42 protein-coding genes (1 of these 42 only partly in view) are annotated in these 45367 nt (G+C 68.0%); 20 read left to right on the plus strand and 22 right to left on the minus strand.

The window, feature by feature from the left end; all coding sequences use genetic code 11:
* Together ACT3S6_RS01450 and ACT3S6_RS01455 are read right to left on the minus strand one after the other, a co-directional pair.
* On the minus strand, positions 1-172 hold the start of the coding sequence (locus ACT3S6_RS01450; protein ID WP_444553374.1) for an ArsR/SmtB family transcription factor. The gene continues 470 nt to the left of window position 1, outside the view; only the first 172 of its 642 coding nucleotides appear in the window; it begins with the start codon at positions 170-172; its stop codon lies off the left edge, out of view.
* 11 nt (positions 173-183) lie between these two features.
* Entirely contained in the window at positions 184-1842 is a 1659-nt protein-coding gene (locus tag ACT3S6_RS01455) for a DUF7059 domain-containing protein (protein WP_444553375.1), read from the minus strand.
* Positions 1843-1907: 65 nt separating this feature from the next.
* Here ACT3S6_RS01455 and ACT3S6_RS01460 point away from each other — a divergent pair, with 65 nt between their 5' ends.
* On the plus strand, positions 1908-2471 hold the full coding sequence (locus ACT3S6_RS01460) for a GNAT family N-acetyltransferase (protein ID WP_444553376.1): 564 nt from the start codon (positions 1908-1910) through the stop codon (positions 2469-2471).
* Here the strand turns inward: ACT3S6_RS01460 and trhO are convergent.
* Complete coding sequence (gene trhO, locus ACT3S6_RS01465; RefSeq protein ID WP_444553377.1) at positions 2426-3352, minus strand: oxygen-dependent tRNA uridine(34) hydroxylase TrhO; 927 nt, start codon at positions 3350-3352, stop codon at positions 2426-2428. The genes ACT3S6_RS01460 and trhO overlap by 46 nt on opposite strands.
* 176 nt (positions 3353-3528) lie before the next feature.
* On the opposite strand from trhO, the gene ACT3S6_RS01470 reads away from it, so the two are divergent.
* Both ACT3S6_RS01470 and ACT3S6_RS01475 read left to right on the plus strand, forming a co-directional pair.
* Complete coding sequence (locus tag ACT3S6_RS01470) at positions 3529-4194, plus strand: GNAT family N-acetyltransferase (RefSeq protein WP_444553378.1); 666 nt, start codon at positions 3529-3531, stop codon at positions 4192-4194.
* Between the two features lie 47 nt (positions 4195-4241).
* A complete protein-coding gene (locus ACT3S6_RS01475; protein ID WP_444553379.1) occupies positions 4242-6560 on the plus strand; it encodes a DEAD/DEAH box helicase in 2319 nt (772 codons plus the stop codon).
* Between the two features lie 8 nt (positions 6561-6568).
* Here the strand turns inward: ACT3S6_RS01475 and ACT3S6_RS01480 are convergent, their stop codons facing one another.
* From ACT3S6_RS01480 to ssd, 7 genes are all read right to left on the minus strand, one after another.
* Entirely contained in the window at positions 6569-7003 is a 435-nt protein-coding gene (locus ACT3S6_RS01480) for an Rv3654c family TadE-like protein (RefSeq protein ID WP_444553380.1), read from the minus strand.
* Positions 6993-7373 (minus strand): TadE family type IV pilus minor pilin, encoded by a 381-nt coding sequence (locus ACT3S6_RS01485; protein WP_444553381.1) that lies wholly within the window; start codon positions 7371-7373, stop codon positions 6993-6995. Before ACT3S6_RS01485 ends, ACT3S6_RS01480 begins: the two co-directional genes overlap by 11 nt.
* Positions 7374-7381: 8 nt before the next feature.
* The gene (locus ACT3S6_RS01490) at positions 7382-7618 is read right to left on the minus strand and encodes a DUF4244 domain-containing protein (RefSeq protein ID WP_444553382.1); all 237 of its coding nucleotides are present in this window, start codon (positions 7616-7618) and stop codon (positions 7382-7384) included.
* A gap of 171 nt (positions 7619-7789) precedes the next feature.
* Positions 7790-8356: a type II secretion system F family protein gene (locus tag ACT3S6_RS01495; RefSeq protein ID WP_444553383.1), complete on the minus strand. Its 567-nt coding sequence runs from the start codon at positions 8354-8356 to the stop codon at positions 7790-7792.
* Positions 8356-9231, minus strand: coding sequence for a type II secretion system F family protein (locus ACT3S6_RS01500; protein ID WP_444553384.1), 876 nt, complete (start codon positions 9229-9231; stop codon positions 8356-8358). Before ACT3S6_RS01500 ends, ACT3S6_RS01495 begins: the two co-directional genes overlap by 1 nt.
* Positions 9219-10475, minus strand: coding sequence for a TadA family conjugal transfer-associated ATPase (locus ACT3S6_RS01505; protein WP_444553385.1), 1257 nt, complete (start codon positions 10473-10475; stop codon positions 9219-9221). The genes ACT3S6_RS01500 and ACT3S6_RS01505 overlap by 13 nt, the downstream gene beginning before the upstream one ends.
* Positions 10472-11659, minus strand: a complete 1188-nt coding sequence (gene ssd, locus ACT3S6_RS01510; protein WP_444553386.1) for a septum site-determining protein Ssd — start codon at positions 11657-11659, stop codon at positions 10472-10474. Before ssd ends, ACT3S6_RS01505 begins: the two co-directional genes overlap by 4 nt.
* A 133-nt stretch (positions 11660-11792) precedes the next feature.
* On the opposite strand from ssd, the gene ACT3S6_RS01515 reads away from it, so the two are divergent.
* Positions 11793-13508, plus strand: a complete 1716-nt coding sequence (locus ACT3S6_RS01515; protein ID WP_444553387.1) for a bifunctional 3'-5' exonuclease/DNA polymerase — start codon at positions 11793-11795, stop codon at positions 13506-13508.
* 10 nt (positions 13509-13518) lie between these two features.
* On the opposite strand, the gene ACT3S6_RS01520 is transcribed toward ACT3S6_RS01515, so the two are convergent.
* The 3 genes from ACT3S6_RS01520 to ACT3S6_RS01530 are packed head-to-tail and all read right to left on the minus strand — an operon-like array spanning position 13519 to position 16339.
* Positions 13519-14274, minus strand: a complete 756-nt coding sequence (locus ACT3S6_RS01520) for an NUDIX hydrolase (protein WP_444553388.1) — start codon at positions 14272-14274, stop codon at positions 13519-13521.
* Complete coding sequence (gene nth / locus ACT3S6_RS01525) at positions 14271-15038, minus strand: endonuclease III (protein WP_444553430.1); 768 nt, start codon at positions 15036-15038, stop codon at positions 14271-14273. Before nth ends, ACT3S6_RS01520 begins: the two co-directional genes overlap by 4 nt.
* A 50-nt stretch (positions 15039-15088) precedes the next feature.
* Positions 15089-16339 (minus strand): hypothetical protein, encoded by a 1251-nt coding sequence (locus ACT3S6_RS01530; protein ID WP_444553389.1) that lies wholly within the window; start codon positions 16337-16339, stop codon positions 15089-15091.
* A gap of 246 nt (positions 16340-16585) precedes the next feature.
* On the opposite strand from ACT3S6_RS01530, the gene acs reads away from it, so the two are divergent.
* The 3 genes from acs to ACT3S6_RS01545 all read left to right on the plus strand — a co-directional run bounded on the left by acs (position 16586) and on the right by ACT3S6_RS01545 (position 20140).
* Positions 16586-18568: an acetate--CoA ligase gene (gene acs / locus ACT3S6_RS01535; protein WP_444553390.1), complete on the plus strand. Its 1983-nt coding sequence runs from the start codon at positions 16586-16588 to the stop codon at positions 18566-18568.
* 103 nt (positions 18569-18671) lie between these two features.
* Positions 18672-19124, plus strand: coding sequence for a type II 3-dehydroquinate dehydratase (aroQ, locus tag ACT3S6_RS01540; RefSeq protein ID WP_444553391.1), 453 nt, complete (start codon positions 18672-18674; stop codon positions 19122-19124).
* 32 nt (positions 19125-19156) lie between these two features.
* Positions 19157-20140: a DUF2332 domain-containing protein gene (locus tag ACT3S6_RS01545; protein WP_444553392.1), complete on the plus strand. Its 984-nt coding sequence runs from the start codon at positions 19157-19159 to the stop codon at positions 20138-20140.
* A 5-nt stretch (positions 20141-20145) separates the two neighbouring features.
* Here the strand turns inward: ACT3S6_RS01545 and ACT3S6_RS01550 are convergent, their stop codons facing one another.
* The gene (locus ACT3S6_RS01550; protein WP_444553393.1) at positions 20146-21327 is read right to left on the minus strand and encodes a MarP family serine protease; all 1182 of its coding nucleotides are present in this window, start codon (positions 21325-21327) and stop codon (positions 20146-20148) included.
* 203 nt (positions 21328-21530) lie between these two features.
* Between ACT3S6_RS01550 and ACT3S6_RS01555 the strand changes: the two genes are divergently transcribed.
* Positions 21531-22208: a Crp/Fnr family transcriptional regulator gene (locus ACT3S6_RS01555; RefSeq protein WP_444553394.1), complete on the plus strand. Its 678-nt coding sequence runs from the start codon at positions 21531-21533 to the stop codon at positions 22206-22208.
* A gap of 143 nt (positions 22209-22351) precedes the next feature.
* Here the strand turns inward: ACT3S6_RS01555 and ACT3S6_RS01560 are convergent, their stop codons facing one another.
* Positions 22352-23257, minus strand: coding sequence for an NUDIX hydrolase (locus ACT3S6_RS01560; RefSeq protein ID WP_444553395.1), 906 nt, complete (start codon positions 23255-23257; stop codon positions 22352-22354).
* 82 nt (positions 23258-23339) lie between these two features.
* The gene (locus tag ACT3S6_RS01565) at positions 23340-23765 is read right to left on the minus strand and encodes a RidA family protein (protein ID WP_444553431.1); all 426 of its coding nucleotides are present in this window, start codon (positions 23763-23765) and stop codon (positions 23340-23342) included.
* A gap of 265 nt (positions 23766-24030) precedes the next feature.
* Here ACT3S6_RS01565 and ACT3S6_RS01570 point away from each other — a divergent pair, with 265 nt between their 5' ends.
* The 4 genes from ACT3S6_RS01570 to ACT3S6_RS01585 all read left to right on the plus strand — a co-directional run bounded on the left by ACT3S6_RS01570 (position 24031) and on the right by ACT3S6_RS01585 (position 31010).
* Positions 24031-26199 (plus strand): transglycosylase domain-containing protein, encoded by a 2169-nt coding sequence (locus ACT3S6_RS01570; RefSeq protein WP_444553396.1) that lies wholly within the window; start codon positions 24031-24033, stop codon positions 26197-26199.
* A gap of 29 nt (positions 26200-26228) precedes the next feature.
* Positions 26229-27182 (plus strand): metallophosphoesterase, encoded by a 954-nt coding sequence (locus ACT3S6_RS01575; protein WP_444553397.1) that lies wholly within the window; start codon positions 26229-26231, stop codon positions 27180-27182.
* A 175-nt stretch (positions 27183-27357) separates the two neighbouring features.
* Positions 27358-29205 carry an ABC transporter ATP-binding protein gene (locus ACT3S6_RS01580; RefSeq protein WP_444553398.1) on the plus strand — a complete coding sequence of 616 codons (1848 nt, stop codon included), beginning with the start codon at positions 27358-27360 and terminating at the stop codon, positions 29203-29205.
* Entirely contained in the window at positions 29202-31010 is a 1809-nt protein-coding gene (locus ACT3S6_RS01585; RefSeq protein ID WP_444553399.1) for an ABC transporter ATP-binding protein, read from the plus strand. Before ACT3S6_RS01580 ends, ACT3S6_RS01585 begins: the two co-directional genes overlap by 4 nt.
* Before the next feature lie 97 nt (positions 31011-31107).
* Here ACT3S6_RS01585 and ACT3S6_RS01590 read toward each other — a convergent pair whose 3' ends face one another.
* The gene (locus ACT3S6_RS01590) at positions 31108-31413 is read right to left on the minus strand and encodes a hypothetical protein (RefSeq protein WP_444553400.1); all 306 of its coding nucleotides are present in this window, start codon (positions 31411-31413) and stop codon (positions 31108-31110) included.
* A gap of 171 nt (positions 31414-31584) precedes the next feature.
* Between ACT3S6_RS01590 and ACT3S6_RS01595 the strand changes: the two genes are divergently transcribed.
* A complete protein-coding gene (locus ACT3S6_RS01595; RefSeq protein WP_444553401.1) occupies positions 31585-32823 on the plus strand; it encodes a helix-turn-helix domain-containing protein in 1239 nt (412 codons plus the stop codon).
* A 31-nt stretch (positions 32824-32854) separates the two neighbouring features.
* Here ACT3S6_RS01595 and ACT3S6_RS01600 read toward each other — a convergent pair whose 3' ends face one another.
* A complete protein-coding gene (locus ACT3S6_RS01600; RefSeq protein WP_444553402.1) occupies positions 32855-33760 on the minus strand; it encodes a phosphoribosylaminoimidazolesuccinocarboxamide synthase in 906 nt (301 codons plus the stop codon).
* Complete coding sequence (purD, locus tag ACT3S6_RS01605) at positions 33760-35046, minus strand: phosphoribosylamine--glycine ligase (RefSeq protein ID WP_444553403.1); 1287 nt, start codon at positions 35044-35046, stop codon at positions 33760-33762. The genes ACT3S6_RS01600 and purD overlap by 1 nt, the downstream gene beginning before the upstream one ends.
* A 53-nt stretch (positions 35047-35099) precedes the next feature.
* Here purD and ACT3S6_RS01610 point away from each other — a divergent pair, with 53 nt between their 5' ends.
* From ACT3S6_RS01610 to purM, 6 genes are read left to right on the plus strand one after another with little or no spacing between them, the layout of a single operon-like run.
* Entirely contained in the window at positions 35100-35711 is a 612-nt protein-coding gene (locus tag ACT3S6_RS01610) for a class I SAM-dependent methyltransferase (protein WP_444553404.1), read from the plus strand.
* Positions 35712-35745: 34 nt separating this feature from the next.
* Positions 35746-36744 (plus strand): asparaginase, encoded by a 999-nt coding sequence (locus ACT3S6_RS01615; RefSeq protein ID WP_444553405.1) that lies wholly within the window; start codon positions 35746-35748, stop codon positions 36742-36744.
* Between the two features lie 3 nt (positions 36745-36747).
* The gene (locus tag ACT3S6_RS01620) at positions 36748-37131 is read left to right on the plus strand and encodes a sterol carrier family protein (RefSeq protein ID WP_444553406.1); all 384 of its coding nucleotides are present in this window, start codon (positions 36748-36750) and stop codon (positions 37129-37131) included.
* Between the two features lie 3 nt (positions 37132-37134).
* A complete protein-coding gene (locus tag ACT3S6_RS01625; RefSeq protein ID WP_444553407.1) occupies positions 37135-37470 on the plus strand; it encodes a hypothetical protein in 336 nt (111 codons plus the stop codon).
* A 47-nt stretch (positions 37471-37517) separates the two neighbouring features.
* Complete coding sequence (gene purF / locus ACT3S6_RS01630) at positions 37518-39068, plus strand: amidophosphoribosyltransferase (protein WP_444553408.1); 1551 nt, start codon at positions 37518-37520, stop codon at positions 39066-39068.
* Between the two features lie 14 nt (positions 39069-39082).
* On the plus strand, positions 39083-40225 hold the full coding sequence (gene purM, locus ACT3S6_RS01635; protein WP_444553409.1) for a phosphoribosylformylglycinamidine cyclo-ligase: 1143 nt from the start codon (positions 39083-39085) through the stop codon (positions 40223-40225).
* A gap of 106 nt (positions 40226-40331) precedes the next feature.
* On the opposite strand, the gene ACT3S6_RS01640 is transcribed toward purM, so the two are convergent.
* Together ACT3S6_RS01640 and ACT3S6_RS01645 are read right to left on the minus strand one after the other, a co-directional pair.
* Positions 40332-41276: a Sir2 family NAD-dependent protein deacetylase gene (locus ACT3S6_RS01640; RefSeq protein WP_444553410.1), complete on the minus strand. Its 945-nt coding sequence runs from the start codon at positions 41274-41276 to the stop codon at positions 40332-40334.
* A gap of 109 nt (positions 41277-41385) precedes the next feature.
* Positions 41386-41613, minus strand: coding sequence for a DUF3073 domain-containing protein (locus ACT3S6_RS01645; protein ID WP_444553411.1), 228 nt, complete (start codon positions 41611-41613; stop codon positions 41386-41388).
* A 195-nt stretch (positions 41614-41808) separates the two neighbouring features.
* On the opposite strand from ACT3S6_RS01645, the gene ACT3S6_RS01650 reads away from it, so the two are divergent.
* A complete protein-coding gene (locus ACT3S6_RS01650; protein WP_444553412.1) occupies positions 41809-42405 on the plus strand; it encodes a septum formation family protein in 597 nt (198 codons plus the stop codon).
* Here the strand turns inward: ACT3S6_RS01650 and clpB are convergent.
* Complete coding sequence (clpB, locus tag ACT3S6_RS01655) at positions 42402-45014, minus strand: ATP-dependent chaperone ClpB (RefSeq protein ID WP_444553413.1); 2613 nt, start codon at positions 45012-45014, stop codon at positions 42402-42404. The two genes, ACT3S6_RS01650 and clpB, sit on opposite strands and share 4 nt — an antisense overlap.
* Between the last annotated feature and the right edge of the window lie 353 nt (positions 45015-45367).

A 45367-nucleotide genomic window follows, 5' to 3' on the forward strand; every position in this document is an offset into this window, starting at 1 on the left:
CGGTCGCGGTGCGGGTGGACTGCGAGGCAAACAGCTCTTCGAGGACCTCCAACCGGGCCTCGTGGGCCAACGCACGGATGGCCTGCGGGTCGCCGATGACCACCGGTTTCTGGGCCTGTCGCCGGAACTTCGCCTCAACGGGCGGCTCTTCTCCGGATGTGTTCTGAGTCATACGGAAAAAGTTTAGCCTTTGTTTCGCACTTCGGTGACGAACCCCTGGGTAACGAGTCGATCAACACTGGCCAGTAGGTTCGCCGCGGTCTCCCGTTCGTCCCCTTCCACGAGGGAGGCCACGGCCTGGGCCAGCACGCCGGCGCTGAATTCTCCGTCGCAGGCCGAAACGAATCCGGCCTCCGCCGAACCGAGCAGGGTGGTGCGTCGCAATCCGGCCCCCTGGCGCAGCAGGATGACCCCGGGATGTTGCGCGCCGGGTCGTTGGTGGCGTTCTTCGGTCACGTCGTCGGCGACCACCAGGACCAGCTCCGCCCGGTCACGCCCCAGCAGGGAGTCGGTGGCCTCGATCTGCGCCTGCAGATACGGGGCGACGGGCTGCTCCAGGGGATGGGTGATCTCTTCGAAACGCAGGCCGAACGGCAACCGGTCCGGCTGGGCCGGCCGTCGGAGCCAGAGCATCCCGAAACCGATCCCGGCCACGTCGCGGTCGGCGAAATCCCTCAGATAATCCCGGTAGGCCGCGTCATGGGCCTCCTGGTCACGCCCCTGGGAGGCATCGCGCAACCAGGTTTCGGCATAGACCTCCGGTGCGGTGACATCGCGCTGGATGAACCACGCTTCAGTGCCCTCGCGGATCCAGGAGCGAGGACCGGCCTCCCACGCATCAGGGGACTCCTCACCCGGTGTCATCTCATCTACGTGGTTCTCGCCGTCATCCGACGCCGCCTGGGTTCGGATCTCCCAGTTCGCCAGCATCTGCGCCGTCCCTCCGGGAGCGAGCACGTCCGGAAGGTCCCGCACCAGGGATTCGACGAGGGAGTCCCCCGGCATCCCTCCATCCCGGTAGGTGTACCGGTCTTCGGGCCGTTCGCTCGCCGAGCGGGGGGTGATCACGAAGGGCGGGTTGGAGACCACGAGGTCGAACTCCTCCCCGGCGACGGGTTCAAGCAGGGACCCCAGGCGAAGCCCGACCCGCTCCTCGAGTCGTTCCGGGTCCACTCCGAGCACCCGGTGGTTCAGCAGCAGGTTGAACCGGGCAAAGGCCAGCGCCCGATCCGAGATGTCGGTGGCCACGATGCGTCGGCAATGGCTGAGCAGGTAGAAGAGCTGGATCCCGGATCCGGTGCCCAGCTCGAGTGCCCGTTCCACGGGCCGGCGGATGACCGCCTGCGCCAGGGTCGCCGACGCGCGGCCGACACCCAGGACGTGGTCATGCCGCAACGGCCCGGGCCGTTGGTGGGCCCCGAGGTCACTGGCGATCCATGTCTGCGCAACGACATCGCTGGCGTGCGGGCGCAGATCCACCGCGGCACGGAATCCTTCGCCGTCGGGTTCGATCAGCTGAAGCCGGGACAGCCCGGCGGTACCGGTGCGCGGGAACGCCATCTGGAGGGCCTCGTCGGGGAAGGACATCCCCAGCAACCACAGCCCGACCAGCACCGGGAGGGCCCCGGCGCCCCCGGCGCCCAGGGACCGTTCGACCACCAGCTTCGCCGGCACGATCTGGTCCCGCCCCAGGGCCTCGTGGGACGCGTCTCCGAGGAGGGTGGCCACGGCCTCCTGGTGATAGCAGGCCCGGGTCAGATCGTCGGCCAGGGCATCGAGCAGATCCTGCTCGTTGCTATGGGGGGCATGGTTGATGACGGAGAAGGGGGCCGAGGTATTCACCGTTCGAGCCTAGCGGCGGATAGGCTTCCGATGCATCGACCCGCACCGGAACCCCAGGAGCAGCCTTGACCTTGGTCACCACGACATCCCTGCAGATGACTTCCGCCCGGTCCCTGACCCCTGCCGCACGCCCGCTGCCCCGGGGGTGCCGGATCGAACGCGTCCCGGGGATCACCGCCGACTACAGCAAGTTCCTCTACCGCTCGGTGGGCGGGTCGTGGAACTGGGTGGATCGGCTGGGGCTGACCCGGCAGCAGTGGGCGGCAGAAGTCCAGCGTGAGGGCAGCGAGACCTGGGTGTTGACGGTCGACGGCGCGCCGGCCGGGTACATCGAACTCGGTGGTTCGGCCGACGGGGTCGTGGAAATCATCTACTTCGGCCTCTTCCCCGAACAACTCGGTCGGGGTCTCGGTGGGGTGCTGCTCAGCGAGGGGACGGCACGGGCCTGGGACCTGCATACGCGGTGGGAGGGGTTCGCCGCGGTGCACCGGGTCTGGGTCCACACCTGTTCCCTGGACGGTCCCGCCGCCCTGGCCAACTACCGGGCCCGCGGCTTCGAGGTCTTCGCGACCGAAGAGGCCGATCAGGTCGTGGAGGACGCCTCGGCCGGCCTCTGGCCCAAGGCATAGCAGTCGGGGCATAGCCGCAGTTGGTCATCGGCGGCACACCCGGCGCAGAACAACCGCAACTTCCGGCATGAGGCCGTGGCGCAGTTCTCGAACTTGTTCGTCGGGTCCTGGCAGCCCACGCAACGTCCGACCGTCACCGCCTCGGGAGTGAATTCCAGGTGCATCCGACGGTCGAAGACGTAGAGCGATCCCTCCCACAGTCCACGGTCCCCGTATTGCTCGCCGTAGCGCGCAATCCCGCCTTCGAGCTGGTAGACCTCCGTGAACCCCCGGTTGAGCATCAACGCCGAGAGCACTTCGCAGCGGATGCCCCCGGTGCAATAGGTGACCACCGGCTGGTCCTTGAGGTCATCGTATTTTCCCGAGTCGAGTTCCTTGACGAAGTCGCGCGTGGTCTGGACGTCGGGAACCACGGCGTCGCGGAATTTGCCGATCTGCGCTTCAAAGGCATTGCGCCCATCGAAGAAGACCACCTCCTCCCCGGAGGTCCTGCGGTTTTCGACGAGTTCATGCAGCTGGCGGGGGTTCAGATGCCGGCCGCCGCCCTGCACCCCGTCGTCGGTGACCGATAATTCGCCCGGGGCCCCGAATGAGACGATCTCCTGACGGACCTTGACCGAGATCCGCGGAAAGTCCTCGGCGCCACCCTCGCTCCACTTCACATCCAGGCCGTGGAAGGCCGGGTATTCGCGGGTGGCCTTCAGGTATTGCTTCACCGCACGGATCTCCCCGCCCACGGTTCCGTTGATCCCGTCGGGGGAAATGAGGATGCGCCCGCGCAGTTGCCATTGTTCCAGGAGTGAACGCTGCCACAGGCGGATGGCCTCGGGATCGGGCAACGGCTTGAAGACGTAGAAGAGGGCGATGCGGTGCTGGGCCATCCTTCAAGGATAAGGCGGCCATCGTCCTCGGAGCGCGTCGGGCCCGGGGCCGCGCCCACCCGCGCCGACGCCAGCGGTCCATGCGGTGGTCGCCGTCGTTAACAATTCGCTACCGAAGTGCCGAAAATGCCCTCCCGACTCTGCAGTGGATCGCGGCACCGGGTATTGTCTGGAGCATGGGATCGACTGCAACTGACAAATTGATTGGCGTCTGGGTCACCGGCTGGGTCGGTGCCCGCGGTTATGAAAGCCGTACCGAGGGCCGGGTCCATGCCGCCCTGCGCCATGACACGAGCGGGGACTGGGAATACATCATCAACGACCCCACCTCCGAGGAGCTCGTGGCGGTCAGCGAGACGCTGAACAAACACCCTGCCCGCCGGCTGACGATCGTCACCGGCGATTCCCTCAGTGTCACCGAGGCGGCCCTGGCCGCCGGCTTGGGCGTGGTCACCTCGGATGAGGCCCTGATGGTCGCCGACATCTCGGGACACGACGTGGAGTCGCCCCGCCCCGCCGAGGGCTTCACCATCGAGACCGAACGCGATGGCAAGCACGCCTACGTCTCCATCCACCTGGAGGACGACCCCGACGTCGTTGCCGCCAGTGGGCACGTCGCAATGGTCGACGAATACGCCGTCTTCGACCGGATCATCACGGCCGATGACTTCCGCCGCCGTGGGCTCGGCAGCCTGGTGATGCGCGCACTGGTCGCCCTCGCCCTGGAGCATGACGTCGAAGAGGGTCTGCTGGTGGCCTCCACCGACGGGCAGGCGTTGTACCACTACCTCGGCTGGACCCCCATCGGCAGCATCGTCACCCTCGAGGGCAAGAAGGACTAATCATCTCCGGTCCCCGTTCCGTCGGTCAGTGATGCCACACTGATGCGGTGAGAGAACCCAACGCACTGATCGAGCAACTGGGCCATGGCGATTCCCCCGAGGCCTTGACGCATCTGCACGTCATCCCGGCCCGCGAAGCCGTCCATGGTCCGTGGCCGCAGTGGGCGCATCCGGAGGTCGTGGAAGCCTTCGAACGGTGCGGCGTCCAGACTCCCTGGTTGCACCAGGTGCAAGCGGCCCACAGTGCCCACGAGGGCCATCACACGATCGTTGCCACGGGCACGGCCTCCGGCAAGTCCCTTTCCTACCAGTTGCCTGCCCTGGACGCGATCCACCGGGCAGAGCTGGACCAGACGGTCAGCCTGCGGACCACCGGTTCGGTGGTGCTCTACCTCTCCCCCACCAAGGCGCTGGCCGCAGACCAGCGTTCCGCACTGATCGGCTTGGGGTTGCCCACGGTGAAGGTCGCCAGCTACGACGGGGACACCGACCCCGGCGAACGCCGGTGGATCCGCGATCATGCCAATCTCGTGTTGACCAACCCGGACATGCTGCATTTCGGGATCCTGCCCAACCATCCGGGGTGGGCCCGGTTCTTCCGCCGGCTCAGCTACGTCGTCATCGACGAAGCCCACAGCTACCGGGGGGTCTTCGGCTCCCATGTGGCCAACCTGCTGCGGCGTCTGCGCCGGATCTGCGCCCACTACGGTGCCGACCCCGTGTTCATCGGGGCCTCGGCCACCAGCGCCGATCCCGCCGAGTCCTTCGGACGACTCATCGGGGCCGAGGCCCGGGAGGTCACCGTCGATTTCTCCCCCCACGGCCAGACCGCGGTGGCGCTCTGGGAACCCCCTCTGCTGGAGGGGCGGGGGGAGAACGGTGCCCCGGTCCGCCGCACGGTCATCGCCGAGACCGCCGGGCTGTTGGCCCATCTGGTCAGCGGTCAGGTCCGTACCATCGCGTTCATCAAATCGCGGCGGGGGGCGGAGACCATCTCCAGCATCGCCCGCCGTCTGGTCGACGAGGTCCACCCGTCGCTGCCCGGCCGTATTGCCGCCTACCGTTCCGGCTACCTGCCCGAGGAACGCCGGGACCTGGAAACCCAGCTGCGTACCGGTGAACTGCTCGGGATCGCGTCGACCTCGGCACTGGAATTGGGCATCGACGTCGCCGGTTTGGATGCGGTGCTGGTGGCGGGTTGGCCGGGGACCCGGGCCTCGTTCTTCCAGCAGATCGGCCGCGCCGGCCGGGCGGGCCAGGATGCGCTGGCCACATTCGTCGCCAGCGACGACCCGCTGGATACGTATCTGGTCCACCACCCGGAAGCCATTTTCGAGACTTCGGTCGAAGCCACCGTCTTCGATCCGTCCAACCCCTACGTGTTGGGCCCCCACCTGTGTTCTGCGGCGGCCGAGCAGCCGCTGCGCACCGAGGAGGTGGAACTGTTCGGCGCGAGCGCGGCCGGACTGTTGGATTCGCTGGTGGACCGCGGGTACCTGCGCCGACGCCCGTCGGGCTGGTTCTGGACCCACCCGGAGAACGCCGCCTCGATGGTGAACCTGCGGGCGGACGGCGGTGGCCCGATGAACATCATCGATGCCGCCACCGGCGCCCTGCTGGGAACCATGGGGTCCCCACAGACCCAATACCAGGCCCATACCGGGGCGGTCTATGTGCATCAAGGAACCACCTATGTGGTGGAGGAGCTCAATGAGCAGGACCACTGCGTGCTGGTCCAGCGGGCCACCCCTGATTTCTACACCCAGGCCCGGGACATCACCACCATCGGGGTCCTCGAGGTCCTGCGCACCCTGGATTGGGGCCCGGTCCAGGTGCACTTCGGCGAGGTGAAGGTGACCACGCAAGTGGTCTCCTTCCAACGCAAGGCGTTGGTCTCCAACGAGATCCTCGGAGAAGAGCCCCTGGAACTCGAGGCCCGGGACCTGTTCACCAAGGCCATCTGGTTCACCGTGCCCGAACGCGAGATGGCGGCGGCGGGAATCCTTCCCGATGCCGCCCCCGGGGCCTTGCACGCCGCCGAACACGCGGGCATCGGCATGCTCCCGCTGGTGGCCACCAGCGACCGGTGGGATATCGGCGGGGTCTCCACTGCATTGCACGTGGACACCGGGATGCCCACCATCTTCGTCTATGACGGACATCCCGGCGGCGCCGGTTTCGTCGAGCGGGCCTTCGAGCAGGTCACCGTCTGGCTACGGGCCACCCGGGAGGCCATCAGCGCCTGTGAGTGCGACGCAGGATGCCCCTCCTGCGTCCAGTCCCCCAAATGCGGCAATCGCAACAACCCCTTGGACAAGGCAGGAGCCATCGCCTTGCTGGGGCTGTTGCTGCGGCACGCTTCATGACTGCCTGATCACCCCGGAGGGGTCCAGGCGGTCGTGGGGGGACCGGCCCTGGAACGACCCGTGGCTTCCACCCCCAGCGGGGCCAGCCAGGAAAGCCCCGGCCCGAGCGGGATGTTGGTCCGGACGTCGACGACGACTCCTCCGGTCCCTGACCTGTGGCATTGGGCCAGGCCGGCCCCGTTCCGGGCGGCCGTCTGGGCAGCGACGGTGCACGGTTCACCCGGGGCCAGGCCGCGGGCCGCGTCGGCCGCGGCCAATGCCGCCAGATCGGCGGCGCTGGCCGCCCGACCGGCCGCGGTGGCCACCGCGGACACGGACAGGACCACCACCAGGCAGAAGGCGAGGCCGGCGACCAGGGCCACGACCAGCAGTGTCCCGGAACCGCGCTCGGATCCTGCAGGGCAGCGGACGCAGACCCCCACGGGTCGCGGTTCAGCGACCATCGTGGCCCACCGGCCCGCCCGGGTCGGCCTCGGTTCGCGCCTGGGCCTGCGCGCTGAGCACCAGGAACTCCCGGTCGGAGAGCCAGGGCAGCGTGATCGTGCGGGTGACCTCCACCTTCCGATACCGGCCCGCGGATCCGATCCGGACGGAGGCGCCCTCCCCCGCCAGACGATGTCCGGTGTCCACGGCGTGGGCGGCAGGTTCACCCCGGGCCAGTTCCCTGGCTGCCGCCCGGGCCGCCTGTTCCACCCTGACCTGGGTGCTGCCGCAGACACCCACCCCCAGGACCAGGGCCAGGAAGGCGGCCACCACCGGCAGCAGCACGGCGAACTCCGCCGTGCTGCTGCCTCGCTGGTGATTGACGATCACCACCGGTCCTAGAAGGACAGGGCCTGACGCACCAGGCCCATCAGCAGCTCACGGACACCCCCGCTGCTGAGGATGCTCACCAACAACCCGGCAAACCCCACGGCGGCCAGGGCCACGATGGCAAATTCAGCGGTGGCGATCCCCTCCTCACCGCTTCCCGACCCGGAGCCGATTTCCGCGGCGTCCTCCGGGCCGCCGGCCCTGGTGTGGCCTCCGGGGTCGACCTGTTCGTCCTGCTCGTTCATGATGTTCTCCATTCCTTCCGGCTACGGGCCCCGGCACGGGACCTGCCTCCACCCTCCGGTGCCCACGGCCGGGGGCGGGGGCGGGGCCGGCACGCTCTGGACAACGGCGTGGCCGCCACCACCTGTGAGGGATCCGTCGGCGGCCACGGGGCCATGAAGACGCCCGTCCGGCTAGCCCAGCGCCGGGAGCAGGGCCATGACCACGGGAACGATCCCGAGGCAGATGAAGGCCGGTAGTGCGCAGACGCCCAGCGGGATGACCATCTTCACGCCCAGTTCGGCCGCTTCCTTCTCCGTTCTCCTGGCCTCGCTCCGTCGGGCCTGGTCCGCGGCGGAACGGAGCAGGCCCGACGTGGCCGCCCCGGTGAGGTGGGCGAAGGCCAACGCCTCACCGATTCCGAGCAGCTCCGCGGGGGCGGCTTGCCAGGCCCGCTGCCAGTCGATGCCCAGGTCCAGGCATCGGACCACCGGCTGCAACCCCCGGCAGGGGGCCACCTCACGCGCCAGGGTCGCCAGGACCCCGTTGACCGGAAGCCCGGCGTCGAGCAAGGTCGCGGCCAGTTCCAGCAACAGCGGAACATCCGCGGTCGTCGGGTGCTGGTCCCCGGCTCCGGAGGCCTGCTTCCCGGCCCCTGTCGCTGGGCCGGCGGCGGGGCCGGGTCCGGCCCACGGGCCGCGCCGGACGGCCAATGACCACCAGGCCGTCATCCCGGCCAGGAGCGCGGCAACCAGGACCATCACCGGCTCCGTCCCGCCCCCCGGGTGCGCCCCCGGCGCCGATGCGGCCGGGGCGGCCCCAATAGATGCCTGCTCCACAGCGCGTTGGCCCACCAGAGTCCACCCCCGGCCACCAGGCACATCCGTCCCAGATCGGTTCCGGTGAGTGTTCCGAGGGGGTCCGCCCCCATGAGTTGGGCCAACCCCAATCCCAGGGCAGGCAACCAGGCCAGCAGCTTCTGCGTCATCCGTGGTCCGGCCAAGGCAGCCTCGAGGGCCCGGCGACGGTCCTGTTCGGCTTCAAGCTGGTCGGCCAGGCGGTGCAGCAGATCGCCCAACGCGGCCCCCGTGGACTCCGAGAGGCTGATGCACCACAACAGCCGCTGCCAGGCGTGCCGGAATTCCGGCCGGTCACGCAGATGGCGTTCGATTCCCGCCGAAGACCCCGAACCGGTTTCCTGGCAGATCCGGGCGGCCCGACATCCCGACACGATGTCCCGGGCGCCGGCAGCGCCACCGGCCCGTGGGCCCCTGCCTCCCACAGCGGACCCGCCGGCTGGTCTTCCGGCTTCCCCGGCGTGCGGGATCCTCAGGTCCCAGCTGGATTCCAGCAGCAGCCAGGCTTCCCCCGGGTGGCGCCCCGAACGCAGCAAGGCGGCCAGTTGGCGCATCATTTCGACGTGGTCGTCCAGCCCCGCCCCCGATGCCGGGCCGGGGCGATGGAACCATCGGCGTTTCCTGCCCGGGTCTCCGCCGGCTCCGGGCTCCTGCGTCCTCCTCGCGGCAGCGGGCCGTCCCGCAGCGGCTGCGGGGACGGAAGGCAGCGACCGGCTGGTCGGCAGGAACCAGCAGGCGAGCCCGGCCAACACGCTGCCGGCGAGGATCACCAGGGACATGGGATCGACCTTTCGGCCAACAGTCCGGCCAACCATGGGGCCGAAGGTCCCGGCCGCAGGGCCTGATCGGTCCCTGGGTGCAGCACCGGAGAGACCGTGAGGAACCCGTGCCCGTCGGGGACCAGCCGCCCCAATTCCAGCGGGGTGCGGCGTCCTCCGATCCGGCCCATGTGGATGACCAGGTCCAGGGCGCTGCCGGTCTGGACGGCGAGCGCGGTGCCGGTCATTCCCGACAGGGCCGCCAGGGCCGCCAGCCGTGCGGGGACCGCGGCGGCGGAACTGGCATGCACCGTGCCGCCGGCGCCGTCGTGCCCCGTGTTCATGGCGGTGAGGAAGTCGCTGACTTCGGCACCGCGGCATTCCCCCACCACCAACCGGTCCGGGCGCATGCGCAGGGCCTGCCGGACCAGTTCGGTCATCCCCACCGCCCCGGCCCCCTCGATGTTCCCGGTCCGGCATTGCAGGCCCACCACATGGGGATGGTCTGGTTCCAGTTCCCGGGCGTCCTCCACGATCAGCAGCCTCTCGGTGGGTTCCGATTCCCCCAGCAGCGCCCCGAGCAGCGTGGTCTTGCCGCTGCCGGTGCCCCCGCTGACCAGGAAGTTCAGCCGGGCCCGGACCACGGCGAGCAACACCGGATGCCAGGGGTTGGACGTGCCCCCGGGCAGGAGCGCTTCCAGTCCCGCGGACCGACCTGGTCTGATCCTCACCGAGATCAGGGGGCCGCCGGTGGAGATGGGAGGCAGGACCACATGGATGCGGTAGCGTCCCACGACGACGTCGGCGAAGGGTTGGGCCCCGTCCAGCCTCCGCCCTCCCGAGGCGGCCAACCTCACGGCCAGGGCCCTGATCCGTTCGGGGTCGGTGAAATGCAACGCGGTCCGGCACAACCCCTCCTCGCCGTCCCGCCAGACCCGTCCCTCGGCGTCGACGAGGACATCGGTGGTGCCCGGTTCATCGGCGATGGCCTGCAAGGGGCCCAGACCCTGCAGGTCCTCCTGGAGCAGGCGGATGACCTGGGCCGCACTACTGCTGCCGACCACCAGTCCCGAGGCCCGGACCGCGTCGGCCAGATCCGCTCCGGTCAACGGTCCGGCCCCGCCCAGGGCCCGTCGCCGCACCTCTTCGAGCAGGCGTTCGTCGAGGTCCGGACCACCGGACCGGGCCGCGGCCCGCGGATCCCAGCGACGCCGACCGGTGGGCTGGTCCCGGGCCCCGGCGGCGGGCGACCCGTTGAGGCTCATGAGGCCACCGGTCCGGTGTCTGCCGGGTCGTCCACAGGCGGGAGGGACCACCCCACGATGCCGGCGAGTCGACGGCGCAACCGGCGGCGCGTGAGCACCCCACCCAGCCGTCCTTCCCCGGCCGCCGCGGAGAATGCGGCGCTTGCGGGGACGTATCCCAGCAGTTCCAGCCCCGTGGCGGAGGCCAGCCGGCCGGCATCGACCCCGGTGGGCAGGCGTCCGGTGACCACCAGGCGGCAGGGGCTTCGGTGGGCAGGCCCGTCACCGGGCACCGGTGGTCCGGTGCCGGTCATGGTACCCGGGGCCACCACGATGACCGAGTCCGCCAGCGAGGACAGTGTCTGATCCACCCCTGCAGTCCTGCCGGCATCGACCACGACCGTATCGAAGGTCCTGCGCGAGGCGGCGATGACCTCGTTCACCATCGCCGGCGGGACCGGTGCCGGCAGGCCCCCGGTCCAGGTCAGCACGGTGGTGCCCTCGCTGGAGGGCAGGACCTCGGCAAGATGCCCGGGGGCGATGCGGCCCCTCGAGCGCATGAAGTCCTCCCAGCCAACCCCGGAAACCGCCGGCCGGCCCAGCAGTGGCCACAACCCCCGGCTATGCGGATCCGCATCCACCAGCAGGCTCCGGACACCGCGGCGGGCGGCTCCCACCGCGGCGAGCACGGCCAAGGTGGTGGTGCCGGCACCCCCGGTGGCCCCGGAGAACACGGTGACCCGTCCCCGCCCCGAATGCAGGGCCCGTTCCCCGAGATACTCCCCCAGCCAGGCTGCTGCCTCGGGCAGCACCGCCACCCGGGATCCCGGGTCCCGGGCCGCGGCCCGCCAGAGGTCCTCACCGTCACGGACGAACCCGATCAGGACCACCGGAACCCGGAATCCTCCGGCCGGGCACTCCGGTGCGGCATCGGGGCCCAGCAAGACCATGGAACATCCCTCCGGCACCGCTTCCGGAACGCTTCGGTGGAGCAGCAGGACCACCCCGCACGCGGCAGCGATGAGGGCCACGTGATCGGCCAGCTGCTCATCGCGGGTCACCAGGAGACAGCCGGTGCCCGCCGATTCACCCCCGCCGGCCTCCTCGCGCCCGGCCGGTGGCATCGGCCGGGTGGGCTGGCCCACCTCCCGGACGGCAGCGCCGGTGGGTGGGGCCGACGGGGTGAAGGCTGGCGACTGGTCCATGAGCCCACCGTGCCGCGGGCCCCGGCCACGGCAGGGCCCCGCCCCGCCCGTTGTGGACGCTGCGCGGGCCGCTGCCTTCCGACACCGGCTGTGCAGGGCCCGTCGGCTCCGGTGTCCCTGTCAGAATGGGACGGTGCCCGGTTATGCAGTCCTTGCCACCCATTCCACCGCCCAGGCGGCCCCCGACCAGGGGGCGGCCACCGCCGTCGTGCAGTTATTGGATGGGTCCGGTGTCGCCGAGGCCGACCCCGTCGTCCTGCTCCGTGACCAATTGGCCGGTGCCGTCCAGGAACTGGGGCCACGGCGGCTGCGCTGGGTCTGGGGGCGCACCAGCGACTGGTACCCGGGCCTGCTGGCCGCCGGGTGCACCGTGGAGCGGGCCAGTGACCTGAGCCTGAACCGCACCATCCTGCGTCATGCCCCGGCCGCGACGAACACCGAATATCTGGCTTCCCTGCGGGCGGACGGGGCCGCGGGGGACGACGGCGGCGAACCCGCCTGGTCCCTGCCGCCGGCCCGGGTGCCGGAGAACCAGGGGGCGCTCTTTTCCGAGCCGAAGGACGATCAGACCTCCATCGAGGCCGTCACCGCAGAATTCCGGGAACAGCAGCGTGCCGTACCCGGCAGCCAGCCGGGGCGTCGGCTCCAATTGCTCTTGGCCGCCGAATCCGCCGGTGCCCTGGTGGCCGCGGAGATGCAGCACCAGGGCATTCCGTGGAACCGCGGGGTCCACGAACAGCTCCTGGTCGACCAGCTGGGTCCCCGCCCCGCCCCCGGGGTCCGTCCGCCGCGGATGGAGGAGGTCGCTGCCGAGCTGCGTGCCGCCTTGGGCGCCCCGGGACTGAACCCGGACTCCCCCCACGAATTGCTGAAGGCCCTGCACCGCGTGGGCGTGGACGCCAAGAGCACCGGCCAGTGGGAGTTGCGCGACTTCTCCCACCCGGCCCTGGAGGTCCTGCAACGCTATAAGAAGCTCTCGCGGCTGCATTCGGCCAACGGGTGGGTCTGGTTGGACGAGTGGATCCATGAGGGCCGTTTCCGGCCCGAGTACGTGGTCGGCGGGGTGGTCACCGGACGGTGGGCGTCGCGCGGCGGTGGGGCATTGCAGATTCCGCACACCATCCGCGATGCCGCCCGGGCCGACCCCGGGCATCTGCTGGTCGTCGCCGACGCCGCCCAGCTGGAACCGCGCATCCTGGCCGTCCTGGGTCGCGATACCCCGCTGGCGGAGGCCGCCCGGGGGCAGGACCTCTACCAGGGCATCGCGGAAAAGGGGTTCGGCGGGGATCGTGCCCACGCCAAGATCGCGATGCTCGGGGCCATGTATGGCTCCACCACCGGTGAGGCCGGACGCCTCATGCCGCAGCTGACCCGGACGTTCCCGCAGGCCATCGGGGTGCTGGAACGGGCCGCCCGGACCGGGGAATCCGGCGGGTCCGTGCAGACCTTCCTGGGCCGTGGTTCCCCCGCTGCCTCGCAGGCCTGGCTCACCGGGCAGCGTGCCGCCTCCGCCGAGGAACAACGCCGGGCCGATGCGGCGGCCCGGGCCCGGGGGCGGTTCACCCGGAACTTCGTGGTCCAGGGAACCGCCGCGGAGTGGGCCCTGTGCTGGCTGGCCGAGATCCGCCTGCGGTTGCGGGCCGCCCGGGCCGCTGGACGGGACGACGGCGCACTGGTCTTCTTCCTGCACGACGAAGTGATGCTCCATGTCCCCCGCGAAGCGGCCGAACGGGTCTCGGTGATGGTCCAGGAGGCCGCCGAGCGGGCGGCAACACTGCTCTTCGGCACCGTCCCGGTGCAGTTCCCCGTCGGGGTCACCGTCGTGGAATCCTACGCCGACGCCGACTGAGCCCCTCCGATCAGGAGAACGGGTGGGGTCTGGTCCTGGACGGATCCCAGGGAAGGGACCATCCCAGGTCGTCGAGCAGCCGGGACAACACGATCCCGGTGAACCCCCAGATGAGCCGGCCCTGCAGGTCGAAAGCCGGCGACCGGTGCTGCTGGCCTCTGCGGCTGACTTCGATGCTCAGCCGGTTCCGTGGATCCACCAGATCCGCGACGGGGGCACGGAACACGGAGGCCGATTCCCCCTGGTCGACGGCAAAGACCTCGCAGGGCAGCTTCCACCAGCCCAGCACGGGGGTCACCACGAAGTTGGTGACGGGAAGTTCGGCCGGCGGCAGCTGCCCCAGGATCTCCACGCCTTCCGGGTCCAGCCCGGTCTCCTCCTCGGCCTCGCGCAGCGCCGCCGCCCGGCTGGAGGAATCGGTGTCGTCGATGGCCCCGCCGGGAAAGGCGACCTGTCCCGGATGATTGCGCAGGGTCGCCGCCCTTTCGACGAACAGCACGTCCAGATCCGCGGGTGCGGTCAGCGGTGCCGCCGTCGCATCGATGTCGTCCAACCGCCCGAAAAGGATCAGCACCGCGGCCCGGCGGGCCCGGGAGTGGTCCATGCCATCGAACATCCACGAGGAGGGCATCTTGCTGACCCCCGCGTCACCGGCTTCGGCCATCGGACGGTGGCGTTCGATCACCTCCAGCAGGTCCTCGCGCGCCAGCCCCGATGTCACCTGCCGTCCGGGGGCCGCCTGGCCGTTGGTCTGCCGAGCGTTCATGCGCCCAACCCGAAGCCCAGCGCCCGCAGTTCGCGCCGCGATGTGCCCGACCGCATCAAATCCAGCAGGTCCTCACGTCCGGGCGCCAGCTCATATTTCAGCAGTTTCGCCGCCTTCACCGGGTCGACTTCCCCTTCCCCGTAGGACGGGCACAACGTGGCGATCGGGCATTGGCCGCAGGCCGGCTTCCTGGCATGGCAGATGCGCCTGCCATGGAAGACGATCCGATGCGAGAGCATCGTCCAATCACGTTTTTCGAAGAGCTCCCCGACGGCATGCTCGACCTTGACCGGATCGGTTTCCAGGGTCCACCCCAGTCGGCGGGCCAACCGCAGGAAGTGGGTGTCCACGGTGATGCCCGGGAGGCCGAACGCATTGCCGAGCACCACGTTGGCCGTCTTGCGCCCGACCCCCGGCAGGGTGACCAGATCCTCGAGACGAGAGGGGACCACGCCGTCGTACTCGTCGACCACGGCCCGGGCCAGCGCGATGATGTTGCTGGCCTTGGTCCGGTAGAACCCGGTGGAGCGCACCAGCTCCTGGACGTCCTCGAGCTGGGCCTCGGAAAGGGACAGCGGGTCCGGGTAGGCGGCGAAGAGCGCCGGGGTGGCCGCGTTTACCCGCACATCGGTGGTCTGGGCGGACAGGACCGTGGCGATGATGAGTTCGAAGGCGTTCTCGAAGTCCAGTTCGGGGACGGCATAGGGGTAGGTTTCGGCCAGGACCCGGTTGATCTTCCGGGCCCGGCGTTTGAGCCCGATCATCGTTTCCCGGTCACGGGGCGTCGCCTTCAGGGGGCGCTCGGCGGTCACGGTCAGGCTCGCTCGATCCGGCTCAGATCGCGCAGGACCCCGACCGCACCGTCGGAGGTCTGGACGAGGAATTCATATCCACGGTCCTCCAGGGCCAGGATCCACTCCCCCGGTTCCAGGACGAAGGAGTTGCGGCCGGTGGCTTCGTTGACCGCGGTGCGGCGGTCGGGGACGGCGAACCAGAAGGCCGTGGAGGCCGCGGCGTTCCCTCCGCTGGTGGCGGCGAAGGACTGTTCGGCGTCCTGCCGGGTGGCGGTGTCGCTGCCGGCGGCCACCGGATGCACGGTCGTCTGCGGTGCCGGGGCTTCGGCGGCGGGTTCCTGCGCTGCCGGGGTTCCCACGATGTCCTCCTCGACGGCCGGGGACCGGCGATCGGCGACGACCGGCAGGGCCCCCGCATCGGTGGAGGGTCCCGCTGCCTCAGGTTCCTCGCCTCCTCCGGCGGGCTCGGACGGCTCCGACGCTGCGGGTGCCTCGGGTCCTTCGTGCGCCTCGGGCTCCTCGGGCTCATCGGGTTCTGCCGCGGCGGGCTGCGGGTCCACGCCGTCCGTGGTGTCGGCGGCCCGGTCGGCGTCCGCGGATACCGGCCAGGCACCCGGAACCGGTTCGGGCGTCGTGCTGTGTCCGGCGGCCAGTGCGGTCGCCACCGTGGCCTCCGCCGTCGGATCGTGCGGCCGGTCCGCGGTGGACGGTTCCGTTCCGGTGGCGGACGGGGTGGCCGCAGCCGGGGCGTTCGACTCCGCGGGCCGGGTGTCGGCGCGGGGGGCGCTGGGGCGGATCGGACGGGTCAGCAGGGCCGTCTGACCGGGCGCGAAATCAAGCACGAACCCGGGAATGTAGGGGGCCGCCGTCGTGCCTGCGGCCATGACCAGTGCGCCAACCAGTCCCAGTAGGAACGCCGGGTTCATCGACATCACCGACGAGATGAAGAAGTACAGGATCCCCAGCAGGGACACCACCGAACCCAGCTGGTCCAGGGTGAGGGAACCAGCGGTCACCTTGGTCCTGCCGGCGAGCCGGCGCCAGGCGAACGCCCCGCCGATGATCAGCGGCAGGGCCAGCGAGATGAACTGGTTGAAGGCGGTCGTCTGATGGTTCCAGACGTTGGCATAGGAGCCGGCGCCGATCTGGAACGGCAACACGGATCCCACCAGCAGCAGCAAGGCACCGGCCATCACCACGACTTCGCGCAGGGTGAAGGGACCGGCCAGGGCCGGGGCGGCCCCCGACGAATCGGCGGAGGAACTAGCCACGATGACTCCTTTCGCCGCCCACTTCGTGACGGTCTGCAATCGACTGTGGGTCCCAGCCTATCGGCGGGGGACGGCCAACGCCGCACCCTTTCCGACGCCATTTCAGCCTCCGGGGCGCCTCGGGGCTACCGTTCACCGCAGAATCCGCACGGTGGGCGTCTCACTGCGTGATCGAGGCCACCACGAGCGGCGATCGGTTGTAACCTGACTCACAGCACTTAATTCCGCGCCGAAAGGATCCGCACCGTGTCGGACAAGCACTCCACCCTCGATAACCTCTCCCATGAGGACCGCAGCTTCGCGCCGAGCGCCGAATTCGCGGCCCAGGCGGTGGCCCGCGAGGAGTTGTACCAGCGCGCAGCCGAGGACCGGCTGGGTTATTGGGCCGATCGGGCCCGGGAGGCCTTGACCTGGGAGACCGACTTCACCGAAACCCTCGACTGGTCCGAAGCCCCGGTCGCGAAGTGGTTCGTCGGAGGCAAGGTCAACGCCGCCTACAACGCCCTGGACCGGCACGTCGAAGCCGGCCACGGCGACCGGGTCGCCATCCACTTCGAAGGCGAACCCGGCGATACCCGCCGCTACACCTACGCCGAGCTCACCGCCGAGGTGAAGCGGGCCGCCAACGCCTTCGGCTCGTTGGGCGTGGGCAAGGGCGACCGCGTCGCCGTCTACCTGCCGATGATCCCCGAGGCCGTCATCACCATGCTGGCCTGCGCCCGCATCGGCGCGATCCACTCGGTCGTCTTCGGCGGCTACTCGGCCGACGCCCTGCGCAGCCGCATCGACGACGCCGAAGCCAAGCTGGTCGTCACCGCCGACGGGACCTGGCGCCGGGGCAAGCCCAGCACGCTGAAGCCGGCCGTCGACGAGGCGGTGGCCGGTTGCGCCGGCTCGGTGCAGAACGTCCTGGTGGTCAAGCGCAACGGCGAAGACGTCGCCTGGACCGAGGGACTCGATGTGTGGTGGGACGACGTCGTGGCCACCGCCGAGCCCGAGCATGTCGCCGAAGGCCATGACTCCGAGCACCCGCTCTTCGTCCTCTACACCTCGGGGACCACCGGCAAGCCGAAGGGGATCATCCACACCACCGGCGGCTATCTGGTGCAGAACGCCGTCACCCACCGCGACACCTTCGACCTGCACCCCGAATCGGATGTCTTCTGGTGCACCGCCGACATCGGCTGGGTGACCGGCCACAGCTACGTCACCTACGGCCCGCTGCTCAACGGTGCCACCCAGATCATCTACGAGGGCACCCCCGACAGCCCGCACCAGGGCCGCTGGTGGGAGATCGTGCAGAAGTACGGCGTCTCCATCCTGTACACCGCCCCCACCGCGATCCGCACCATGATGAAATGGGGCCGCGACATCCCCGACGGCTACGACCTCTCCTCGCTGCGCGTGCTGGGGTCGGTGGGCGAACCGATCAACCCCGAAGCCTGGATGTGGTACCGCGATGTCATCGGTTCCAATGCCGGGGCCAACGGGGAGCGCAAGGAGAATCCGACGCCGATCGTCGATACCTGGTGGCAGACCGAAACCGGCGCCCACATGATCGCCCCGCTTCCGGGCGTCACGGCGGCCAAGCCGGGGTCGGCCCAGGTCCCGGTCCCGGGCATCAACATCGACGTGGTCGACGAGAACGGCGAAGCGGTGGCCAACGGCGAGGGCGGCTACCTGGTCATCCGCGACCCCTGGCCGGCCATGCTGCGCGGCATCTGGGGCGATATGCAGCGCTATAAGGACACCTACTGGTCCCGCTTCGACGGCATGTACTTCGCCGGCGACGGGGCCAAACGCGACGAGGACGGCGACCTCTGGCTGCTGGGCCGGGTCGACGACGTCATGAACGTCTCGGGCCACCGGCTCTCCACCACCGAGATCGAGTCCTCGCTGGTGTCCAGCGACCTGGTGGCCGAGGCCGCCGTCGTCGGGGCGAAGGACGAAACCACCGGGGAGGCCGTCTACGCCTTCGTCATCCTCCAGCGCGAAGCACGCAACGGGGAGGACGTCGTGCAGTTGCTGCGCAGCCACGTGGGCAAGCAGATCGGCCCGATCGCCAAACCCCGCGATATTTTCGTGGTCCCCGAGCTGCCCAAGACCCGGTCGGGCAAGATCATGCGCCGCCTGCTCAAGGACGTCGCCGAGGGTCGTGAGGTCGGGGATTCCAGCACCTTGGCGGACGCCTCGGTGATGCAGGAAATCGCTGATTCCGTGCGCCACTGATCCACCCGGTCCCGGCGGGGACTTTCCGCCCCGCCGGGACACTGTTGCTGCCACGCCCCGTCATACACCATGTGTAGGCGGGGCGTGGGGGTTTAATGAGGGCATGACTGTCACCACTTCGGAACCCCGCCGCGTCCTGGTCCTGAACGGGCCGAACCTGAACCTGCTCGGAACCCGCGAACCGGGGATCTACGGCACCGCGACCCTGGCCGACGTCGAGGCCCTGTGCCGGGACCGGGCCGCCGCACATGGCCTGGCGGCCGATTTCCTGCAGTCCAACCACGAGGGCGTGCTCGTCGATGCCATCCAGGCGGCCCGCGATACGGCGTCGGGCATCGTCCTCAATGCCGGGGCCTACACCCATACCTCGGTGGCGATCGCCGATGCCATCTCGGCGGTCGGGCTTCCGGTGGTCGAGGTCCACCTGTCCAACGTCCACGCCCGGGAGGAATTCCGTCATCATTCCTTCATCTCCCCCGTCGCCACCGCGATCATCATCGGGGCGGGCCTCAATGGATATGGGTATGCCATCGACCAGCTCGCCGGTCTACCCTGAGCTGAAGGACCCCCACCAGGCAGGAGCAGCCCATGGAGGAAACGCACGAGCCGGTGGCAGCGACCGCGGCCATCTACGACCAGTTCGCCCGGCACTGGTTCGCCGGACATTCACCGCTCTATGCCGCCTGGGCTTCCCGGGTCGCCGCCGACCGGGAGCTGGCCGCACTGGTGGCGACCCTGCCGGCGGCCAAACGCCAACCCAATCTGGTGTTCGCGGCCAGCCGTTTCCTGGGCTGTCCGGACCAGGACGCCGACACCCTGGCCCGGTTCCTGCGCGACCGCTGGTCCGAGGTCGCCGAGGTGGTCCTGGCCCGGCGCACCCAGACCAACGAACCGCGCCGGTGCGCCACCCTGCTTCCGGCCCTGGGGCTGATCGCCGCGGCCGAGGAACGGCCCCTGGCCCTGATCGAGGTCGGCCCCTCCGCCGGGCTCTGCCTGCTGCCCGACCTCTACTCCTATGAGTACGACGACGGCCCCCGACTAGGCACCGGGAGCCCCCTGTTGCGCTGCACCACCACGGGGAATCCGCCGTTGCCCCCGGCCCTGCCCCGGGTCGCCTCGCGGACCGGGGTGGACCTGAACCCGCTGGACGGCACCGATGCCTCCACGGTCCGCTGGCTTGAATGCCTGGTCTGGCCGGGGCAGGAGGACCGGCTGGCCACCCTGCGCGCGGCGTTGGGGAGGTTGGCGTCCCTGGGCCCTGAAGGGCCGACGCTGCTGGCCGGGGACCTGAACGACCGGGTCGCCGAGCTGGTGGCCGGGGTGCCGGACACCCATGCCGCCGTCGTCTTCCATTCGGCGGTGTTGGCCTATCTGTCACCGGCCGACCGGGCCCGCTTCGCCGCCTCGGTCAGGTCCTTGGACTGCCGGTGGCTCTCCAACGAGAACTTCTTCCTCGATGAGGCCGGCCGGACCGTCGACTCGGTCCAGGGGGACCGGTTCACGCTGGCCCTGGACTCGGTCCCGTTGGCCTACACCGGTCAGCACGGGGCCACACTGGATTGGATCGGTTGAAGGGCTCAGTGCGCCGAGCAGGCCCCGGTGGACACGGTTTCGGAATAGTCGGAGGCCTGTTCCAGGACCGGGCCGACTTCCTGCAGCGAGAGCGCATATCCCACCTCGGTGTCGCCCTTGGCCTTGGCGAAGATGACCCCGACCAGTTTCCCGGCATCGTCCAGCAGCGGGCCGCCGGAGTTGCCCTGTTGGACGTCGGCGCCGAGCTGGTAGATCTCTAGGGTGGAGGCGTCCGCCCCGTAGATGTTCTGCACCGAGATGCTGCGCAGCGACTGGACGATGGCGCCCCGGGCCTGGAACGGGCCGCCTTCGGGGTAGCCCATGTAGGTGGCCGAATCCCCGGTGGATAGATCCCGGCCTTCCTTCACCGGATCCAGTCCCAGGGAGTCCACCGCCAGCACGGCCAGATCCTGGGTGGAGTCGAAGTGGACCACCCGGGCGGGGAGCGCCCGGCCGTCGGCGGTGTTCACCACCGGTTCGGCGATACCAGCGACCACATGCGCGTTGGTCAGGATCCGGTCCGGCGCGACGACGAAGCCGCTGCCGGTCTGGTTGACCCCGCAGGCGAAGGCCGTCCCGGTGATCTTGGCCACCGACTCCTCCACCGTGTTGATGGCTTCCGGCTCCGCCTCCGCCGCGGCCCCGTCGGGGGCCGGGGCGAAGGGTTCGATCAGATCGGGGATGGACTGTCCCATGACCACCGAGCGGGCCTTGGCCATCGCCGAGGAGACCGGGTCGGGGGTGGCATTGCGGATCGTGCTGATCACCTGCGAGGAGGCGATCTGTTGGGATAGGAAGGGCAGGCCCATGCTCGCGGCGGAGAAGGCGATCGCCGAGATCACCAGGGCCGCGACGACGACGTTGGTGATCCCGCCCAGGAGCCGGTCGAAGGTCTTGATGACGGGGAAGTTCAGCAGCAGGCGCACCCGGTTGCCGACCGCCACCCCGATGGAATGTCCCAGCAGCACCAGGACGACGGCGGTGGCGATGACCCAGAAGACCCGCCAGCCGGCCGTGGTGACCCAGCTGGAGACGAAGGGGATCGCGTAGAAGGCTCCGACCCCGCCGGCCACCAGGCCGACCACCCCGCCCAGGGTGACGAACAATCCCTTGCGCAGACCCGAGATCAGGAAGGCGACGAACGACAGCAACAGCAGGATGTCGAGCCAGCTGAACCCGAAAATCACCAATATCTCCTACCGTCGCGTGGGGCTGCGGCGGGTTTCCGGCAGGCGCCGGTGCCCGCACGGCTCCATCAGTCTACGGGCACGCCCGGGTCAAACATTGGTGCTGAGGGCTGAAATCATGCCACTATCGTTGTGGAAGGTGTCACATCGGTTCTGACTACGGCACAATAGGACAAGCGCCATCACACTTGCAAGGAGAATTCATGGACATCGAGGTACTGCGCCGGGCACCACTATTCACGACGCTCAGCGACGAAGTATTCGCCGCCCTGACCGAGGAATTGATCGAGGTCGATTTGTCACGCGGGGCATCAGTGTTCCGCGAGGGGGATCAGGGCGACCAGCTCTACTTCATCGTTTCGGGCAAGATCAAGCTCGGGCGTACCGCCCCGGACGGACGGGAGAACCTGCTGGCCGTCCTCGGTCCGGGTGAACTCTTCGGGGAAATGGCCCTGTTCGACCCCAGCCCGCGCAACGCCACGGCAACCGCCGTGTCGGAGACCCGTCTGGCCGGGCTGCGCCACGAGAACCTGCGCAAGGTCCTGCAGAACTCCCCGGAGGTCTCGGTGCAGCTGCTCCAGGCGTTGGCCCGCCGTCTACGCCGGACCAACGAGTCGCTGGCCGATCTGGTGTTCTCCGATGTCCCCGGCCGCGTGGCCAAGGCCCTGCTGGATCTGGCGGACCGTTTCGGCCGCCCGGCCACCGACGGGGTGCTGGTCGCCCACGAACTCACCCAGGAGGAACTGGCCCAGCTGGTCGGGGCCTCCCGCGAGACGGTGAACAAGGCCCTGGCGGAATTCGTCCAGCGTGGCTGGCTCCGGCTCGAAGCCCGCGCCGTGGTGATCCTGGACATCCAGCGTCTACGCCAGCGTTCGCGCTAGGGCCGTAGCCTCCGGGCGGTACCCACCGCCCCTCGTTCCACCCCCGCCACCGGGGACGCCCCACGACGGGGTCCCGGGGTGGGGGTCGTTCGTTTAAGCGCCGGGCCGGCCGTGCTGCAGGGCTCGGCCACGTTGGACCCGGTTCAGCGTCCGCGGGCGCCGGCTCCGCCCTCCGTGGCGGTACTGATGCTGACGTCGAGGTAGAAGGACCCCTCGACCTGGGTCAGCTTGGGGTGGTAGGACTTCATCCGGCGGCGATGGGAGAGATAGGCCACCGTGCCGCGGGTGGTGGCCACCTTCTCCAGGATGAACTCCACGGCGGGTGTGGTGATCCTGCTCAGTTCCTGCCCGCGGGTGTCCTGCTGGTCGACTTCATCACCCAGAGACGAGGTGGCACGGCCCTTCAGGACCTCGGCGGCTGACTTCCAGGCGCCCCAGACCCCCTTGCCCTGCAGGAGGCGGGCCTGTTGCTGCGGCGGCAAGGCCGCGGCGAAGTAGCGGGTGTCGAAACGCCGGTGGGCGAAATCGGGGCTGATCCAATGTGAGAGCGGACGCAGCAGGTCGGTCCGCAGTCCCAGCCCCCGCTTGGCCAGCATCGCGGTGAAGGAAATGTCCTGTCCGGCGACGGCCTCGCGGATCTGCATCCATTCGGTGGTGTTGGTGTTCTCCACGATGGACAGGGCGTCGGAACCGGCCAGCAGGATACCGGTCTCCTCGAAGAGCTCGCGCACCGCGCAGATGATGTGGCTCCGGGCGAAGCGGTGGTCCAGCACCCCCAGTTGGGCGCCCCACCAGCCCAGCGACGGACCGAACCAGTCGGTGTTCTCGTCGTCGCCGGCTTCGAAGCTTCCGCCGGGAAAGGCCACCGACCCCAGCGGGGAACCGCCCGGGCGGTACGTGAGATAGGTCTCCACCCCCCGGGGCGAGTCCCTCAACAAGACGACGGACGAGGCCTTCCGGGCGGCACGCGGGGTGCGGCTGCCATAGGTGATCCAACTCTCCGCCGCCCCGTATTGGGACGGCGGGAGCGGAAAAAGTCGCCGGAGCATGCCGGTGCGGGGTGTGGCGGATTCCGCTGGACGCGGTCCCCCGCCCCGACCGGACACGCCCCCGACGACGGGTCGTGACGAATCAGCTGAATTCGGCAATCAATTCAACTTCGACACAGGCGTCCAGCGGCAGGGCCGCCACGCCGACGGCCGACCGGGCATGAATGCCCGCATCGCCGAAGACGGTGCCCAGCAGCTCGGACGCCCCGTTCACCACGCCCGGCTGGCCGGTGAAGGACGGGTCGGAGGAAACGAATCCGACGACCTTGACGATCCGGGTGACCCGGTCGAGGTCGCCGATCATCGATTTCACCACGGCCATGGCGTTGAGCACCGCCGTGGCGGCTTGTTCCTTGGCGGTATCGGCGTCGACCTGCGCACCGACCTTTCCGTTTGCTGTGAGTTCGCCGTTAATGAACGGCAGCTGTCCCGAGGTGTGCACGAGGTTGCCGGTGATCACTGCAGGCACATAGGCGGCCACGGGTGCTGCCACCTGGGGCAGGGTCATCCCGAGTTCCGCAAGACGCTGTTCGACAGCGGATGAAGGCTGGTTTTCCACGATTTCAGGTTTCCTTTCGGACTACTGCTTGGGGCGTTTGAGATAGGCCACTGGAGCATTGCCGTCGGGCCCGGGAATGACGGTGACAAGCTCCCAACCGTCATCTCCCCATTGGTCCAGGATCTGCTTCGTGGCGTGAATTATCAGCGGTAAAGTCGCATACTCCCATTTCGTCATACCGAATACGTTAGCCCCTCCGGCTAAACTGGTCCGCATGGCGTCTAGAAAGTCCCCCTTCTTCAACACTGCAACCACCCTCGGCAAGATCGTGGCCTTCTTCGGGGTCAGTGCACTCTGTGGGGTCCTGGCTGCCGGAATGCTGGTGCCCGCAGCCTCCGTGGCCGGCTCCACCGCAGCGATCGGGATGGACTTCTTCGACGCACTGCCGGCGGAGCTGAAACAGGAGCCGCTGTCCCAGCCGTCCAAGGTCGTGGCCAAGGACGGGACGACCCTGGCCACGTTCTACGCGGAGAACCGCACGCCGGTCGAACTCGACGAGATCTCCAAGGACATGCAGAACGCCATCGTCTCCATCGAGGACGAACGCTTCTACGAGCACAACGGCGTGGACCTGCGCGGCATCGCCCGCGCTGCCGCGCACAACTTCACCAGCTCCTCGCAGCAGGGCGCCTCCACGTTGACCCAGCAGTACGTGAACAACGTGCTGATCAACGCCAAGTTCCTCAGTGGTGCCGATAAATCGGACATCACCTACTCCGGTACCAAGGACCTCGCCGATAAGCTGCGCGAGGCCAAGCTGGCGATCTCCGTGGAAAAGGAATTCACCAAGAAGGAGATCCTGCAGGGATATCTCAACCTGGTGCTCTTCTCCGGGACCAACTACGGTGTCGAAGCCGCCGCGGAACGCTACTTCTCCGTCCATGCCAAGGACCTGAACATCCAGCAGTCGGCCATGCTCGCCGGGATGGTCCAGCGGCCGAACACCTTCGATCCGATCAAGAACCCCGATCTGACGCTCAAGCGCCGCAACACCGTGCTCGGTGCCATGCTCAAGACGGATTCGATCACGAAGAAGGAATATGACAAGGCCGTGAAGACGAAATTGGGGTTGAAGCCCAAGGACGTGAAATCCGGATGCGTGGCCGCCAAGTCGGCGAACTACTTCTGCGATTACGTCTCCCACGAGATCATGAAGGATCCGGCCTTCGGCAAGACGAAGAAGGAACGCGAGACGCTGCTCTACCGCGGGGGATTGACCATCAAGACCACCTTGGATCCGCGCCTGCAGAAGGAAGCGGAAAAGGAAACCACGAAGACCATTCCCGCCGACGACAGCTCCAACATGGGCTCGGCCATCGTCACCGTGGAACCGGGCACGGGCAACATCCTGGCCATGGCCCAGAACAAGAAGTACGGCTCGGATCCGGACGATTCGTCATACACGACCTACAACCTCACCGCGGGCCGCTCCATGGGCGGCACCAACGGCTTCCAGGGCGGCTCGACCATGAAGCCCTACACCGCGATCGCCTGGCTGGAGGACGGCCGGCATATGTGGGACAAGGTCAACGCCCAACGCCGGCTGTACGACGCGAACTTCCATTGGAAGGCCTCCTGCATGCCCAAGGGCTACGTGACCGTCGACGGCGGCTACGAACCGAAGAACTTCGACGCGGGCTTCCGCAAACCGATGACCGCGGACTACGGACTGTACTGGTCCATCAACACCGCGACCGTCAACGAGGCCTCCCAGCTCGACCTGTGCAAGATCGCCGACGTCACCGAGCGGGTCGGGCTCTTGAACGCCGCGACCGGCAAACCGATCACCGGGGCCAACCCCTCGTTCGTGATCGGCGCGGATCCGATCACCCCGCTGGCCCAGGCCACCGCGTTCGCGACCTTCGCCAATAAGGGCGAATACTGCAAGAACCGGGCCCTGACCTCGGTCACCGACGCCGCCGGAAACTCCTATAAGGTCCCCGGCGAATCCTGCGAGCAGGTCATCGACGAGCAGGTCATCGCCAACCTGAACGGCACCTTGAAACGGATCGCCGGCACCCGTGTCGCCAAGGGCACCATCGACAAGCCGATCGCCGGCAAGACCGGCACCAACAACACCGCGTCCTCCACCTGGTTCGTGGGCTACAGCACGGGCATGGCCACCGCTGCCTGGACGGGCCGCTTCGATGGGAACGCGCAGATCAAGGGCGTGGAGATCAACGGCAAGCGCTATTCCAACCCCGACTCCTCGACCCTGGCCGCGCCCTTGTGGCTTGAATACACGAAGGACGTCATCGACTACTATCCGGCCAAGGGCTTCGGGAGCAAGGATTCGAAGCCGGGCAAATCCCCGGACCACAGCGATTCGCCGGACAACGGTCCCGCCGGTGACGCCGGTGACGACAACAACGACGACGATTAACGGCTAGGACGAGGGAGGGCACCCACGCCATGGGCGCATCACAGGACATCACGCAGGCCGTCAAACGGGTGGTCCCGGTCGCGGGGGCCGCGGCCGGCATCGGGGCCTCGTTGGCCGGGCTGGCCATCGGCTACGGGCTGCTGGAACGCAACGCGTTCACCATCCGCCACGAGACCGTCCAGCTCCTGCCGCCGGGGATGCCTGACCTGCGGGTGCTTCATCTGTCCGATATCCATCTGGTGCCGGGCCAGGATGCCAAGAAACGCTGGCTTCGTTCCCTGGCCGGGCTGGCCCCCGACCTGGTGGTCAATACCGGCGACAACCTCAGCCACCGCGATGCGGTCCCGGAACTGCTGGAGGCCCTTGAGCCGTTGATGGCCTTCCCCGGGGTCTTCGTGCCGGGCTCCAACTGCTATTACGGCCCGCGTCTGAAGAATCCGCTGCGCTACCTCACCGGCGGGAGGGACAAGCCCCGCAACCTGGCCAAATTCACGCTGCCCTGGCAGCAGATGCATGCAGGGTTCGGCGCCGCGGGCTGGACCAATCTGACCAACCGGGCCATCTCCAAACCGCTCAACGGGGTCCGCTTGGACTTCTCGGGCGTGGACGACCCCCACCTGAAGCTCGAGCAGTTCGCCGGCTGGCCCCGCGGTTCCTCCACCGCCGGCGAAGCACCCCATGTGCGCATCGCCCTGACCCATGCCCCCTACCAGCGGGTGCTGGACCAGTTCACCGACTCCGGTGCCGACATCATCTTCGCCGGCCACACCCATGGTGGCCAGATCTGCGTGCCCGGCTACGGCGCCCTGGTCAGCAACTGCGATCTGCCGACCTGGCGGGCCCGCGGTCTGACCGAATGGGAGCACCGGGGCAAGACCGTCCCCCTGGAGGTCTCGGCAGGCATCGGGACCTCCAGATACGCCCCGGTGCGCATCGCCTGCCCACCGGAGGCCGTGTTGCTGACGTTGACCGCCCGCGACTGAAACCCTCGTGACAATGGCCCGGGAACCACGTCGGAAATCCTCTCCCGGCGCCTCCGGGCCCACGATCCACGCTCCCGGTGGACCACGACACCTCGCTGATTGATGAAACCCAACCGGTGGTTGTACGCTGTCTTTGATTGCTGTAGGCAAACACAACAGATCGAGGACGCCCTCCGTGGTGCAACACCAGAATAGTCAGCAACAACCCCAAGCCCCAGCGTCGTTCTGGCAGACCGTGAGCCGGCTCGGCCCCCAGGTCCGCCCCTACGTCCCCCGCCTTTTCGCGGGGTTCCTCTGCGCCCTCGGAGCCGGCGTGGTCGCGTTGACGATCCCGCAGGTCCTGGGCCAGATGGTCAAGTCCGTCCTGCATGCCGGTGGCTCATCGGCCGACGTCTGGTTCAGTGTCGGCATCGTCGCCGCCCTGGGCCTGGCCGAAGCGGTCCTGGTCTTCTTCCGCCGGATCTTCGTGATCACCCCTGCCGCACGCATCGAAACCGATCTGCGCGTGGGGATGTACCGGCATCTGCAACGACTCCCCGTGGCCTTCCACGATAAATGGGGGTCCGGCCAGCTGCTCTCGCGGTCAATGGCCGATCTCGGGCTTCTCCGCCGCTGGTTGGCCTTCGGCTCGATCATGCTCATCGTCTCCACGGTGACCGTCCTGGTGGGGCTCACGCTGATGTTCACCAGCAGCTGGCTGTTGGGGGCGATCTACCTGGTCGGGGCCATCCCGATCACCATCCGGGCCTTCTACTTCCGCAACGTCTTCCGCATCGCCAGCCGGCTCAGCCAGGACCAGGCCGGCGACCTGGCCACCAATGTGGAGGAATCCGTCCACGGCATCCGGGTCATCAAGGCCTTCGGCCGCGGCAGCGAGGCCCTCGAGGGATTCGGCGTCCGGGCCAGGCGCCTGCGGGATACCGAAATCAGCAAGGCCCGCACGCTCTCCGGCTTCCTGATGTTCGTGGTCTCCATCCCCGAAGTCACCCTCGGGGCGGCCCTGCTGGTGGGCATCTGGCTCACGGCCCAAGGCCAACTCGACGTCGGGGACCTGACGACCTTCTTCGCCACCGCCGCCGTCCTGGCCGCCCCGGTGGAGGGCATCGGCATGCTGTTGGGCATGACCCTGACGACCAAGACCGCCCTGGATCGCCACTTCGACGTCATGGACACCGTCAACACCATCGACTCCCCCGCCACCCCGATCCACCCGGAACGCCCCGACGGACGACTGAGCCTGCACGACGTCTCCTTCAGCTACCCCGATGCCCGCCCCGGGAGCGCCCCGGTCCTGGACGGGGTCGATCTGGAGGTCGAACCCGGAGAGACCATGGCCCTGGTGGGGACCACCGGGAGCGGCAAGTCGACCCTGCTGCAGCTGATCCCCCGACTGTATGAGACCTCCGGCGGTTCCGTGGCCATCGACGGCGTGGACGTGCGCAACTACGATCTCGCCGAGCTGCGCACCGCGGTATCCGTCGCCTTCGAGGACACCACCTTGTTCTCCTCCTCGATCGCCGAGAACATCCTTTTGGGCGCCTCCCTCCCCCCGGGGACCGACCCCCGCACGGCCCTGGCGGAGGCGCTCGACGTCGCCCAGGCCCAGTTCGCCCACCATCTCACCGATGGCGTCGACACGGTCATCGGCGAGGAGGGGCTGTCCCTGTCGGGGGGCCAACGCCAACGCATCGCCCTGGCCCGGGCGATCGCCGCCAAACCCCGCGTCCTGGTCCTGGATGACCCGCTCTCGGCCCTGGACGTGCGCACCGAGGAGGCCGTCACCGAACGCCTGCGGGCGGTGGTCGCCGACATGACCACCCTCATCGTCGCCCACCGGCCCTCCACCGTGATGCTCGCCGACCGGGTCGCACTGCTGCGCAACGGACGGATCGACGACGTGGGAACCCACACCGAGCTCCTCAACCGCAGCGCCCACTACCGCTACGTGATCGCCAGCCTGGACGACCCGCCCACGGTGGAGGACGTCCTGCAGACCAACACCGGAAAGGGGCCCGGAGCATGAGCGGCACCCGAGGCGTCGAGAACGAAGACCAGATCCTGCTCGGCCGCGAGGACCGGGCCCGGGTCAGGTCCCGGTCCTGGGCCCTGCTCAAACAACTGGCGGCCACGCAGAAACCCCTCCTGAGCCTCACCGTGGTGCTGGTGATCGTCTCCAACCTGGCGCGGGCCTCCTTCCCGCTGATCGTCGCATGGTCCATCTCCTGGGCCCTGCCCCGGCTGATGGACGGGGACACCGCCCCCTTCGCCCTCACGGGTGGGCTCTACATCGTGGCCGGACTGCTCGCGGGGATCCTGCTGGGCTGGTACAACCTCTGCACGGCCAAGGTCAGCCAGGCCATGCTGCTGACCTTGCGGATGCGGGTCTTCCGGCACACCCAACTGCTCAGCCTGGAGTTCCACGAGAAGTACACCTCCGGACGAATCATCTCCCGGCAGACCTCGGATCTGGAGACGCTGCGCGAACTCCTGGATCAGGGCATCTCGGAACTGGCCTCCGGCATCGTGTTCATCACCTTCACCGCCGTGAGCATCTTCCTGCTGGACTGGCGCTCGGGGCTGGTCATCCTCTGCGCGCTCATCCCCATCTCGGTGATCTTCCGGTGGTACCAGAAGCGTTCCGAACTGGTCTACCGCGAGTCCAGGGTCTTCTCCGCCCGGCTGATCACCTCCTTCGTGGAGACGATGACCGGGATCCGTGCGGTCAAGGCCTTCCGGAGGGAACGCGAGAACAACGAGAGCTACCGCAAGGTCGCCCACGACTACCGTGACAACTCCATCCGTTCCATCAACCTCTTCGGTGTCCTGCAACCGTCCCTGGTCCTCATCGGGAACCTGACGGTGGCCGCCCTGCTGCTCTTCGGCGGCTTCCGGGTCCTGGAGGGGACCCTGGACGTCGGGACGCTCATCGGCCTGCTGCTGGCCGGCAAACGGGTCTTCCAGCCCGTGGACCAGATCGCCATGTTCTACAACTCCCTGCAGGCCGCCACGGCGGCCCTGGAAAAGGTGTCGGGGCTGCTCGAGGAGGAACCCACGGTCGTGGAACCGGTGGAGCCCGAGCCGATGGAGGAGCCCACCGGGCATATCGAATTCCGGCAGGCGGTCTTCGGCTACGGGGACGGGCCGGTGATCATGGAACGATTCGACCTGGACATCCCCGCCGGCCAGACCGTGGCCGTCGTGGGCCAGACCGGCGCCGGGAAATCGACGTTGGCAAAGCTCATCGCCAGGTTCTACGACCTCTCCGACGGGTCGTTGTCCCTGGACGGGGTCGAGCTGAGCCGGTTGGCCAATGAGGACCTGCGCCGGGCCGTGGTCATGGTGACCCAGGAGGCGTTCCTGTTCTCGGGAACCGTGGCCGAGAACATCGCCCTGGGCAAACCAGGGGCCTCCGTCGATGAGATCGTCCTGGCGGCCCGGGCCGTGGGGGCCGACGAGTTCATCAAGTCCCTGCCCGACGGCTACGACACCGATGTCAATAAGCGCGGAGGTCGGGTCTCCGCGGGCCAACGCCAGTTGATCTCCTTCGCCCGCGCCTTCCTGGCCGACCCTGCGGTGCTCATCCTGGACGAGGCCACCTCCTCCCTGGACATCCCCAGCGAACGGCTGGTCCAGCGCGGCCTCCAGACGCTGCTGGGCCAACGGACGGCCCTGATCATCGCCCACCGGCTGTCCACCGTGGAGATCGCCGACCGGGTCCTGGTGGTCCATGACGGACGGATCGTCGAAGACGGCACTCCCGACGAACTGGTGCGGGCCGGCGGACGCTTCGCGGCCCTGCATGACGCGTGGCAGGACAGCCTGAACTAGCGTCCGGCACGCACGAAAATGGTCCGGCCCCCGGAGGGACCGGACCATTTCCTTCTGACATCAATGCTCCTGCGGCGTTCCTTCCGGAACCCCGGGATCAGGCGATGGCTGCGTGCGGCCAATCGCCGACGGCCACCGTCGAATGCGGCCAGTCGCCCACGTTGATCGTGGCGTGCGGCCAGTCGCCCACGGCAACTGCCGAGTGCGGCCAATCCCCGACATTGATCGTGGCGTGCGGCCAGTCACCGACGTTGATGGTGGCATGTGGCCAGTCGCCGACTGCTACAGAGGAATGCGGCCAGTCACCGACGTTGGGGGTGACGTGGGGCCAATCGCCGACGGCCAGAACCGAACCGGCCGCCAGGGCGGCCGTGGCCGCGAGCGCTGCAACAAGCTTTTTCAATGTCTTCTCCTTGTGTGGGTCGCCACGAATTCTTCGATATATACCTCAGTGAGTGGCGCATCACTTAACATTCATTGTAAATTGGAGGGAACATGTTTCGTCAAGGTTTGCTACCAGACCTTTTCGAATAACACCGAGTTATTCACTTCCAGTTCGTTCTAAGGGGTTTCCATGGGAATCAAATTCGGCGAAAAGCTCCGCCATGCTCGCCAGCAGATGAAATTGACCCAGGCCCAGCTCGGACACGGGAAATACTCCACGAGCTACATCTCCCTGCTGGAGACCGGAAGCCGCGAGCCGACCTCGGATATCATCACCGAGCTCTCCTCCCGGTTGAACCTGGACCGCGAACTCATGGATTCGTGGAACACCCCGGTTTCGGCCGATGAAGCCGAGTTCGTCCTCCTGGAGCACCGTGCCCGCCAGTCCTTCACCGCCCGCGAATATTCCGATGCCGGGGAAACCGCTGCCGAAGCGGCCTCGGTGGCGCTGCGGCTGAAGAATTCAAGTGCGTGGTGGAACATGATGTTCCTGCGCGCCGAGTCTTTGCGTGACCAGGGCCGTCACGATGAATACCGCACCACGGCCGAGGAGGTCCTGAACCACCCGCTGACGGACGAGTCCCTGGCGCTGAAGGTCCGGGCCGAAACGCTGGTGGCCAATGCCTATCTGGGATTGGGCAAGCTGCATATCGCCGTCGAACATGCGATCACCGCCGTGGAACTGGGCAAGAACCTGCCCGGTGATTCGCTGATCTACATCGGCGCCTTGTTCTCCCTCATCGCCTCGCTGGCCGAATCCGGACAGCTCGACGCCGCCTGGACCAGCTGCGAGGCCTTGGCGGATGCGGTGGCCGAGGGCGCCCCCAGCCAGACCGCCGGCAACGCCTACTGGGCCATCGGCAACGTGGCCTTCAAGCGCCAGGACATCGTCTCGGGGCTGAGCAACCATCAACTGGCCGCCCAACGCCTGCTGCCGGCCAGCGACATCGAACAGTGGGCCCGCTTCAACAAGGCCTCGGCGTCGATGCGGCTGACCGCCGGGGTGGTCGAACCCGAAACCCTGGAGTGCATCGAAAAGGCCGAACTGGCGATCAGCGTCATCGGGGGCAACCCGGCCGAGGCCCTGGAACTGCGCCTGATCCGGGCCCGCTGGCTGCACCTGAACGGCCAGCCCGAGCAGGCGCTCGAGGAACTGGCCCCCGTGGAGAAGGACCGCGAGATCCTCTCCCAGCACCTCCAGGGCGAAATCGACCTGCTCACGGCCCGCTGCATGGTCGGGATGGGCAACGGCACCGAGGCCATCGACCATCTCGCCCGGGCCCAGCAGGCCTTTGCGTTGGCCGGTTCCCCGGACCGCGCCTCGTTGGCGATCGAGCTGGCCACGGAGATCCGCGCTTCACGGCGTTAGGGACCCTCCGTGGCCGGCGGGGCCCGCCCGCTCAGGCCGTGAAGGTCTTCCCGGTCAGGCGTTCGTACGCCTCGATGTAGCGGGCCCGGGTCCGCTCGACGACCTGCTGCGGGAGCGGCGGTGGCGGGGTCGTGCCGGCACGGTCCCACCCGGAGTCATCGGAGACGAGCCAATCGCGGACGAACTGCTTGTCGAAGGATGGCTGGGCCCGCCCCGGGGCGTAGGTGCGGGCATCCCAGAAGCGCGAGGAATCGGGGGTCAGCACCTCGTCGCCCAGGGTGATGGTCCCGGTGGCCGGGTCCAGTCCGAATTCGACCTTGGTGTCGGCCAGGATGATGCCGCGCCCACGGGCGATCTCCTCCGCCCGGGTATAGATGCCCAGGGTCAGGTCGCGCAGTTGCCCGGCCACCTCGGCCCCGACCCGTTCCACGACGGCGTCGAAGGTGATGTTCTCGTCGTGCTCGCCGACCTCGGCCTTCGCCGAGGGGGTGAAGATCGCCGGTTCCAGTGCCGAGCCGTCCACCAGTCCCTCCGGCAGGGGAAGTGAGCACACGGTTTGGTGAGCCGTGTATTCGGCCAACCCCGACCCGGTCAGGTATCCGCGGGCGATGCATTCGACCGGGTACATCTGCAGTTTCCGACAGACCATGGCCCGTCCGGCGACGGCGTCGGGCACTTCGGTGGAGATGACGTGGTTGGCGAATCCGTCGAGCTGGTCGAACCACCACAGGGACAGCTGGGTGAGGACCTTGCCCTTATCGGGGATGGGGGTGTCCAGGACGAAGTCATAGGCGCTGATGCGGTCGCTGGCGACCACCAGGACGCGATCCGACTGCTCGGCGTCGATCCCCGCGGGGGTGTACAGATCGCGGACCTTCCCCGAATACAGGTGGTCCCATCCCGGTAGTTCCAGGGTCTCGGTGGTGAAGTCGGTCATCAGTGGCCTTCCGGTTCGACGATGATTTTTCCTTGTTCCGCACGCAGGCCGATGTCGGTGCGATGCTGGCTGCCCGCGAGGCCGATCCGTGCGATTCCCGCATAGGCGCGTTCCCTGGCCGCTGCCAGGGAACGCCCCAGTCCGACCACCGCCAGGACCCGGCCCCCGGCGGAAACGGTGGTCCCGGCATCGTCCAGCGCCGTTCCCGCGTGCAGGACGCTGACCCCCTCGAGGGCTGCCGCCTCGTCGAGCCCGGTGATGGCGTCCCCGGTCACCGGTGCCTCCGGGTAGCGGGCCGAGGCCACGACGACACCCACGGCCGTCTCCGGACGCCAGGTGAGCGGTTCGACGTCGTCCAGGGTGCCCTGGGCCGCCGCCAGCAGCAGCGAGCCCAACGGGGTCTTGAGCCGGGCGAGGACCGCTTGCGTCTCGGGATCGCCGAACCGCGCGTTGAACTCGATGACCCGGATGCCACGGCGGGTCAGCGCCAGCCCGCAATACAGGACCCCGGTGAACGGGGTCCCGCGGTCGGCCATCGCCTTGATGGTCGGTGCCGCCACCCGTTCGATGACGTCGTCAACGAACCCCTCGGGGAGCCATTCCAACGGGCTGTAGGCGCCCATGCCCCCGGTGTTCGGGCCCTGGTCGTCGTCGAAGATGCGTTTGAAGTCCTGGGCCGGTGCCAGCGGAACGGCATGCCGGCCGTCGGACAGGACGAAGAGGGAGACCTCGGGCCCGTCCAGAAATTCCTCGATGACGACGCTGCCGCCGGCGGCGAAGCATTCGGTGGCATGGGCCAGGGCCTCGTCGCGGTCCCCGGTGACCACGACCCCCTTGCCCGCGGCGAGCCCATCGTCCTTGACGACATAGGGTGCCCCGAAGGCATCGAGGGCGTCGGCCGCGGTGGCGGCATCGGTGGCGACCCGGGCCATGGCGGTGGGGACGCCGGCGACTGCCATGATCTCCTTGGCGAAGGCCTTGGATGCCTCGAGCTGGGCTGCGGCCTTCGAGGGGCCGAAGACCGGGATGCCCGCGTCGGTCAGGGCATCGGCGACCCCTGCGGCCAGCGGGGCTTCCGGCCCGATGACCACCAGGGATGCTTCCAGCGTCCGCGCCAACGCAAGGACGGCCTCCGGATCCTGGGCATTGATGGCATGGACCGGCACGTCGCCGGCGATGCCCGCGTTGCCCGGTGCTGCATGGACCTCGGTGACGAATGGATCGTCGAGGAGGGAACGGATAATGGCGTGTTCGCGGCCGCCCGGGCCAATGACGAGTACCTTCACGATCCCCTAGCCTACCGGGGCGGATGGCCCCCGGCGTGAGTAGGCTGGTCCCCGTGCGTAAAGAAACCCTGTGGGAAGCCCAGTGCAAGGAAAACCCGGGACATTCACGGTCCTATATCGAACGCTTCGAGTCCCTGCGGGCCGAAGGCGCCGACCTCGACGGTGAAGCCCGTCTGATCGATGCCATGCTCCCGCGGAGGAGCAGGATCCTGGACGCCGGATGCGGCCCGGGACGCGTGGGCGGGGAACTGGGCCGACGTGGCCACCAGGTCCTGGGCATGGACGCCGACCCCGTGCTGCTTGCGGCGGCGAAGACCGCGTTCCCGGAGCAGGACTGGAGGGTCGGCGATCTCTCTGACTCCGGGCTGTCCGCGGAAGGGGCGGTATTCGACCTGGTGGTCTGCGCCGGCAACGTCATGGCCTTCCTGGCGCCGGGCACCGCCCCGGAGGTGTTGCAGGGATTCCACTCGGTCCTGGCCCCCGGAGGCCGGGCCGTCATCGGGTTCGGCGCCGATCGGGGCTACGCCCCGGAGGACTTCCTGGCCGACGCCCGGGCCGCCGGCTTCACGGTGGACGGGCTGTTCTCCAGCTGGGATCTGCGCCCCCACCCCGGGGACACGAATTTCCTGGTCGCCGTCCTGGGCCGCGCGTCCGCGGATGCCTGAGCCGGATCGGCGGGGCGGCGAATACACTGGGGGCATGCCACAGACCCACTCCGACTTCGCCGACCTGGCTGTCATCGACCGCAGCGGCCTCGTCGAGTCGCGCCATGCCGGTACTGCCGTCGTCCTGGGGGCCGACGGGGCGGTCCTGCACGCGCTGGGCGATGTCGACGCCCCGATGTACCCCCGCTCCTCGCTCAAACCCTTCCAGGCACTGGCCTCCATGCAATCCGGGGTCCCCTTGCGCGGCGCGGAGGTCGCCTTGGCCTGCGCCAGCCACGTCGGCAGCACCGAGCACCAGGAATTGGCGGCCTCGATGCTGTCCAAGGCGGGGCTGACGGACGACGATCTGCAATGCCCCGCGGCCTGGCCCCGGCATGAAGCCACCCGGATGGAGGCGATCCGTTCGGGCGGTTCCCCGTCCCGCCTGGCCTTCAATTGTTCGGGCAAGCATGCCGCCTTCCTCTGGGCCTGCACCGAGAACGGGTGGGACACCGCCACGTATCTGGATCCGGATCATCCCCTGCAACGCCGGGTGGTCGAGGTCGTGGAGGACTACGCCGGGGAGAAGATCACCCATCTGGCCGTCGACGGATGCGGGGCCCCGGTGCCCGCCATTTCGTTGCGGGGCCTGGCCTCCGCCACCGGACGGCTTTCCCGCTCCCCCGGCAACAAATCCTCCGACGCCCGCGCCACCACGATCGCCACCGCCATGCTCGACTACCCCTGGGCCGTGCACGGGCACGGGGAGGAGAACACGGTGGTCATGGAGGATCTGGGCGTCATCGCCAAGCTCGGTGCCGAAGGGGTGCTGATCCTGGGCACCTCCGATGGTGTCTCCTGCGCCCTGAAGATCCGTGATGGGAATGCGCGGGCCGCCACGCTGGTCGGTCTGACCCTGCTGGCCTCCGTCGACGCCGTCGAGATCGATGCGATGACCGCCGTCCTGGAAAAGATCAACAAACCCGTCCTGGGTGGTGGCCGACCGGTGGGGCGGATCCGTGTCGCCAAGCCGGTCCTGGATCTGTTGGACTAGGACATGGCCGTACGACGACGGATCCCCGCCGAGCAGGGGCTCGCGGCGCTGTCCACCTGGCGGCGGACCGACGCGGACGCCCGCGCCGACCTGCCCCGGCCCACGGTGGCGATGGCGGTGCGCTACGCCCTCGAAGAGCTTTCAGAACGGGCCGAGGGCAATTCGGTGGAGGTCAGGGTCCCGCCCTTCGGGGTCGCCCAATGCGTGGCCGGCCCGCGCCATACCCGCGGCACCCCGCCGAACGTGATCGAACTCGAGGCCGCCGTCTGGCTGCCGCTGGCCACCGGTGAACTGGACTGGTCCGAAGCGGTGGCCTCCGGTTCGCTCTCGGCCTCGGGGTTGCGGGCGGACCTGTCCGAACATCTTCCGCTCTTCGGTATCCTTTAGGGTATGGATTCACCCCGTTCCGCGCCCGTTCCCCCCGACCGCGACCGCGGCTCCGCTTCCGAGTCCGTCGAGGTCTCGGTGTCCAGTTCACCGAAGTTCTGGCCCTTCGTCGGCGTCGGGGCCTTCATCGGCGTCCTGGCGGCCATGTTCACCGCCCTGGCCGGGGATCCGGGAGCCGAGTTCACCCGCGGATCGGTATTCGGTTTCTTCGCCGTGGTCTTCGCCTTGGCGGGGGTCCTGCTCGGTTCCATCGCCTTCCTGGCCGTCGATGCGGTCCTGCGTCGGCGCTCCACCCGGGCCCGTGCGGTACCCATGGATGACGGGAACGCGTCAAAGTAGCAGCTTCGGGACCTTCCGGGCACCCACAACGTGCAAGAATGATGACCATGGTGCGTGGTGACGGAATGCTTTCACATGATCTTTTGGCCGACGAGAAGGGCCCGCAGGACGAATGCGGGGTCTTCGGTGTCTGGGCCCCGGGCGAGGACGTGGCGAAGCTCGCCTACTACGGCCTCTATGCCCTCCAACACCGCGGTCAGGAGTCCGCGGGCATCGCGACCTCGGATGGCCAGCGGATCAACGTCTACAAGGACATGGGGCTGGTGTCCCAGGTCTTCGACGAGAACACCCTGAACTCCATGAGCGGGCACATCGCCATCGGGCACTGCCGCTATTCGACCACGGGTTCCAATCATTGGGCCAATGCCCAGCCCACCCTGGGCGCCACCGCCGACGGCACGGTCGCCCTGGGCCACAACGGCAACCTCATCAACTCGGCCGAGCTGATGGAACTGGTCGTGGCCGAGCAGGGCTCCAAGTTCCGCGGCGAACTCGCCCAGGGCAACACCACCGACACGGCCCTGGTCACCGCCCTGCTGCGCGGAGAAGAAGGAACGACCTTCGAGCAGACCGCCCTGGACCTGCTGCCCAAGCTCCAGGGGGCCTTCAGCCTCGTCTTCATGACCGAAGGCACCCTGTATGCCGCCCGCGACCCCCACGGGGTCCGTCCACTGGTCCTGGGTCGACTCTCCCGGGGCTGGGTGATCGCCTCCGAACAAGCAGGCCTGGCCACCGTGGGCGCCAGCTTCATCCGGGAGATCGAACCCGGCGAATTCATCGCCATCGACGACGAGGGCATCCGCTCCCAGCGGTTCGCTCCCGCCACCCCAGCCGGCTGCGTCTTCGAATACGTCTATCTGGCCCGCCCCGACGCCGCGATCAGCGGCCGGTCGGTCTACGAATCCCGGGTGGACATGGGACGCCAGCTGGCGCGCGAGAGCGCCACCGACGCCGATATCGTCATCCCCGTCCCGGAATCGGGCACCCCGGCCGCCATCGGCTATGCCGAGGAGTCGGGGATCCCCTTCGCCCATGGCTTCGTGAAGAACGCCTACGTGGGCCGGACCTTCATCCAGCCCTCGCAGACGCTGCGCCAGCTGGGCATCAAGCTCAAGCTCAATGCCCTCGAACCGGTCATCCGGGGCAAGCGCGTCATCGTCATCGACGATTCCATCGTCCGCGGCAACACCCAGCGGGCGGTCGTGCGGATGCTGCGCGAGGCCGGGGCCGCGGAGATCCATGTCAGGATCTCCTCGCCTCCCATCAAATGGCCCTGCTTCTACGGCATCGATTTCGCCTCCCGGGCCGAATTGATCGCCAACGGGGCCACCATCGAGGAGATCACCACCTCCGTCGGCGCCGATTCCCTGGCCTACATCTCCCAGGACGGGATGATCGCCTCCACCCGGCAGCCGCGCGAGCGTCTGTGCACCGCCTGCTTCTCCGGGGAATACCCGATCAAGCTGCCCGACCAGGACCGTTTGGGCAAGAACCTGCTTGAGCGTCCCGATGCCGGCAGCCGCGGTTGCGATCCCGGACCGGACGCAGAGTTCGAGGACACCCTCTCCCCCGCCGACAAGACCCCGAGCTCCCAGTAAAGGACGCCCCCAGAATGACTTCCTCCCAGCCCGGATCCGCAGGCATCACCTACGCAACCGCCGGTGTCGACGTCGAGGCCGGCGACCGTGCCGTCGAACTCATGAAGGACGCCATCAAGGCCACCCATAATGATTCGGTCATCGGCGGAGTGGGCGGTTTCGCCGGTCTCTTCGATGCCAGTGCCCTGCGCTCCTACGACAAGCCTCTGCTGGCCACCTCCACGGACGGTGTCGGGACCAAGGTCGCGATCGCCCAGGCCATGGACATCCACCACACCATCGGCCAGGACCTGGTGGGCATGGTCGTCGATGACATCGTCGTGGTCGGGGCCAAGCCGCTGTTCATGACCGACTACATCGCCTGCGGCAAGGTGGTCCCCGAGCGTATCGCCGATATCGTCAGGGGCATCGCCGAGGGCTGCTCGCTGGCCGATACCGCGCTGGTCGGCGGGGAAACCGCCGAGCACCCGGGGCTACTCGGGGAGCATGACTACGATATCGCCGGGGCCGCAACCGGCGCCGTCGAAGCCGATGCCCTACTGGGCCCGGAACGGGTACGCGACGGTGACGTGGTCATCGCCATGGCCTCTTCGGGCATCCATTCCAACGGCTACTCGCTGGTCCGCAGCGTCATCAACCATGCCGGCTGGTCGCTGGAACGCGAGGTCCCGGAATTCGGTGGGACGCTGGGTGAGGAACTGCTGGTCCCGACCCGCATCTACACGGCGGACTGCCTGGACCTGATGGGCCACCTCAATACCGGCAGCACCATGGCCCTGCACGGATTCAGCCACGTCACCGGTGGTGGCCTGGCGGCGAACCTGGCCCGCGTGCTGCCACAGGGACTCATGGCCTCGGTGGACCGTTCGACCTGGTCGCTGCCGGCGGTGTTCACCGTCATCAGTGAGCTGGGGGGTGTCCCCCAGTCCGACCTGGAGCGCACGCTGAACCTGGGGGTGGGCATGATCGCGATCGTCGACGGCGCATCGGCAGATGCTGCCGTGGCCCGGCTGAACGACCGCGGTGTCCCCTCCTGGGTCGCCGGGACGGTCGGGACCGTCACGGAGGAAGCGTCGAGCGCCGGTACGGACTTCGTCCAGGGTGCCAAGGGCGTCGACGGCGGAGCCGTGTTGATGCGCGGGGCCTACGCCGGCTGATCCGGTTTCCCCTGCCGACCGCCGCGTTCCCGCTCAGGGGGCGCGGCGGTCGTCATGGAGCTCCAGGCCAGCGGACCAACCCGCCGATCCGGGATGCGCCAGGGCTCTAGCTGGGGTCTTCGAGGCCCAGGGCCCGGGTCAGTTCATGCAGGGCAGGGGTGACCCGGGTGCGCCATCTCCAGTCGGCCTTTGCATCGCCGCGGCTGGGCCCGCCGTTGATGATGCCCACCGGCCGCCCGGCGGCCACGGCGTTGAGCACCAACTTATAGCCGCTCATGACCGCCAGACTCGACCCGATGACCAGCAGCCCCCGGGAGCCCTTCTCCAGGTGCTTCAGCGTCTCCTTGCGCTCCACCGGGACGTTCTCCCCGAAGTAGACGACGTCGGGTTTGAGTTCCATGCTGCCGCAGGACAGGCACCCGACCATGGTGAAGTCGGCGATCTGGTCTGCACTGAGAGTGATGTCGCCGTCGGGGTTCACCGAATCGGGGTCCACGACGATCCGATCGAGGTATCCCGGATTGGCCTCCACCAGCCTCCGGTCGAGATCGACACGGTTTTCCACGAAGCCGCAGTTCAGGCACTTCACCTCATCGAGGTCCCCGTGCAAAGGCAACACCTCGGTGGATCCTGCGAGACGGTGCAGGCCATCAACGTTCTGGGTCACGACGCCGTTGAGGAATCCCGCTTGCTGAAGTGAGGCCACCAACCGGTGCCCCTCGTTGGGCTCCGATCCGGACATCCTGCGCCATCCCACGAAACTGCGGGCCCAATAGCGTTGGCGGGCCCCGGAATCGTGTTTGAACTCCTGGAAGGTCATTGGCCGATGGGAGCGCAGGGAACCGTTCGGGCCGCGATAGTCGGGGATCCCCGAGTCGGTCGAGATCCCGGCACCGGTCAGGGCCAGGACGGATCCACCCTCAAGCATCGTGGTGATGCCACGCCGGGCGACGTCAGGGGCCTGGGGTGGTGCCGACTCGGCGACGACCCGCTCGATGGAACGGATCGCCGCCCGGTGCGCGTTGGCGATCGGCAGGTCCATGGGCATCATCCTGGCTTCCGGGCATGAAGAAGTACACAGGCGACACGGTTGTGTCGTCCGGCGTCGGTGCACCGTATCGGGTGGAACTCATTGCCACCGCATCCAGGGGATGCCGTGGTCAGCCGATCCGACGGGATTCGCCCTCGTCGTCATCGCTGGAATACCTGTCCGCATACTCCGCGTAGTCCGCGTCGTAGGAATCGTCGGCATGCGCAGAGGAGCCTGTCCCATGACCGCGGCCTTGTCCGAGCTCGCGTTGCAGGGCAGACAAATCAGTGGCCGGGGAATAGTACTTGATATCCCTGGCCTGTCGTGTCGCTTTTGCCTTCTGACGGCCGCGCCCCATGGCGTGACCCCCTTTATCGCTAGATCCGGAGGTGGTCCCTCACGTGAGGAGGAAGGCCCCGGAGAATGTGGCTGTTTCTTTCGTATTCCAAGGTTAACATGTTTCCCAGTCGGGTGCCGTCCCGACGACTCCCGGGCGCCCGTTAGAGTAGGTGGTAATACTCTCATCGCCGCACTCGTCCTGAAGGGAGCGTCCGTGGAGCAGCCCCCCGATCAGCAACCGCCGGGTTACCAACCAGCGCGGTCGGCACGGACCCAAGTCTCCCACCGGTTCGGGATCGCCCCCGTCTGGTTGGTGATCGGTTCCATCGGCATCATCCTGATCCTGGTCTTCGGCGTCACCCGGTTGGTCCAGTCCAGGCAACCGGACCCCGAACCCACGGACAGCGTGGCGCGCAACAGCTCCCCGGGGATCGACGGGATCATCGCGGAGAAGGCCCCTGCCTCGCAATTCGAGGTCGGCGACTGCCTGGCGGAGTTCAGTTCCCCGCTCGAGCCGGCGACGATCGTCACCTGCTCGACGCCGCATGCGGCCCAGCTCATTGGCCTCGAGACCCTCGAAGACGTCCCCTTTCCCGGGGATCCACGGGTGACCACGAAGGCGGAAGAGGCCTGCCGGGCGATCGAGCTCGATCCCGAGGCTGCGCTGGAAGGCAACTGGAACTATGCCTTCAGCCGCCCCTCCTCGGGAACCTGGGAGGCCGGGGATCGCAGTGTCGCCTGCTTCCTCGCGCTGGAGGAGGGAACGACGACGGTCTCGCTCCTCCCGGCCTCCGAAACGACCTCCACCTAGCTGGCGGTGCCTGTCGGCGCGGCAGTGGACCGGTTGACCGTCAGTGCCTCCGCCTCGGCATCGAGCTGGACGTCCACGGTGTCCCCGTCGACGATTGCCCCGGAGAGCACCGCCTTGGCCAGACGATCCCCGATTTCGCGCTGGACCAGCCGACGCAGGGGTCGCGCCCCGTACGCGGGGTCGTATCCGGTCCTGGCCAGCCATTCCCGGGCTTCGTCGCTGACCTGCAGGCTCAGCCGCCGTTCGGAGAGTCGACGGGCCAGGGTGGCCACCTGGATCTCCACGATCCGGCCCAGCTGGTCCAGGGAGAGCGGATCAAAGAGGATGACGTCATCCAGGCGGTTCAGGAACTCGGGTTTGAACGAGGTGTTCACGATGTTCATGACCGCTTCCTTCTTGGCTGTGGCGTCCAGCGCGGGATCGACCAGGAATTGTGAACCCAGGTTGGACGTGAGCACCAGGATGGTGTTGCGGAAGTCCACCGTACGGCCCTGCCCATCGGTCAGGCGCCCGTCGTCGAGGACCTGCAGGAGGATGTCGAAGACCTCGGGATGGGCCTTCTCCACCTCGTCCAGCAGGATCACCGAATACGGCCGACGGCGAACCGCTTCGGTGAGTTGTCCGCCTTCCTCATAACCGACATACCCCGGAGGGGCGCCGACGAGCCGGGATACCGCATGCTTCTCGGAGTACTCGGACATGTCGATGCGTACCATGGCGTGTTCGTCGTCGAACAAGAAGTCCGCGAGCGCCTTGGCCAGTTCCGTCTTGCCCACGCCGGTGGGTCCGAGGAACAGGAACGAGCCCGTGGGCCGGTCGGGGTCGGCGATCCCTGCCCGGGAGCGTCGCACGGCGTCGGAGACCGCGGTGACGGCATTGGACTGGCCGATCAGCCGCTGCCCGAGCAGGGACTCCATGTCCAGCAATTTCTGGCTTTCGCCTTGGAGCATGCGTCCGGCGGGGATCCCGGTCCAGGCCGAGATCACTTCGGCGATGTCATCGGCGGTGACTTCATCGGAGACCATCGTCTCCTCGTGGGCGCCTTCGGCCTCTTCGGCCTGGGCGGCGTCGAGCTGCCGCTGCAATTCGGGGATCTCACCGTAGAGCAGGCGCGATGCCTTCTCCAGGTCCCCCTCCCGTTGCATCCGCTCGGCCCGTGAGCGCAGCTCGTCGAGCTGGACCTTCAGATCGCCGACACGGTTCAGGCCTGCCTTTTCGGCGTCCCACCGGGCGTTCAGGGCATCGAGCCGTTCGCGCCGGTCGGCCATATCCGCACGCAGTGCCTCGAGGCGTTCCCGCGAGGCGGGGTCGTTTTCGCCCTTGAGGGCCAACTCCTCCATCGTCATCCGGTCCACCACGCGGCGCAGCTCGTCGATCTCCTCGGGAGCCGAATCGATTTCCATGCGGAGCCGGGAGGCGGCCTCGTCAACCAGATCGATGGCCTTGTCCGGCAGCTGGCGACCGGAGATGTAACGGTTGGACAGGGTGGCCGCGGCCACCACCGCCGAGTCGGCGATCTCTACCTTATGGTGTGCCTCGTAGCGTTCCTTGAGACCGCGCAGGATGCCGATCGTGTCGTCAACGCTGGGTTCGCCGACATAGACCTGCGCAAAACGGCGTTCCAGGGCAGGGTCCTTCTCGATGTTCTGCCGGTATTCGTCCAGGGTGGTGGCCCCGATCAGCCGCAGTTCGCCGCGGGCCAGCATCGGCTTGAGCATGTTGCCGGCATCCATGGCGCCCTCGGAGGCCCCGGCACCGACCACGGTGTGGATTTCGTCGATGAACGTGACGATCTGTCCGTCCGAATCCCGGATCTCCTCCAGGACCGCCTTGAGGCGTTCCTCGAATTCGCCCCGGTATTTGGCGCCCGCAACCATCGATCCGAGGTCCAGGGCAATCAGCGTCTTGCCGCGCAATGATTCGGGGACGTCGCCGGCGATCATCCGCTGGGCCAGCCCTTCGACCACTGCGGTTTTGCCGACGCCCGGATCACCGATGAGCACCGGGTTGTTCTTCGTCCGGCGGGAGAGCACCTGGACGAGCCGGCGGATCTCGGCATCACGTCCGATCACCGGGTCGAGTTTGCCCGAACGGGCGATGGCCGTCAGGTCGGTACCGAACTTCTCCAGGGCCTCGAAGGTGCTTTCGGGGTCTTCGGTATCGCGCGGATGATCCCCGCGCAGCCCCTCGACCGCGGCCTTCAGTGCCTGTTCGGAGGCCCCTGCGGATCGCAGGATCTCCCCCGTCCTCCCGGCGTCGGCCGCCAACCCCAGCAGCAGGTGCTCCGCCGATACCCGGCCGAAGCCCAAATCGGAGGCGGCCTTCGTTGCGGCGTTGATGACCTGCAGGAACGACCGTGAGTACTGGGCCTGGGCGACGGTGCTGCCCGAGGAAGCCGGCAGGTCACGAATCGCCCCGCTGGCGGCGACGGAGACCTGGTCCGGGTCGACCGCGGCCTTCTTCAGCAATTCGACGGCCAACGATCCGCGGTCGTCCATCAGCGCCTTGAGCAGATGCGCCGGTTCGACCTGCGCGTTGCCCGCGGTGGAGGCGTTCATGCCGGCAGCCGAGAGGGCTTCCTGGCTCTTGGTGGTGAATTTGGCGTCCATGTGGATCCTTTCCTGGGAGGTCCATCCTCGTTTCAAACTTGAGTCTACCTGACTCAACTCTATTTGGGGATGGGTTATTCCCGGGGCGAAGACCCGGAACCGGGAGTGCTGTAGGATCCTGCTCAAAATGAGAATTTCCCATTATTGTGAGAATTTTTTGAGAATTAATCCTGCTTAAACAAGAATGATGTGACATACTTCATAAATGGAGGAACTCGCTACCGAGGTCCGGTTCCGCCGCATGGCGAGTAGGGCTTGACGGTAGCGCGAGTCCGCGTAGTTGGTGTGTAATCTCGCAACATCGTGGACACCAAATCTCTTCACTTCGTGGACAGCGGATCTCATGGCTTCGT

The sequence above is a fragment of the Arthrobacter sp. AOP36-C1-22 genome (genome assembly GCF_052377515.1).
Lineage (GTDB): Bacteria > Actinomycetota > Actinomycetes > Actinomycetales > Micrococcaceae > Arthrobacter_H.

Bases quoted from the DNA above. Each gene is read 5' to 3' on its own strand.
- ACT3S6_RS01575 (WP_444553397.1), top strand. From the start codon at position 26,229: ATGGGCGCATCACAGGACATCACGCAGGCCGTCAAACGGGTGGTCCCG.
- trhO (WP_444553377.1), bottom strand. From the start codon at position 3,352: ATGGCCCAGCACCGCATCGCCCTCTTCTACGTCTTCAAGCCGTTGCCC.
- ACT3S6_RS01545 (WP_444553392.1), top strand. From the start codon at position 19,157: ATGGAGGAAACGCACGAGCCGGTGGCAGCGACCGCGGCCATCTACGAC.
- purF (WP_444553408.1), top strand. From the start codon at position 37,518: ATGGTGCGTGGTGACGGAATGCTTTCACATGATCTTTTGGCCGACGAG.
- ACT3S6_RS01495 (WP_444553383.1), bottom strand. From the start codon at position 8,356: ATGGTCCTGGTTGCCGCGCTCCTGGCCGGGATGACGGCCTGGTGGTCA.
- ACT3S6_RS01520 (WP_444553388.1), bottom strand. From the start codon at position 14,274: ATGAACGCTCGGCAGACCAACGGCCAGGCGGCCCCCGGACGGCAGGTG.
- ACT3S6_RS01600 (WP_444553402.1), bottom strand. From the start codon at position 33,760: ATGACCGACTTCACCACCGAGACCCTGGAACTACCGGGATGGGACCAC.
- ACT3S6_RS01505 (WP_444553385.1), bottom strand. From the start codon at position 10,475: ATGAGCCTCAACGGGTCGCCCGCCGCCGGGGCCCGGGACCAGCCCACC.
- ACT3S6_RS01645 (WP_444553411.1), bottom strand. From the start codon at position 41,613: ATGGGGCGCGGCCGTCAGAAGGCAAAAGCGACACGACAGGCCAGGGAT.
- aroQ (WP_444553391.1), top strand. From the start codon at position 18,672: ATGACTGTCACCACTTCGGAACCCCGCCGCGTCCTGGTCCTGAACGGG.
- ACT3S6_RS01585 (WP_444553399.1), top strand. From the start codon at position 29,202: ATGAGCGGCACCCGAGGCGTCGAGAACGAAGACCAGATCCTGCTCGGC.
- ACT3S6_RS01640 (WP_444553410.1), bottom strand. From the start codon at position 41,276: ATGATGCCCATGGACCTGCCGATCGCCAACGCGCACCGGGCGGCGATC.
- ACT3S6_RS01560 (WP_444553395.1), bottom strand. From the start codon at position 23,257: ATGCTCCGGCGACTTTTTCCGCTCCCGCCGTCCCAATACGGGGCGGCG.
- ACT3S6_RS01480 (WP_444553380.1), bottom strand. From the start codon at position 7,003: ATGGTCGCTGAACCGCGACCCGTGGGGGTCTGCGTCCGCTGCCCTGCA.
- ACT3S6_RS01595 (WP_444553401.1), top strand. From the start codon at position 31,585: ATGGGAATCAAATTCGGCGAAAAGCTCCGCCATGCTCGCCAGCAGATG.
- ACT3S6_RS01615 (WP_444553405.1), top strand. From the start codon at position 35,746: ATGCCACAGACCCACTCCGACTTCGCCGACCTGGCTGTCATCGACCGC.
- clpB (WP_444553413.1), bottom strand. From the start codon at position 45,014: ATGGACGCCAAATTCACCACCAAGAGCCAGGAAGCCCTCTCGGCTGCC.
- ACT3S6_RS01470 (WP_444553378.1), top strand. From the start codon at position 3,529: ATGGGATCGACTGCAACTGACAAATTGATTGGCGTCTGGGTCACCGGC.
- ssd (WP_444553386.1), bottom strand. From the start codon at position 11,659: ATGGACCAGTCGCCAGCCTTCACCCCGTCGGCCCCACCCACCGGCGCT.
- nth (WP_444553430.1), bottom strand. From the start codon at position 15,038: ATGATCGGGCTCAAACGCCGGGCCCGGAAGATCAACCGGGTCCTGGCC.
- ACT3S6_RS01620 (WP_444553406.1), top strand. From the start codon at position 36,748: ATGGCCGTACGACGACGGATCCCCGCCGAGCAGGGGCTCGCGGCGCTG.
- ACT3S6_RS01625 (WP_444553407.1), top strand. From the start codon at position 37,135: ATGGATTCACCCCGTTCCGCGCCCGTTCCCCCCGACCGCGACCGCGGC.
- ACT3S6_RS01490 (WP_444553382.1), bottom strand. From the start codon at position 7,618: ATGAACGAGCAGGACGAACAGGTCGACCCCGGAGGCCACACCAGGGCC.
- ACT3S6_RS01565 (WP_444553431.1), bottom strand. From the start codon at position 23,765: ATGACCCTGCCCCAGGTGGCAGCACCCGTGGCCGCCTATGTGCCTGCA.
- purM (WP_444553409.1), top strand. From the start codon at position 39,083: ATGACTTCCTCCCAGCCCGGATCCGCAGGCATCACCTACGCAACCGCC.
- ACT3S6_RS01500 (WP_444553384.1), bottom strand. From the start codon at position 9,231: ATGTCCCTGGTGATCCTCGCCGGCAGCGTGTTGGCCGGGCTCGCCTGC.
- ACT3S6_RS01555 (WP_444553394.1), top strand. From the start codon at position 21,531: ATGGACATCGAGGTACTGCGCCGGGCACCACTATTCACGACGCTCAGC.
- ACT3S6_RS01570 (WP_444553396.1), top strand. From the start codon at position 24,031: ATGGCGTCTAGAAAGTCCCCCTTCTTCAACACTGCAACCACCCTCGGC.